Genomic DNA, 53,795 nt, shown 5'->3' on the forward strand with positions numbered 1-53,795 from the left:
ATGCCCGCACCAGCCGCACCATGCAGAAGGGCACGACGGTGCATGTTCAGCAGGGCGCGGTCTCGGCCGACTTCATCTATGTTTTCGAAACGCTCGATCCGGTGATCGGCACCGACGCGGTCACGATCGCCTTTTACCTGTCGGAGGACACGCTGGGCGATGCGGTGGGCGCGGCCAGCGCTGCTGCCGCCAGTGCCGCTGCGGCGCTCACCTCGAAGAACGCTGCCGCCACCAGCGCCACCAATGCCGGCACCTCGGCCGGCGCCGCCGCGGGTTCGGCCACGGCCGCCGCCGGCTCCGCCACAACAGCCGCGACCAGCGCCACCAATGCCGGCAATTCGGCAACGGCGGCTTCCGGCTCGGCATCGGGCGCGGCGACCAGCGCCACCAACGCAGGCAACTCGGCTACAGCTGCAGCCGGTTCGGCGAGCGCTGCCTCGGGCTCGGCAACCGCGGCTTCCACCTCAGCCACCAATGCTGCGACCTCCGCTTCCAATGCGGCGGCCAGTGCTGCGGCGGCATCAACCTCGGTGGCGGCGCTCGGCTACACCTTTTCCACGACCACAGCCGACGCCGATCCGGGCAACGGCACCTTGCGGCTGAACAATGCGAGCGCCGCGTTGGTGACCGCGGCCTATATCGATAATCTCGATGCCGGCGGCGCCACCGTGAGTGGCATCCTCGATGGCTTTGATGACAGCACGAACCCCATCAAGGGCCAGTTGACCCTGCGCTCGAAAGCCTCGACCGCTATCTACTATGTCTATAACGTCAGTGGCGCAGTTGTGGATGGTAGCGGCTACCGCAAACTGACGCTCGCCTATGTCAGCGGCGCCGGCACTTTGCCGACGGTGGCCAACGGCATCTGGCTGATGTTCGACCGTGCCGGCGACAGAGGCGCCGACGGGACGGGAGTAGGAGATTTTTTGGGGCCTGCGTCTTCGGCAACCGACAATATTGTCACTTTCGCGGGCACCACGGGCAAGGTGGGGAAGGATAGTGGGATCGCGGTGTCCAGCCTGGCGCCGAAGGCCAGCCCGACATTTACCGGGACGCCAACGGGGCCGACCGCAGCGCCTGGAACGAATACCACGCAATTGGCTACAACGGGGTTCGTCAAGGCTGGGTTTGATCTGAAACTTGATAGCCGACCCAACCTTGGTGTCGTCGCGCAGACGATCACCGATTGGAACAACGCCCTGGACAACGGCTGGTATATGGCCTCGGCGGCGGCTAATGCGCCAGACGGCGTAAATTGGTTCCTGGGGTTTGTGGAAGCGCACGGAAGCACTGGCTACCGGACGCAGACGGTGCATGATTTCGTCAACGACACTACGGCGGCAGACCAAAAGCTATGGCGGCGCAGGCAGGCTGGCGGTGCCTGGGGAGGATGGATCAAGCTGCAATGGTCGCAGGCCGAACAGGATGCACGCTATGTCCAGTCGTCCACGGCGTTGCTTCAGAAGTTTTATGAAAGCCCGCAACAGACCATCACATCCGGCGGGTCGCTGACGTTGGCTCATGGGCTGGGGGTGAAGCCGAAAAATTACCTTGCATTCTTACAGTGCACCACTGCTGAGGGTGGCTATTCTATTGGAGACGAAGAACCTGTCTCGATTGGATCGCACGAAGCAAGCACCAATCGAGGCCTAAGTGTCGTTCCCGATGCTACAAATATGGTCGTTAGATTTGGGTCGCAGGCTTCTAGTGCCGTTCAGATTACACGCAAAGACACTGGTGGATTTCTAAATATTACCAATGCAAGCTGGCGGCTTGTCATTAGGGCATGGGCCTAGCATAAATTCGAGTGAATTCTTCAAAAGAAAGATCAAAAGGCCGCTCTCTCTTTCCGAGATATGGCGTCTGCCCAATCCACCACCGAATCTCAATAAGCCTCGGCTATTTTCGTCGTCGAAGCGCTTCTTGATCACCTTTGCCGGAATTCTTCCTAACACTGCATACGGAGGTGCATCTTCGATCACCATCGCAGCGGCGACGACGGCAATGGTGCCGTCGCTCGATTCGCCGTTCCGATCTCCTTTCCGGCCGACGCCAACAAATACCGCCCCGCCAAGGTCTCCAGCGACGTTGTCTCGATGATCGACGCCTAACCGCAAGCAGCTTCGCAAATCGACAACCTGCCTTTCGCGGGCAGAAAGGAAAACCCCAATGGACCGCAACTTCGCGCGGGCGCTTGCGCTCGTCCTCAAATCGGAAGGCGGCTGGTCCGACAATCCGGCCGATCCCGGCGGCGCAACCATGAAGGGCGTGACGCTGGCCAATTTCCGCCGCTACGTGAAGGCGGATGCGACGAAGGACGACCTTCGCCATATCACGGATGCTCAGGTGGCCACGGTCTATCGCCGCTTCTATTGGGATGCCGCTGCGGGCGCCGAGCTTCCCGGCGGTGTCGACTATGCCGTCTTCGACTTCGCCCTGAACAGTGGGCCGGGCAGGGCGGCTAAATATCTGCAGGCGGCAGTTGGCACCGCACAGGACGGCAGGATCGGCCCGGCCACGCTCAAAGCTGTCGGCGCCAGGCCACCGGGCGCAGTCATCGACGATCTTTGCGATGCCCGCCTGGCATTCCTGCGGCGGCTGCCGACCTGGCCGGTTTTCGGCAAGGGTTGGAGCGATCGCATCCGGTCGGTCCGTTCCCAGGCGCTGTTGATGTCGGCACTACAGCCCGCGGCACCTTTGCCGGGCACCCCGCCCCAGCCATCAGCGCTCTCGCCGAAGCCCGGCAGTGCGATGCCGCCGGTGTCTACCGGCGGGCGCGTCAGCCCCGTCGAACGCCTGCCGTTCTGGCGTGCGCTGCTTCAAATCCTGAAATCGATTTTCGCAAGGAGTTCGACATGATCGCCGTCTTCATCCGCATCGGCTTGCGTTACGGCGCCGGTGTTCTGGTCGCGCGTGGCCTGCTCGGCGCCGACGACGCGGCGGCATTTTCTTCCGACCCCGACATTCAAGCTGGTCTGGAGATCGCCGCCGGTCTCGCCATCGCCTCGGTCACCGAGACCTGGCACTGGCTGGCCCGCAAATCCGGCTGGGAGCACTGACATGGAAGGGTTTCAACAACTGCTCATCGCCTATCTCGAAGCCGCGAAACCCTATGCTGTCGGCTTTGCCGCCGGGCTTGTCGCCGGGTGGCTGCTGTGAGCGCGCTCCTCGCCGTCCTGCTTGGCAACAAAGCGCTGCTGGGCTTCCTGGCATCGGTCATCGCCGCCCTTTGCTGGGGCGCTCACCAGCGGCTGGCCGGCGCCAGGGCCGAGCGCGGCAAACTGGCGGCCGCTGAGGCCGCGGCGCGCGCGGTCGCTGAGCAGGTGCAGAACGACGTCGGCGCATTGCCGGCGGACGCTGTTCGAAAGGAGCTGAAATCATGGGCAAGGGACTGATGCTTGCGCTGCTTGTGGCGCTTGCCGGGTGCACGACTGCTTCGGGCGGCTTCTGCGCGATTTCGAGCCCGCTGCGCCTGTCGGCCGAAGCCGTCGACGTCCTGTCGGACGCCGAGGCGAGAGCGCTCTTGGCGCACAACCGCAAGGGACAAAAGCTCTGCGGATGGAGGCCTTAGCCGATGCACGACCTCTTCGACATGCTCGGCATCAAGGGGCCGGTCGTCGCCGCCGGGCTAGCTGGCGGCGTGCTGCGAGCACTGTCGCGCCATCGCTACAAGCTGCGCGAGATGATTGCCTCGCCGATCTGCGGGGCGCTGGCGGCTGCGTATCTGACGCTGCCTGCCGTCGCCTGGTTCAGGGCAACCGGCATGCCTATCCCCGATCCGGCCGACGACACCACGACGCTCGCCGCCGCCTTTTTGATCGGCGTCTCGGCCATGTGGATTTCCGACATCGTCTTCGAGGTCATCGTGCGGCGGTTCGGCTCGGCCGGCAACGAGTGATGCACTTGAGATGCTGGAAGAAGCCAGCGACAATGCCTACCTAAGGAGCAATCCAATGGAGGTATGATATGGCGACGTCCACCGAACGTGCAGTCCTTGCCGGCGGCTGTTTCTGGGGCATGCAGGATTTGATCCGGCGCTATCCCGGCGTGATCTCTACCCGCGTCGGCTATAGCGGTGGCGATGTGCCCAACGCCACGTATCGCAACCACGGCAGCCATGCCGAAGCCATCGAGATCGTTTTCGATCCGGCCAGGATTAGCTTTCGCACATTGCTCGAATCCTTTTTCCAGATCCACGATCCGACCACCAGGAACCGCCAGGGCAACGATGTCGGAATGAGCTATCGCTCTGCGATCTTCTACACCAGCGACGAGCAGAAGCGCGTCGCCGAAGACACCATCGCCGATGTCGATGCCTCTGGACTGTGGCCGGGCAAGGTCGTCACCGAGCTTGCGCCGGTGGGCGATTTCTGGGAGGCGGAGCCAGAGCATCAGGACTATCTCGAGAAATACCCCAACGGCTATACCTGCCACTTTGTCAGGCCGGGCTGGAAGCTTCCGGTCCGCGAAAAGGCTGTTTCGTAACGCAGCCGCTATCGTCTGCTTATCTGGCGGTCGAACTATTCTTCCGCGCGATCGGTATGCCGGCCGCCTCGTAGAGGCGGCCGTGCTCGGGCTGCCCATAGATGAACGCGCCGTGGACGGGTTTGCCGTCGACCTCAGAGCCTGAGAACGCGACGGCCTCGATCTTCTTTGTTCCGGTCAGGCTCTGGTTTCGAAGATAGGCGAAGGTTCGCACCGCTTCTCCGACAATTCGATCGAGAAACGGTTTTGGCCGCCTCCCGGGCCGTCGCACGAGGCTTGGAAAGCGCTCTCGTCCCGAAACAAAATGGTGCTGTGCGCAAAGCGCCGGCATGATCTGATAGATTCGGTTGAGCGAGCAGGTCATGAATCCTGGGTGAAAAAGAACGAAGTCGACCTCTCCTCTCAGATGCATGGTCCTGCGCAGCAATCTTTGCGCTGCCGATCTGGAGATGACATAGCCTGCGGCGCCCGCGTGCAGGCCATAAAGTCTGGCAAGCGAAAACCCATCATCGAGAGCGACTTCCTTGCGTCCGACCCTCACTTTGGCAAAATGCGTTTCCAGCTTGATCACATCGGCATCGCGCGGCACCCATCGATCGGAAGCAAGCAGCGAGCCGGCGCCCGCGCCGAAAACGACGTCGTCCTCGAAAACCGCGCCATATTGATCCGCGCCGTTCGCAACGATCTCCCAACACGAGCGGTGGCTCAGGAAACAGCAAACCTCAGCAGCGCTTAGCGGGCTTTTGGCGACAGAGCAGCAATCGGGGCAATCGATGGCGGAGACACGCTCAAATGGTACTCCGATCCGGCCGAACTCGGACGCGACATGCGCCAGCCGATCGCGAGAACGATCAAGATTGATCACCAGACACCTCATCAGCGCCCCTTGTCCGGTGATCAGTGAATATCACGTTCCCGTGATTGCACAAAATTTGCTTACGTGCGGGGCAGTGGGTAGCGGCGTACGGTGCCGCCGGTTGGTTTTGGAGGTTGGGTGGACATTGACGGCGTCCCCCGCGTGGCGCGAGCCTTTACCGTGCGCCTAGACGAGTCGCCCTAGAAGCCGAAGAATTGCCGACCGATCATGTATCCGAGCGCGACGACCACAAGGGGAAACAGGGCGGGCGTCAGCCCACCAAGAGCGGAGGTCTTTGGCTGTTGCCTGGAGATGGTCCTGGGTGCATTGCCGAGATTCTTGGTCATCCGGTATAGTAGCAAGCGCTGATTAACGATTCCGTAACCCGATCGAGGCCGCCGCGGCTTTTTGCGTTTCTGGCGCGACCTTGACAATGCCCAGCCCGTGACGCAACTGGGCCGTCTTTGAGAGCATTGTGAGGCAAGGTCAATGCGGGTGACGCTGGTTTTGAAGGGCGTAATACCCTGCCGAGGTTACGGTGGGATTCAGCGTCAGGTCGAATGGCTGGCCACGGAGATGGTTCGTCTCGGACACGAAGTCGTGGTGATCGCTGGCCCTGGCTCCAGCCACCCGCTCTTCGAAGTCCGGCACGCTTCGACCGATGCCGAATGCCGGGCAGCCATTCCGCGGGACACGCAAATCGTCCACACCCATAGTTGGCCCGTCGAGGTGCCATTTCCAACGCTGAATACGCAGCGCGGCTTTATGCCGGACCAGCCCATGCCAGTTGCGAACTGGAGCTTTATCAGCGCCAATCATGCCCGCCAGCATGGGCGCGAGACATTCGTCTACAATGGCTTTCCGGTGGACGCCTATCGTTTGTCGGCTGCAAAGGGCGACCGCCTGCTATTTCTCGCCGGCATTGCACGATCAAGCAAAGGCCTCAACCGCGCCGTCGATCTCGCCAAAAAATTCGATTTCGGTCTCGATATCGCCGGTGGCTCGCGTTGGAAACTGCTGGGCCGAAGTCAGACCCGCCGCGAAGGGTTGTTTTTCAAGAGCCTTGGCAGGCGATACCGTTTCCACGGAATCGTTGACGGCGAGCCGAAGCTTCGCCTTCTCGGCGAAGCGCGAGCCTTCCTCAACCCCATCGCCTGGGAGGAGCCGTTCGGCAACGCACCGGTCGAAGCCATGTTGTGCGGCACTCCGGTGCTGACGACGACGCGAGGCGCATTGCCCGAGACCGTCGATGCCGACAGCGGGCGCTTCTTTGAGACCGATGAAGAATTTGCGGCCGCTTTCGAGGCCGTCGCCGACCTTACGCCTCAGCAATGCCGCGAATCGGCCGCGACGAGATTTCCCATCCAAAAAGCGGCGCGCGGCTATCTGGATCTCTATGCCCGCATCCTTGACGGCGAAGCGCTTCCTTGACGACCGGCGATCCAATCCTCTTCGTCGGCTTCCCCGCGGTCGGCGACTTCGTCCGTTGCCATTCCGCCATCCAGATCATTGCCGCGCGATTTCCTGATCGCCCCATAGATGTCGTCACCTCGCCTGTTGCAGCGCCGCTGGCGCGCCTGATGCCGCATGTCAGGAAGGGCTGGGCGCTTGCCAAGCGTCATCAGCGCCCCGGTTTTGGCGAGCGCAGCCGCCTGGTTGGCGAGTTGCGCAAGGAAAATTACCGTACGGCCTATCTGATGACCAGCAGCACCAAGGCGGCGCTGATGGCGTTCATGGCCGGAATAGAGGAGCGCATCGGCTATCCGCAGGAGTTGCAATTCGGCCTCCTCAATCGCTTCCCCGCCGGCTGGTTGGCCCATCTATGGGCCTTCGGACCCCGCAAGACGCGGCTGTTCGAGGAAGTCTGCTCGATTGCCTCGCTTGGCGAAAAGCCGGCTGCGGGCGCAGAGTGGCCGGCGCCCCGGCTTGTGGTCGATCCGGCCGAACTGGACGAATGGCGCCAGCACAAGAAGATCGATGCCGACCGACCGGCACTGGCGCTCTATACTGCCGACATTGAGAATTTCCGCTCATGGCCCGTCGAGCGCTTCATTTCGATCGCCAGAGACCATCATGATCGCGGCTGGGCAATCTGGATTGTAGGCGGACCGCGCGAGCACGCCGGTGCCGCAAAAATCCGCGCCGCCATTCCTGAGGCAATCGACTTCACCTCGACCCCGTCGATTGCTGACGCGATGTGCCAAATCGCTGCGTCGACCATGTTCCTCGGGGTTGATGGCGGGATTTCCCACGCCGCCGCTGCCCTGAACGTCCCATGCGCGCTCATCTACGGGCTTAATCGCCCCTATGTGCATGGGCCCGTAAACAACCATGTTCGCTTTATCGAACCGCCGCTTTCGACGCCCAGCTGGGTCAAGGACACGCGCGGCGTCAGCGAAACTCGGGTGAGGGAGGTTCTGGCTGACCTCTCAGCCGGTATTGCCAACTGACCGGTGGCCTCGCCGGCCCCAAGCGTCTGATCAAACGCTCCGTGGGGGCAACCATCGCCCCGTTTCGGGTTTACCCCTTGGCACTACCCCTTGGCCCTGCGGTTTTCGGGCTCGTGATTGCCGACCCAGTGGGCACGGATGCGGTCGCTGGCTTCAAGGTAGGCCATGTCGATGAGGTAGGTCAGAAGCTTCTCGCCGTCGCCTTCGGCTTTCTGCCGAAGCTCCCGCAGTATCCCTTGCGCGAACTGCAGGTTCTCCATTTTGCTCGGCTGGTCCATCGGTGCCCCCCAATGTCTGCGCATGAACTTTGTGCTGACTATGCTTGCATGAAGATTGCCGTGAAGTGGATATTGCACGTGCGGACCGCGATCCTGCGAAGGCGCTGGCTGCATGAAAGCCGCCCCATCCGGCTTCAAGATTCGCTACACTATGTGACGGAAAGAAAATAAACAAAGCGTTCTTTTGTACAAGACAGGAAGATTCCTTCAGTTCACACCACGAGATACTTGGACAGCATAGTTGACGTAACGATATTGCGTGGTCTTAAGCTCTCGTTTCCAAACAAAACGTAGCATCGTTGCAACCACAAGACGAATTCCAGCTGACCGGGGACGCTCCGTAGTCAATCGCCGGTTACAAACGGCATGGGTCTCAGCCCAGGGCTTTGGCCAATCCATCGTTCCACGGCAGCGCAGGCCGGATGATCTACCGCCCGCCTTGGCTTGACGCCAAGGCGGGCTTTTTTGCGTTTGGCTTCTACCGGGTGAAATGTTGTCGGACCCGGTCCTGTCGGCATCGGGCGGTTTCGAGAATGAATTTCCTGCCTGCCGGCTGTCTGCGCCGCTCGCGCTAGGCCGACTTGCGTTGCGGCAAGCTAGACGGCGTCTCGACACCGTCAGAAATCGGTTCGGCTGTCCGGTTTGTCGGCTCGTCATCGACTCGGTCGTGCTCGAATTGCCGGGCGGCAGGCAAGCGTTGCAACCAGTGCTCACGGCGATTGACCCAGAGTTCATAGCTGGGCTCCAGCCCTTCGGTGGGCACCTCATCGAGGCTGCCAATCGTCACTTCCACCTCATTCTCACGAACCAAAGGCACCCGGCCGCCGCAGGTGGGACAAAAACTTCTGTCGCCGTAGCTGCTGACGATACCCGTCGTTTCGAACGCCTCGAGCGGCCACACTGCAAACGCCGAAAAAGCCGACCCGCTAGCCTTGCGGCAGTCCTTGCAATGGCAAAGGCCAATCCGAAAGGGATCTCCCGTCACCGAAAACTGGATGCCGCCGCACAGGCAGCTGCCGCTCCGCCTTGTATCATTGGGCATGACCGCTCCTCCATCTGGTTGGGCATCACACCGCTACATCTTGCAGCGCCATGCGCACAATCAATTCACCCGCAGCGCAAGGGTTCCATGTCGCCTCGCGCAATGCATCGTCTGAACCCGGGAGCGCCATGGCAACGACCGCCGCAAGGCTGCTGGATATCTCAGTTCAGGAAATCGAACACCGGTTGCCGGCACCAATAGACACGGCACTGGCCATCACGTGTCGGAACGGAGGCCGCGACCGGCACCTCCGGCCAGTCGCACTCGTTGCCGTATTGGCGGACATAGCGATCGTAAGTATTCCGGCCGGTCGTCAACACCGCCGAGTGATGGCTCTGGATCAGGCGCTGCGTCTCCTCGCAGGTCATCGAACGCGTGTCGGGTCGGGCGTAGGCCGTGCTTGTTGCTGCAAACAACGCCGTTCCAATGATCCATGCCATTGTTTGGGATATCATGGCTATCCTTATCCTAAAATACGGCCAGGTATTTCAACAGCGAAATGATGCCGATAATGATGACAACGATCTGCGCGATCTGCCTCGTGCGGCCATCGAGTGGCAGACGCTGGATGAGATAGAGCACCAGGATGATCACCAGGAAAGTGATCAGAATGCCGATAAGTACCGATGAAGCCATGTCCCTCACTCCGTCTGGCTACGTCTGAGAAGAGTACGCAGCGGCAAACGCTCTGGCCATAGATTGGTTCCTGTCGATGCGAAGCCGCCGGCGCAACGTAAAGACTGCGAAACAGCGTTCCGCGGCCTTTGAAGCTGAACGCCGATCAGGGCCTGTTTGCCGCACGGTTGTCGTTTACCGTCGGCGACACCGTTTCCAGGCGACTTGTTGCTGGCGTCAGGCGAGCTAACGGGAGAACCGCCTCGGGTTGACGGGGTTCCGACAAAAACGGCCTGAGTTGCGCTTCGTTGTCGACATTTGCGCGAGCCCTGAGATCCGGCGCCGCCCGGCGGGTGATCGCTTTTTCGCAGGAGAACAATTGCCGTCCCAAGGGGACGACGGGAAACCTCGCACGTGCATCTCAGCTACCGCGGAACGGGCAAATCGAGCAGGTGGGGAATTTGGGGTAGGGGAATACGTCATCCAAACATGCGGGGATTGGAATCCCTGGAATTTGGGGAACAAGGCGTTGTCTGGACGCTCAAGGCGCCGCTGCGCTCGGTCCAAATCTCTCTCGCGGATTTTTGTCGATTGAAAGAGCGGGTCGCGCCTTAGGACAATCCCAGCAGGGGAGCGGTTTGGCCGCCTGTGGTGTCGGAATTGCCGATGCCAGGCAGTTCGTGCTTATCGTCGGCAACCGAAGTCAATCTCCCCGCCTCGACGGAGGTCAGTCCGTCCAACTCCATCACCGCGCCGTAGAGTTGGGCCGTCTGCATCACAAGCCGCTCGACATCTTCAAGGGCGACGTTCTCGTCCAGGTTACGCAATCGTATGTCCTCGGCAATCACCGCAATATTGACCATTCCGCGCGAGCGCAGCGCGCCCAGGACCCGTGAATTGAGATCCTCCCGTAGCCGAGCCGAATATCCGTAGCGCATGGAAACCTTCCTTTCAGGAGCCGGTTGTCCCGTCGTGGTCAAGATGCGCCAACGACCTTCAGATGGCAAGAAGAATATAAAATATTCTTAAGTAATCAAGTAGTTAGCAGACTGCGCGGGTTGTGCTATCGGCGTGTCTTCCTCATCGTTGGTCTTCTATGTGAGTCACCCATCAGCCTCTCTTGACGCGCTGCACGGGGACCCCTAGCTATACTGCAATTGAGACACATACTAACTCACCATATTTTTTGGTCTTGACGGTTGGAGGCGCGAATGGCCGAGCTGGAACGACCCGAGCGACTGCAGATCATGCTGACAGCCGAGGAATTGGCTGCCTTGGAAAACTGGCGCTTCGAAAAGCGCATGCCAAGCCGGTCCGCGGCGGTGCGGGAACTGCTGCGGCGCGGCCTGGATGCGGATGGATTCCTGACTGCGGGACAAGGAACTAAGTCTCAGGACTTTGGGATTCTGGGCAGCAGTGTGACTGGCGACGGCCAGTCGGGCGAGTAATTCGACGGCGGTTAGCCTACAATCGCTTTTTCTGGAAGTGCCGCTACCAATTTATTGCGGTGGCGGAAACGCAAAGCGGGTCGGCTCTCGGCAGGGTACTGGTCTCAGCAGGGTACTCTTGGCGTATGGTTGCAAAGCCCGCTCCGGTTCGCCGGAGCGGGCTTTTTGCGTTTTCCGAACAGGAAATAGTCGCGATCGCTTTCAGATAGGCTCAAGGTTCTCTTCGCACTCCATGCACGCGACGCTGTGACCGGGGCAACTGAGCCGGTGTGTTCCTCCGGGGCAGCAATGGCCGTTCGAGCTCGCCCACCGGGCACAGACAAACACCTTGCGGGTTCCGTGGCATTGTGGACATTCCATCGGGCGGGCCAGCAGAGCCTCGTTTTCCGAGACACGGCATTCCCTCTCAAGAACCTGGACCATCTGAAACCCCACGGCCGAAATATAGCTAAGCTATCCATACCCGGAAAGCTTAAATTAGAATTTAATTACATAAGCCACGAGCCTCCCGAGGGGGAAGTTTCGCGGATGGCAATCTCAGGCCACCGGCAGTCCGCCGCGCGTGTCTCATTCCCAATTTCGGCCGTCTCAAGATCAAGCTCCGGTTGCTCCCGGCATCGGTCGACCCGCGATTTTGCCCACCGATTTTCGCATTCGGATCGTTATAGGCTTTCGCTTTGCTGGAGCGGCGTTAAAGCTGCCCGGCAAATGCCTGAGCGGGAACAGTCCGTTCCTGCGTCGGTTCGTTTGGACAAGGATGTCTGCCAATGACATTGATGGGCGCAGCGGCACTTTTGATCCTTGTCCTGACTTATGCCGGCGTCGCAATCGGGCGTATTCCAGGCCTCCGTCTCGACCGGGCAGGGATCGCCTTGCTGGGGGGTGCGGCGATGATCGCCATCGGCGCACTCAGTATGGAAGATGCCTATCGCGCCATCAATTTCGACACCATTACGCTGCTGCTCGGCATGATGATCGTGGTGGCGCATCTGAAGGTGTCCGGCGCCTTCCGGGCGCTTGGCGCCTACGCTATCGAGCATGCACACGCGCCTTTCGTGCTGCTGGTCATGGTGACGCTGTTGACCGGCGTGCTGTCGGCGTTCCTGGTCAACGACGCCATCTGCCTGGTCATGGCGCCGATCGTCGTCCACGTTACCCGTGTCATCAACCGCAATCCCATTCCCTATCTGATCGCCACCGCCACCGCGTCCAACTGCGGCAGCGTCGCCACCATCACCGGCAACCCGCAGAACATGGTCATCGGCGCGCTGTCGGGAATTTCCTACCCAGCCTTTTCGGCCGCCCTGGCGCCGGTTGCCCTCTTCGGCCTCGTCGCGGTCGTCGTCATCGTGCGCATCGTCTACCGCGCCGAATTCGCCCGCACCGCCGATCTCAACCCGGAAGTCTATCGCGGCCGCATGCTGCCGGGACAGGTGCTGAAGGCGGTGGTTGTCTGCATTGGCCTGGCCATCGCCTTCTTCGCCGGCGTTCCGGTTGCCAAGGCAGCGCTCATCGGCGGCGCCATCCTGCTGCTCACCCGCGCCATCAAGCCGGCACGCATTTACCGCGAGATCGACGGCCCGCTGCTGTTCATGTTCGCCGGCCTGTTCATCGTTGTCGCCGGCGCCGAAAAGACGCTGCTGACGCCCGACATCATCGCCTCGGCCAAGAACCTCGGGCTGGACGACGTCTGGCGTCTATCGGGCTTCACCGCGGTGCTCTCCAACTTCATGAGCAATGTTCCGGCCGTGCTGGCGCTGCGGCCATTCATACCCGGCCTTGAAAACCCCGGGCGTGCCTGGCTGGTGGTGGCGATGAGTTCGACGCTGGCCGGCAACTTCACCTTGCTTGGCTCGGTCGCCAACCTGATCATCGCCGAACAGGCGCGGGCGGCCGGCACGCAGCTGTCCTTCTCAGCCTTCTTCAAGGTCGGCCTGCCGCTGACGCTGCTGACCCTTGCCGTCGGCACGGCATGGCTGGCGGCTGGATTCTAGAGCAATTCCAGGAAAAAGTGTGAAGCGGTTTTTCGGTCCGGAATTGCGTCAAAACAAAGAGATAGCGTGTTTCGCCGTCTCCATTAAACGGTGAACGCTCTAGCGGATAGTCGCCGACCCTGACCTTGCCCGAACCAGCGTTGCAGCTGCATGTCCGGCGGCCTCGACATAGTCGGGGTTGCGGTGGATCAGCATGATCGAGAACGCGCCGTCCATCAAAAGCACGATTTCGCGCGCCAGGGTCCGCGGCTCGTCGACACCGTGGCCTGAGAGTTCGCCGGCCAGCCAGGTCTCGAAATTCTGCTTATGCCGCGCCCCCGCTTTAACGGCCGGGTGTCCGGGCATGGAAGCGAGTTCGGCTGCCGTGCGCAGGAAGCCGCAGCCTCTCCATTTCGGGTGCTTCGCCACGCGTGCCAGATTGGTGAAAATCGCCTCGACCTTGCGCTCGACACCGCCTTCGGCCATCTCGAACCAGCCGGCCATCTGCTTGAGGTTCGGCTGGTCGCGACCGTCGAGATAGGCGGCGATCAGATCGTCCTTGCTCTTGAAGTGATAGTAGAGCGTGCGCTTGGTCAGCCCGGCTTTTTCCGCCACTGCATCGACGCTGACGCGGCCGATCCCCTCGGCATAGAACAGCTTCGTTGCGGTATCGACAATGCGTTTGCGGGTGGGGTTCGGTGCTTCGCTCATAGGGCAAGTATACCGACTAGTGAATATACATACAACCGAAAGCCTGATCCTCTCCGGTCGACAAACACAGGGAAGGAAAAGACATGACCGAGCTTGTGCTCACCGAGGCCCGCGACGGGATCGCCATCCTCACACTTAATCGGCCGGAAAAGCTCAACGCCTTGAACTATGCGCTGATTGATCGCCTGCTTGCGCTCCTCGATGCCGCCGAGACCGACGATGCCATCCGCGCCATCATCCTCACTGGAGCAGGAGCGCGCGCCTTCTCCGCCGGCGCCGACATCCTTGAATTCTCAGGCAGCGTGGCCATCGGCGTCGACGTTGCCCTGCGCGACTTCGTCATGCGCGGACAGCGGCTGACTGCAAGGCTGGAGGCATTCCGCAAGCCCGTCATCGCCGCCGTCAACGGCATCGCCTTCGGCGGCGGCTGCGAGATCACCGAAGCCGTGCCGCTCGCTATCGCCAGCGACCGCGCCTTGTTCGCCAAGCCTGAGATCAACCTTGCAATGCCGCCTGCTTTCGGCGGCACGCAGCGGCTTCCGAGGCTGGCAGGGCGCAAGCGGGCGCTCGAGCTGCTGTTGACCGGCGATTGGTTCCCGCCGCCGCGCGCCCTCGAACTCGGCCTCGTCAATCAGGTGGTGCCGCATGAGGAGCTGATGCCCGCCGCAATTGATCTCGCCCGGCGCGTGACCAGGCATTCTCCTGCAGCAATTGCCTCGATCCTCACAGCAGTGGCGCGCGGCCTGAACCAGAGCATCGCGGATGGCTTGGCTGTCGAGGCCGAGCAGTTCGCCCGCATGGCTCCGACCGCTGATCTGCGCGAAGGGCTGGATGCCTGGATCGCACGCCGCCAGCCGGGCTGTCACGGCTCGTGGACGCACATCACCCGGCCGGATGAAGCCAGGCGAGCCTCAACGCAGCAGGACGGGCTTGCGGACCGCGATCAAGGCGCCGTCACGGCCAGATGACCTTTCATGTTGGGGTGGAAGCGGCAGAAATAGTCGACCGCTTCCGCCTTCTGCAGGGTCAGGCTCGCTGTTGACTTCGGCGGGATCATCACTTCCCAGCCGCCCTTGACGGTAGCCGTGTGGGCGAACACGTCATTGTTCACCCACTTGATCGTGTCGCCGACCTTCGCCTCGACGGTGGTCGGCGAAAAGACAAGCTTGTCGATGGTGACCTGGATGGTTTCGGCCTGCACGGGTGAGGTCCCGAAGACCAGCGCCAGTGCAATCCATAGCAGCCGTTTCGACATGGCCTGGTCCTTACTTCAGCATACCTGCAACATGCTCGGCGTGCTGTTCATGGCCCTGGAAAATCTTCAGGCCGGTCTGCAGCAGGCTCTTCAACTCGGCATTGCTGGCCGATGGGATCAAAAGGGTTTCAAGCGCGCCGTCGACCTGTTTGTGGTAGGCGATCTCGTTGTCGACATAGGCTTTGTCAAAGGCTGCGCCGTCGAGTTTGGCGAGCTTCGCCCGCTCCTCGGCCGCAGCCTTGGTCAGCGCCTGGCTGGTTGCGTTGTCTTCCGGCGTCACCTTCAGCTTCTTTACCAGTTCCAGTGCCTGCGCGTTGACCGCTTCGTGGTCGCGCACCATGTCGTTGGCGAAATCCACGACCTCCTTGGTCTTCGATTTCTTGATCGCCTGCTTGGCGGCTTCCACATCGATGACGCCTGCCGTGTAGGCGATGTGGGCGATCTGCGGGTCCGTCGGCTTGTCGGCGGCTTGTGCGAGCGGGGCAGCGCCAAGCAGCAGCAAGGCAGCGAGGGCGGCGGTGTGTCGGGTAAGCATGGCATCTCCTTCGCCCGGACGCGGGATCGCGCCGGGCCATGTTTTTCAGTTGACGGTCATTGGATGCGCAGCGGCGGCAAACGTTCCCGGGGAAATCGGCCAAATCAGCCGATGATCAGCTCTCCAGGCCGAGCCGCTGCATGACGGCGCTGGTCAGCCTGTCGCAGCGCCGGCCGGCAAACGGGAAGGCGTCGAGCAGCACCGGCCCGATCTGGTCGTCGAGTGCCTTGCGTACCAGGGCGCGGGCGCGGTGTAGCCTTGTCTTGACGGTTTCCGGCCGCACGCCAAGCAGCTCGGCGGTCTCCTCGATACTGAGCCCCTCGATAACCCGCGCCACGAACACCGTCCGATAAACATCGGGCAGGCTGTCGGTCGCCCGTTCCACCAACTCGAGGATCTGCCGCTGCGCCATCGTCCGCTCCGGATCGTCGCTGGGATTGAGGGGGAACTGGATGATTTCGGCTTGCGGGTTTTTCGCCACCGTCCGCCGCCTTTTGCGCAGACGGCCGAGCGCCTCGTTGATGACGATGCGCGACAGCCAGGTGGCCAATGAGGACTCCCCGCGAAAGGCATCGAGATGGGCAAAGGCTCTGACATAGGCCTCCTGGACGATGTCCTCGGCTTCGGCATCGTTGCGCACCACCCCGCGAGCGATGCGATAGAGCCGCTGATTATGGGTCTTCATGATGATGCAGAAGGCGTTGCCTTCGCGTGCCAGCGCGCGGCGCACGAGAAGCATCTCGCTTGAAGCAGCCGTGGGCATTGGTACAGATATAGCAGGCATGGCCAGTTCCTCGATCCAATCCCCGTCCGAAACCTCGATCAAGACATTGGATGACATCGCCGGCAAAAGGTTCCCGGCCATTTTCGCCCGGCTCCGACGGCGCCTAGAATACTGCTTCCGCCAGCGGCTTGTCAGCAGCCTGCACTCGCGCCGTGGCCGCAAGCAGGTCGGTCTGCGTGATCAGGCCAAGGATGCGGCTGTCCCCGTCCACGATGATGACTGCATGGGTGCGGCCGTCGGTGAGCACCGGTAGCAGGGCCATGGCGGGCGTACCGGCGGCGGCGGTCGACGCTGTCGACGTAACGCTTCCGACGGCTTCGTCGGCTCGCGCCAATTCCCTCAATCCAACGGTGCCGACCAGCCTGGCGTCCTTGTCGACAACCGGCAGCGTGCGGATATTGTGGTCGAGCAGCAGATGACGCGCCCGATCGGCGGACGCGTGTTCATCGACCGAAATCACGTCGCGCGACATGATGTCCTCGCACAACATGGTTCGGTGTGCGCGCATCGTCGCTTGCAGTTCGACCTGTCGCAGCAGCTGTTCGAGATCGTTGCGGTCGATGTCGAAGGTCTCGTCGAGCGCAGCCAGCGCGGCATCGATGTCCTCGGCCCGGAAGCCGATGCGCTCCTGAGCCGGCGGATCGCTGGTTCCGTGCGTGCTTTTCGGGGCAGGGGCCGGCACATGCGGGTAGCTGCGTCGCGACAGCCTGTGGAAAGCATAGCCGAGCGCGACCAGCATCATGGAGTTCAGCGCCACCGGCACGAACGGAAACAGGAAGCCGGCACCGATCACGGCCGGCCCGCCGAGCACGGCGGTCAGTGCGGCGGCTCCGCCCGGCGGATGCAGGCAGCGCGAGAACGACATGGCGGCGATCGCCATCGCCACGGCAATGCCCGTGGCGAGAACGGGCTGATGGACGAAATGGGCCACGATCACGCCGACCAGCGCCGATATTGTATTGCCGCCGATGATCGACCATGGCTGCGCCAGCGGGCTTGCAGGCACTGCGAACAGCAGCACCGCCGACGCCCCCATCGGCGCCACCAGCAGCGGCACATGCGGGCCATTGCCAAGCACCAGCGCGCCGATCGCGCCGGTCAGCGCAATGCCGATCATCGCCCCGATGCAGGCGATGAGGCGCTCGCGCAGCGTCGCGCCGGCGAGAATGGGGACAAAGAGACGAAAGGCCATGGCAAGCTCAGTCCGGCTGGAATTGTGCGCGCAGCGCCTGCAATGGCGTTGGGCCGACGATTTTGAAAGTCAAACCGATCCGAAAAAGCGCGCGTTGGGGAAATAACATTGCGCTTGGTCTACCCATGAGCGGCTTTGCGACGTCGATCGTCCTACGAAAGTCGCTCGCCAATCCTTTCAACGGTTAAGCGGGCTAGCGGAATCAGCTTCGCAAGTTTGCTGGTGTCATGCCGCAGCGGCCGCTTCCAGCCCGCGCAGGATATCGGCCTTGAGGTCCTCGACATCCTCGAGCCCGATCTGCAGCCGGATCAGCGGGCCGTCATAGGGGCCCTTGGCGACGGTACGGTCGCCGAGGAAGACTGGCACGGCAAGGCTCTCATAGCCGCCCCAGGAATAGCCGAGACCGAAGATTTTCAAGGCATCGAGGAAAGCGTGCTGCTGTCTCTGGCCGCCGCCTTTGAGCACAATGGAAAAGATGCCGCTCGAGCCGAAAAAATCACGCTTCCACACCGCGTGGTCGGGGTGGCTGGGGAGCGCCGGGTGCAGCACGCGCGCCACGCCGGGCTGGCCTTCAAGCCAGACGGCAATGGCAAGCGCGCTCTTTTGATGGTGATCCAGCCGAACGCCCATCGTGCGCAGGCCGCGCAGGACTTGGTAGACGTCGTCGGGGCCGGCGCAGCAGCCCATCGTGTAGAACGTCTCGCAAAGCTGCTTCCAGCAGTTGGCATTGGCAGACACTGTGCCCAGCAGCACATCCGAATGCCCGGCCGGATATTTCGTCGCCGCATGGATCGAGATATCGACGCCGTGGTCGAGCGGACGGAAATAGAGCGGCGTTGCCCAGGTGTTGTCCATCATGACGATGGCGCCCGTTTCATGCGCCGCCTTGGCGATCGCCGGAACGTCCTGCACCTCGAAGGTGTTGGAGGCCGGTGATTCCGTAAACACGACTTTGGTGTTCGGCTTGATCAAGCTGGCGATGCCGGCGCCGGCATGCGGATCGTAATACTCGACCTCGACACCCAGCCGCTTCAGCATCGTGTCGGCGAAATTGCGGGTCGGATGGTAGACGGAATCGACAATCAGGATGTGATCGCCTGCCGAGAGAAACGCCAGCAACGGGACGGTCACCGCCGCCAGGCCCGACGGCACGATTATGGTGCCGGCGGAGCCTTCCAGCGCGTCGATCGCATGCGCCAACGCATCGGTGGTCGGCGTGCCGCGTGTGCCATAGGTGTATTTCTGGCTGCGCGCCGCCATCGCCGACGCATTGGGATAGAGCACGGTCGAGGCATGCACGATCGGCGGATTGACGAAGCCGAAATAGTCGTGCGGATTGTTGCCCGAATGGGCAAGCCGCGTGTTGATACCCATTTCGTTGCCGTCAGTCGCCATTGCTCTTCGCCTCGTGGTGAAAGCGCTAGCCATAGAGCGGCGGCATTGGCCGTGCAACAGCGGGCGCCCGCCAGGCGGTGCCCTTTGCATAGGCCAATTCCCCCATGAATAGTCTGGAATGCGTGGCGATCCAGAGCCGCGGATTTCATGAGTGGATGTGGATTAGCGTCGACGGACTTTGCCGGTTTTATTTGCGGGGCTTGCTGCTTTCCTGATGCTGTTGTCCGCAATTCAGGCATTTGCGGCAATTGGTTTTCAAAGCTGTCGTGAAACGGTCATTTCCCTTGACCTCACAGAGATAATCGCCTTCGATGCAGTTCGTGAATGGGAGGGGCCGGGCGTCGGTTACGACGCGAGGTTCCGGAATGAGCCGGATGGGAGCCGGGTTCACGCGGGAAAAGATCAGGATTTGCCTGAGGATCAGGGTTTACCTGAAAACAGAAAAGGGTCTGTGGGTTATGAAACATATTGCAATTGGCATTCTCGGTGCCGCTGCGCTTGGATGGATGGCTTCGGCCGCGTCGGCGACAACGCTCGATACCGTCAAGGCGAAGGGCTTCATCCAGTGCGGTGTCTCGACGGGCCTGGCCGGCTTCTCGGCGCCTGACGACAAAGGCGATTGGAAAGGCATCGACGCGGATTTCTGCCGCGCTGTCGCTGGTGCAGTCTTCGGCGATGCCTCCAAGGTCAAGTTCACGCCGCTCAGCGCCAAGGAGCGCTTCACCGCGTTGCAGTCGGGCGAGATCGATCTCCTGTCGCGCAACACCACATGGACCATCAATCGCGATACCGCGCTTGGCCTGAACTTCATCGGCGTCACCTATTATGACGGCCAGGGTTTCATGATCAACGCCAAGAAACTGCCTGGCGTCAATTCGGCGCTGCAGCTTTCAGGTGCGGCAGTCTGCGTGCAGAGCGGCACCACCACCGAGCTCAACCTCGCCGATTACTTCAAGGCGAACAAGATGGAGTACAACCCGGTCGTCTTCGAAAAGCTGGAAGAGGTCAACGCTGCCTATGACGCCGGCCGCTGCGACGTCTACACCACCGACCAATCCGGCCTCTATGGCATCCGCCTGACGCTGAGTGCGCCGGCGGACCATGTCGTGCTGCCCGAGATCATCTCCAAAGAGCCGCTCGGCCCCGCCGTACGCCAGGGGGACGACCAGTGGTACCACATCGTCAAGTGGACCTACTTCGCCCTGTTGCAGGCAGAGGAACTGGGCATCACCCAGGCCAATGTCGAAGAGATGAAGACCTCGGATAATCCGGAGATCAAGCGCGTGCTCGGTCAGGAAGCCGAAACCAAGATCGGAACCGACCTTGGCGTGAGCAATGACTGGGTCGTCAACATCGTCAAGGCAGTCGGCAATTACGGTGAGATGTTCGAGCGCAATGTCGGCACCGGCAGCCCGCTGAAGATCGCGCGCGGCATCAATGCGCTGTGGACCAAGGGCGGCCTGCAATACGCACCGCCGATCCGCTGATCGAAATGTGATCCGGAAGGCAGATCATCTGCCTTCCGGTTTCTCTTTCCAGGGGATGAGCAATGGCATCGCAGGAAGTTCTTCGCGAGGAGCCGAGCCGCGGTTCCTTCATCAACGATCCGAAAGTCCGCGGGTTTTTCTTCCAGGCGGTGGTTGTCATCTTGCTGGTGGCGGGCGTCTGGTGGATCGTCCACAACGTCATCGTCAACCTGCAGCGCCTGCATATTACTTCCGGTTTTGGCTTCCTGAACAACCGAGCAGGCTTTGACATTCCAGTCAGGCCCATCGCTTATGATTCTGATTCGACCTATGGCCAGGCCATTGTCGTCGGGCTTATCAACACCATTATCGTCGCCGTTGCCGGCATTATCACCGCGACCATCATTGGCTTCATTGTCGGCGTCGGCCGGTTATCGCGCAACTGGCTGGTTCGCAAGATTTGCACGGTCTATGTCGAGGTGTTCCGCAACATTCCGCCGCTGCTGGTGATCTTCTTCTGGTATTCAGGCGTGCTCGCGGTACTGCCGGCGCCTCGCGACAGTTTCAATTTGCCGTTCGGCTCTTTCCTCAACCAACGCGGTTTCTATTTTCCGCGCGCTATCTGGGGCGACGGCTCCTGGCTGATGTTTGTCGCCTTGCTTGTCGGCATCGCCATGGCGTTTTTTGTCGCGCGCACGGCACGCCAGCGGCAAATGGCAACCGGCCAGCAGTTTCCCGTATTCTGGACTTCGGCGGCGCTGATCGTCGGCCTGCCGCTCCTGGCCTATGCGCTGAGCGGCTTTCCCTTGAGCTTCGACTTTCCAAAACAATCGACCTTCAACCTGACCGGAGGCTTTCAGATCGGGCCGGAGTTCCTGTCTCTTTATTTGGCGCTGTCCTGTTACACGGCTTCCTTCATCGCCGAGATCGTGCGCGCCGGCATTCTCGGCGTCAGCAAGGGTCAGACCGAAGCGGCTGGCGCCTTGGGGCTACGGCCGGGATCTATCCTGCGGCTTGTCGTCGTTCCCCAAGCCATGCGGATCGTCATCCCGCCGCTGACCAGCCAGTATCTCAACCTGACCAAGAACTCGTCGCTGGCCATTGCCATCGGTTACCCCGACCTGACGGCGATCGCCGGCACAGTGCTGAATCAGACCGGTCAAGCGGTCGAGGGTGTGCTGATCATGATGGTCGTCTATCTCATCATCAGCCTGGTGACGTCGGCGGTGATGAATGTGGTCAACGCCAGGATGGCGCTGGTGGAGAGGTAAGACCATGCAGGAACATGATACCTCCTGGGTGCGGACCGAAATGGCACTCGCTCAACAAGCCCCGGCCGGCGTGCGGGGGCCTTTGGCCTGGGTTCGCAAGAACCTGATCGGTTCGGTGGGCGACGTCATCCTGACTGTAGTGGCTATTGCGCTGGTGGTGATGATCGTGCCGCCCATCGTCAACTGGGCCTTCATCAACGCCCAGTGGACGGGGCCGGACCGGACTGTATGCGCCACGGTGGCGCAAGGCGGCATCCAGCCGGACGGCTGGTCAGGCGCCTGCTGGGCCTTCGTCAACGCGAAGTTCGGCCAGTTGATGCTTGGCCGCTATCCCCTGGAAGAGCGCTGGCGGCCGATCCTGGTCGCCGTCCTGTTCGTGGCGCTGCTGGTGCCGTTGCTGATGCCACGCGTGCCGCGGAAGGGGTTGAACGCCATTCTTCTATTCCTGGCACTGCCGATCATCGCGTTCGTGCTCCTGGTCGGCGGCATCTTCGGCCTGCCGCATGTGGAGACCCAGCTATGGGGCGGGCTGCTGGTGACGCTGAGCCTGTCCTTTGTCGGCATTGCCGTGTCGCTGCCGATGGGCATCGTGCTGGCGCTCGGCCGGCGCTCCAAGATGCCGATCGTCAAGACACTGTGCGTGGTCTTCATCGAGTTCGTTCGCGGCATCCCGCTGATCACCGTTCTGTTCTTTGCCAGCGTCATGCTGCCGCTGTTTCTGCCCGCCGGGGTTTCGTTCGACAAATATCTCAGGGCGCTGATCGGCGTCTCGCTGTTTGCCGCCGCCTATATGGCCGAAGTGGTGCGCGGCGGCCTGCAGGCGATCCCCAAGGGCCAGTATGAGGGTGCGGATTCGCTTGGCCTGGGCTACTGGCAGAAGATGGTGCTGATCGTGCTGCCGCAGGCACTGAAGCTGGTCATCCCCGGCATCGTCAATACCTTCATCGGTATGTTCAAGGACACAAGCCTCGTCATCATCATCTCGATGTTTGATCTGCTTGGCGTCGTCAAGCAGAACTTCTCGGACGCCAATTGGGCGACGCCACAGACCGCGAGATCCGGTCTCATCTTTGCAGCCTTCGTCTTCTGGCTGTTCTGCTTCGGCATGTCGCGGTATTCGATGTACACGGAACGCCGGCTCGACACCGGCCACAAACGTTGATGCATGTCGCCCAAAAGTGTTTAGCGGTTTTGGGACAACGACATGCATCATAGCTAAAAGACAGAACAAAAAGGGGAACCTGCCATGGTCATAGAAAACGCCGTCAGCGCCGAAGAGATCAAGGTCGATGCCAAGAAGATGCACATCTCGACCACCGATGTCGCAATCGACATCATCGGCATGCACAAATGGTATGGCGAGTTCCATGTGCTGAAGGACATCAACCTCAAGGTGATGCGCGGCGAGCGCATCGTCATCTGCGGTCCTTCGGGCTCGGGCAAATCGACCATGATCCGCTGCATCAACCGGCTGGAAGAGCACCAGAAGGGCAAGATCATCGTCGACGGCAAGGAACTCACCAACGATCTCAAGAAGATCGACGAGGTGCGCCGCGAGGTCGGCATGGTGTTCCAGCACTTCAACCTGTTCCCGCATCTGACCATCCTGGAGAACTGCACGCTGGCGCCGATCTGGGTGCGCAAGACGCCGAAGAAGCAGGCCGAGGAAATCGCCATGCACTTCCTCAAGCGCGTCAAGATCCCCGAACAGGCCAACAAATATCCGGGCCAGCTGTCGGGCGGCCAGCAGCAGCGCGTGGCGATAGCGCGTTCGCTGTGCATGAACCCGCGCATCATGCTGTTCGATGAGCCGACCTCGGCGCTCGATCCCGAAATGATCAAGGAAGTGCTGGAGACGATGGTGGGCCTGGCCGAGGAAGGCATGACCATGCTGTGCGTCACTCACGAAATGGGCTTTGCCCGCAAAGTCGCCAACCGGGTGATCTTCATGGATCAGGGCCAGATCGTCGAACAGAACACGCCGGCCGAGTTCTTCGACCATCCGCGCCACGAGCGCACGAAGCTGTTTCTGTCGCAGATCCTGCACTGAGCATTTTCATGCGAAGCAAAAGAGCCCTGCCGTAATGCGGCCGGGCTCTTTTGCTATCTGGGGTCGGGGTTGATCTTCTCCATTGAAACACAAAGCCGCCGCCGCATGAGAAAAGCCCTGCGTTTCGTGGCCATGCTGATTATCGTGGTCGGGCTCGCTGCCACGCTCGGCACGCTGGTGCCGCGTCCGCTGTGGCCGGCGTCAGCAGCGGGTGAGGGCACGCGCCATATTCTGGTGCTGGAGAATCCGATCCACACCGACATCGCCATTCCCGTCGATGACGAGGTGCGCCGGCGCTTCCATTTCCTGGTCGCTGCCGGCATCCCTGTCGACGCCCCAGAGGTGCGCTACATCGTCTTTGGCTGGGGCGGCCGGGCCTTCTATCTGGAGACGCTGAGCTGGTCGCAGCTGAAGGCAGTGCCCGTCCTCAAGGCGCTGACACTGGACGCCTCGGTCATGCATGTCGATATCGCCGGGACCATCGCCGAGCCGCACCGTGCTGTCACCGGTTTCGACATCGATGAGGAGCATTTTGCAGCGCTGCTCGACTATATCGACGCGAGTTTCCAGCAAGGGCCGCATGGTCCGGTCGTCATCGAGAACGCCGCCTATTCCAGCTTCGACCGCTTCTTCGAGGCGAACGGCCATTTCAACGCGCTTGGCGGCTGCAACACCTGGACAGCCGCCGGCCTGCGCACCGCCGGCCTGCGCACCGGCTGGTGGAACCCGCTGCCGGCCTCGCTGGGATTTTCAATGCGGTTTCATAACTAGCAGTCCTTCATCGCACCGCGACAGTGTTGGATCTTTTGAAGTCAGCGGGACAGCACCCCCCTCTGGCCAGCCGGCCATCTCCCCCGCAAGGGGGGAGATCAGCCGTTTTGCCCGCGGCGCTCCTGCTGCAACGCCGGCGATTTTGGCGAAGGCGACGGCGACATCCAATCTCCCCCCTTGCGGGGGAGATGTCCGGCAGGACAGAGGGGGGTGGGAAGGATCGCTACGTCGACGATCTAGACTGCCGAGTGTCCGCTCGCCATCCATAGAGCCAGTCGAGGTCGGCGGCGAGCTTGTCGGGCGAGCGCATGGCCAGGAACAGATTGCGGGCGATCGCCACCGGGCCGGCAGCATGCCAGGCGAGGCGGTTTACGGCCCCACGACGCGCGGCCTTGGCGACACGCGGCCGCCGAAGATTTTCCCAGATTTGAAAACTTCTGAGCAGATCGCCAGGGAAATCGGCGATAGCGTCGGCAAGCGTGATGGCATCTTCGATCGCCATTGCCGCGCCCTGTGCGGCAAACGGCGTCATCGCATGCGCAGCGTCGCCGATCAGCGCGATGCCCTGCGGGCTCGTCCACCGCTGTTGTTCGACGGTGTGGATCGGAAAGGCCGTCCATGGGCCGGCCAGTGCCACGAGCTTCGTCAGGCCCGGCGCGGTGCCGCGCAGGGCAGCCGTGAGGATCGCGGGATCGGCATGGCCCGACCAACCTTCGGCCATGCGCTCACCCTTGGTGAAGGCGGCGAGATTGAAGGCCCGGCCTTTGCTGACGGGATAGGCGACCATGTGGAAGCCTGGATGCAGGAACGTGGTGACGCAGTCGGCGGCGCCGATCGCGACAAAGGCTTCGCCGGCGGCGCTCTCGGCCGCGATCGTGACTCGCCAGGCGAGTTCGCCCGAAAAACGGCTTTTGACGAAGTCCTCGCCTGCGAGTTGCGCCCTGACTGCCGACCAGACGCCGTCGGAGCCGACCAGCAGTTTGCCGCGTGCCTCGATTTCGCGGCCGTCCACTTCGGCGGTCACGGCGACATATTGCGCGTCTTTGACGATGCGGGTCACGCGGGCGCCGGTGATGAGCTCAATCTCCGGCCGTTCGGCCATTTGCGCCAGCAGCGCTGCCTGCAGATCGGCGCGGTGAGCGACGAGATAAGGCGCCTGCCAGCGCGCTTCGGCGGCTTGCCCAAGCGGTACCCGCGCCAGTTCGCGCAGCGTCCCGGCGTCCTTGAGCACGACCGCTTCCGGCCGCAACGCTGCGGGCAGCAGCCGGTCGAGCACGCCGAGTTTTCCAAGAATGCGTGTTGCGTTGGGCGAAAGCTGGATGCCGGCGCCGGCCGCGTCTAGGTGCTGTGCCTGTTCGATCAGCTTTACCGGATAACGCCGTCCGGCGAAGGCAAGGGCAGCGGTCAGCCCGGCGATGCCGGCCCCGGCGATTATGACCTGCCGGGACCTGATGTCTTCCATCGGGCTTGTCGCGGAAGGATCAGGCGGCCTGGTCGATATAAAGGCAACCGGCCGGCAGCGTTTCCGTCGCCCTCAGCTTCGCCGAATAGCGGTAGAGCGTCGAGCAATAGGGGCAGACCTTTTCATTGTCGTCGCCCATGTCGAGGAACACGTGTGGATGGTCGAAGGGCGGGTTGGCGCCGGTGCACATGAATTCCTTGACGCCGATGTCGATTGCCGGATGGCCCGCATCGTTCTGGAAGTGGGGAATGGAACCGCCTGCCATCGTCGTCTCCTTGATCTCGTCGAAAAGCATCTGGAACATAACAGACCTGTTTGCAAGATCGATGAAATGAAACTGTCGCAAAAGCCTGTCAGAGGATACGGTGAGCCGGTTAAGTGCATGTCCCTGAAATCGGAATGGTTTTCGCCGAAGGGCCATGCGTCACAAAAGCGTGTTAGAGGCATGGCACGTCCAGCGGCGCTCCAAGGGACGGTTGGCGGGGAAGAGCAGGAACCATGAACGAACTGAAGCCGGTGCAGAGCGAATTCATCAATGTCGAGGTGGCGAGCCCCGAGGGCGGCAACCCCGATCGGTTCGTCAACCGTGAGTTCTCCTGGCTGCAGTTCAACCGGCGTGTGCTCGAGGAATCACAGAACGAGCACCATCCGCTGCTCGAACGCGTCCGTTTCCTGTCGATTTCGGCCGCCAATCTCGATGAATTCTTCATGGTCCGCGTCGCCGGCCTTGCGGGCCAGGTGCGCGAAGGCATTGCGCTCAAGAGCCCCGACGGCCGCACGCCGGAGCAGCAGCTGGAACAATTGCTGCGCGAGGTCGAGCGGCTGCAGGAGGACCAGCAGAACAGCCTTTCGGCGCTGATGTTGCTGCTCAACAAGGAAGGCATTGAGAGCATCACCCGCGATGCACTGACCAAGGATGAGAAAGTCTGGCTGGAAGATCATTTCCAGGACCAGGTCTTCCCGGTCCTGACTCCACTGTCGATCGACCCGGCGCATCCGTTTCCGTTCATTCCCAATCTCGGCTTCTCGATGGCGCTGCAATTGCGCCATCGCAAGAATGGCGAGGAGATGAGCGCGCTTCTGCGCCTGCCGGTGGCGCTGAAGCGCTTCATCCGTCTGCCCGACCGCAAGCAGCACGTTCGCTTCATTCCGTTGGAGGAGGCTGTCGGCCTCTATATCGGCAAGCTGTTCCCCGGCTATGAGGTCAAGGGTTCCGGCACCTTCCGCATCATCCGGGACAGCGATATCGAGGTCGAGGAAGAGTCGGAAGATCTCGTGCGCCTGTTCGAGACGGCGCTGAAGCGGCGCCGCCGCGGTTCGGTCATCCGCATCGAATTCGACAAGTCGATGCCCGGCGAATTGCGCGAGTTCGTCGCCGGCGAGCTTGGCGTCTCTTCGAGCCGCATCAGCGTTCTGACCGGCCCGCTGGCGCTCAGCCAGATTTCCGAGATCGTCGCCGTGCCGCGCGACGACCTGAAGTTCACCCCCTACAATCCGCGCTTTCCCGAGCGCATCCGCGAGCATGGCGGCGACTGTTTCGCGGCCATCCGCGAGAAGGACATCGTCGTCCACCACCCCTATGAATCCTTCGACGTGGTGGTCCAGTTCCTGCGCCAGGCGATGGCCGACCCGGAGGTGGTGGCAATCAAGCAGACGCTCTACCGCACCTCCAACGACAGCCCGATCGTGCGCGCCTTGGTCGACGCGGCCGAGGCCGGCAAGTCGGTGACCGCCCTGGTCGAGCTCAAGGCGCGCTTCGACGAGGAAGCCAACATCCGCTGGGCGCGCGACCTCGAACGCGCCGGCGTCCAGGTCGTGTTCGGCTTCCTCGAACTGAAAACCCATGCGAAAATGTCGCTCGTGGTGCGGCGTGAGGACGGCAAGCTGCGCAACTATGTGCATCTCGGCACCGGCAACTACCATCCGGTGACCGCGCGCATCTACACCGACCTGTCCTTCTTCACCACCGATCCGACGATCGCGCGCGATGTCGCCCAGCTGTTCAACTTCATCACCGGCTATGCCGAGCCGACCGATGAGATGCGGATCGCCATCTCGCCGTTTACGCTGCGCAGCCGTATCCTCAAGCACATTGCCGACGAGGTCGCCTACGCGCTGGCTGGCCGTCCGGCGCGCATCTGGATGAAGATGAACGCGCTCGTCGATCCCAACATCATTGATGCGCTCTATGACGCCAGCCGTGCCGGCGTGGAGATCGATCTCGTCGTGCGCGGCATCTGCTGCCTGCGGCCGCAGGTGCCCGGCCTGTCGGAAAACATCAGAGTCAAGTCGATCGTCGGCCGCTTCCTCGAACACAGCCGCATCTATTGCTTCGGCAACGGCCATGGCCTGCCGTCGGACGAGGCGATCGTCTACATCGCCTCGGCCGACTTGATGCCACGTAATCTCGACCGCCGCGTCGAGACCATGGTGCCGATCACCAATCCAACGGTGCATGAACAGATCCTTGGCCAGATCATGCTGGGCAACATCATGGACAACCAGCAAAGTTTCGACGTATTGGCTGACGGAACCTCCCGGCGCGTCGTGCTGGAGGAGGGTGAGGAACCGTTCAACGCGCAGGAATATTTCATGACCAATCCGAGCCTGTCGGGACGGGGTGACGCGCTGAAGTCGCATGCGCCCAAGCGCATCGCGCAGTTCAAGCGTCGCAAGAAGAACACCGGCTGATGATTTCAACGTCCCAAGGCCGGCTGCAGGATCGCCGGCCGCTGTCCATCATCGACATCGGCTCGAACTCGATCCGCCTTGTCGTCTATGAAGGGCTGGCGCGCTCGCCGACCTTGCTGTTCAACGAAAAGATGCTGGCCGGCCTCGGCCGCGGCATCGTTTCGACCGGCAAGCTCGATCCCGAGGCGGTGACGCGCTCGATGGAGGAGTTCCGCCGTTTCCGCGCGCTCTCCGACCAGGCGGGTGCGGAGCACATGTTTGTGCTGGCAACGGCCGCGGCCCGCGAAGCGATCAACGGACCCGACTTCATCCATCGCGCCCAGGATGTGCTCAAGACCGAGATCCGCGTGCTCACTGGCCGGCAGGAGGCCCATTATTCGGCCCTTGGCGTCATTTCGGGCTTCCACCCCGCCGATGGCATTGCCGGCGATCTTGGCGGCGGCAGCCTGGAGCTTATCGACATCAATGGCGAGGCGATCGGCGACGGCATCACGCTGCCGCTGGGTGGCCTGCGGCTGCAGGACATGGCCAGGAATTCGCTCGCCCAGGCGGCAAAGATCACCCGCGACGAACTGGCGCGCGCCAAAATGTTGAAGGGCGGGCAGGGACGGCCCTTCTACGCCGTTGGCGGCACCTGGCGAAACCTTGCCCGGCTGCACATGGAAATGACCAACTACCCGCTTGGCGTCATGCACCACTATGAGATCGGTGCCGACAGCGCCGCCAATTTCCTGAAGCAGGTGGCGAAAGGCGAGATCGAGAAGGTCAAGGGCATCGAAGGCGTGTCGAAGAACCGCCGTTCACTGCTGCCCTATGGCGCGGTCGTGCTGCAGGAGATCATGGCGGCGATGCAGCCGTCGAAGATTATCGTCTCGGCATTGGGCGTGCGCGAAGGGTTTCTCTATTCGCTGCTCGACCCTGCCGAGCAGAAGGCCGATCCGCTGGTCTCCGCTTCGGAGGAACTGGCGCGGCTGCGGTCGCGCTCGGTCACCCATGCGCATGAGCTTGTCGAATGGACGGACAAGACCTTTGCCGCCTTCGGCATCGACGAGACGGAGGATGAGGCGCGCTATCGCCACGCTGCCTGTCTGCTGGCCGATATAGGCTGGCGCGCACACCCGGAATATCGCGGCAAGCAGTCGCTCAACATCATTGCCCACGCCTCCTTCATTGGCGTCGATCACCCCGGCCGTGCCTTCCTGGCGCTGGTCGGCCTGTTCCGCCACGAAGGCGTGTTCAACGATGCGGCGCCGGAAATCCGCGGCCTGGCGACGCCGCGCTATCTCGAGCGCGCCCGCATCCTGGCGGCGGTGCTGCGCGTCGTCTATCTGCTGACGGCGGCCATGCCCGGCGTCATGCCGCGGCTGAAATGGGAAAACCGCGGCAATGGCACGTTGGCGCTGGTGCTGCCGGCCTCACTTTCCGATCTTTACGGCGAACGCCCGGCCGGACGGCTGGCGCAACTGGCGCGGATCACCAACCGCCGGCTGGTGCTGGCGGTCGAGGGTGGGCAGAGCGTGTCGGTGAAGTAGGCGCGGCCTGACAGCAAAACCATGTCGTCGTCGGCCTCGCGTTCGAGGACCGGCTTCCTCAATCCGTCGCTGCTTCGCACCGCCACCTTCCCCCTCCGGAGGGAAAGGAAGGGAGCCTCGTTGGAAAGCGTTGGCGGCAATAGGCTCGAGCCCTTCCTCTACTCCGTCGATCGGGGGAGAGGTGGCTCGGCGGAGCCGAGACGGAGTGGGGGTCGACCTGCCTCGGCGAGGGATCAACCTGGGACGATATTTGACGATATCAGACCGCGGCGCGGCGCCCGTCGATCGACCAGGCCCCGGCGCCGGCCATGGCTAGCGCCAGGAATCCACCGGCGATGGCAATATCCTTCATCAGCATCTGCTGGTGCAGGAAGGTGAGCATCGGGTCATCGCCGCCCTGGCCGTAGTGGCCGATGGAGCCTGCAACGATGCAGAAAGCGGCAAGAAGTATCGCAACGACCGGCGTCTGAAAGCCGACCAGTATCAAGAGACCGGCAATCAACTCGAACAGCCCGGTGCCCCAGGCAGCAAGCGTCGGCAATGGCATGCCGAGGCCGGCGAAATAGCCGGTCGTCCCGGCAATGTCGGCGAGCGCGTGGTAGCCGGAGGGAACGAGCAGGGCGGCGAGCAGCAGCCGGGAAATCAGAAGCAATGCATCGCGGGGCATGGTCATCTCCGTTGTCTGTCCGCCGGCTGTTTCGAGACCGATCCTAGCAGGGATGGGACGGGCGCGCGCTTGGGCAGACAACGAAAAAGCGGCGTGGAAAATTCCACGCCGCTTTTTTCAGGCTTGGGAGGGAAAGCTCAGCCGCGCTTGGCGTCGATCGAGTAGGCGCCAGGGCCCGAGGAAGCCAGCAGCAGGAAACCGCCGGTGATGGCGACGTTCTTCAGGAAATGGATCATCTGGTTCTGGTCGGCCCAGCCGGTATGGGCGACAAAGGCCGAGGCGATGGTGAAGACCGCGAGCACCCAGGCGGCGATGCGGGTCTGAAAGCCAACGAGCACGGCAAGGCCGCCGAGCAATTCGATCAGGCCGACGACAATGGCCGTTATGGTCGGCACCGGCAGGCCCATGGCGCCGAAATAGCCGGCGGTGCCGGAAATGGCGGTGAGCTTGCCGAAGCCGGAAAGCAGGAAGATGGCGGCGAGCAGGATGCGGCCGAGCAGGATGGTGGTGGAGCTGTTGGACGCGATGCCGGCGCCGGCAGCGGAAGTGTTGATGGACATGGTGGCTCTCCGAAAAGGGTTGATGTCCCGGTCAGATAGACCAAGCCGACTGTTCACCAAAGCCGCCAGTCCGGCGACACATTGTTCACAGGATGTACATTTCGGGATCGTTCGACCGACGCAAAATTCTTGTCGCGGCCAGCAGCGGCGGGAGCAAATTGTCCCGCCACACAATTCGGATTTCTAGTTGACGCAATTCCAAAGAGGAAGGGCTGCGCGCTTCGAGGAAGGCACTTCCCCTGGAATCGCTTAACCCGGATGCGTCATGTCCTCCGGCCGCACCAGCCGGTCGTAGTCTGCCTCGCTGACCAGCCCGGTGGCCAGTGCTTCCTCGCGCAAGGTGGTGCCCTTCTTGTGCGCGGTCTTGGCGATCTTGGCGGCATTGTCGTACCCGATCGTCGGCGCCAGCGCTGTCACCAGCATCAGCGAGCGGTCGAGCGCGGCCTTGATGTTGTCTTCGCGCGCCTCGATGCCGACGACGCAATTGTCGGTGAAGGAGATCGAAGCGTCGGCCAACAGCTGCACCGACTGCAGGAAGTTGTAGGCCATCAGCGGGTTATAGACGTTGAGCTCGAAATGGCCCTGGCTGCCGGCGAAGGTCAGCGAGGCGTTGTTGCCGAACACCTGCACGCAGACCTGCGTCAGAGCCTCGCATTGGGTCGGGTTGACCTTGCCCGGCATGATCGAGGAACCCGGCTCGTTTTCCGGCAGCGACAGTTCGCCGAGGCCCGAGCGCGGGCCGGAGCCGAGGAAGCGGATGTCGTTGGCGATCTTGAAGAGGGCGGCGGCCGCCGCGTTGATGGCGCCATGCGAGAACACCATGGAATCATGCGCGGCGAGCGCCTCGAACTTGTTCGGCGCGGTGACGAAGGTGATGCCGGTGATTTCGGCGATGCGCGCCGCCACCTTTTCCGCAAAGCCGACCGGCGCGTTGAGGCCGGTGCCGACGGCGGTGCCGCCCTGCGCCAGTTCCTGCAGGCCGGGCAGCGTCATCTCGATGCGCTTGATCGAAGAGGCCACCTGCGCGGCGTAGCCGGAAAATTCCTGGCCCAGCGTGAGGGGTGTCGCGTCCTGCGTATGGGTGCGGCCGATCTTGATGATGTGGGCGAAGGCCTTCGTCTTGACCTCGAGCGCAGCGTGGAGATGCTTCAGCGCCGGCAGCAGATCGTGCACGATGCGCTCGGCGCACGCGATGTGCATGGCTGTCGGGTAGGTGTCGTTCGACGACTGGCTCATATTGACGTGGTCGTTAGGGTGCACCGGCTTCTTCGAGCCCATGACGCCGCCCAGAAGTTCGATCGCCCGGTTGGAGATCACCTCGTTGGCGTTCATGTTGGACTGCGTGCCCGAGCCGGTCTGCCAGACGACCAGCGGGAAATGATCGTTCAGCTTGCCGTCGATCACCTCTTGCGCCGCCTCGATGATCGCCTTGCCGACTGCCGGATCGAGCCGCTTCAACTCCATATTGGCTTCCGCCGCCGCTCGCTTGACGATGCCGAGCGCACGCACGATCGAGGCCGGCTGCTTTTCCCAGCCTATCCTGAAATTGCCGAGGGAACGCTGCGCCTGCGCGCCCCAGTAACGGTCGGCGGCAACCTCGATGGGGCCGAACGTGTCGGTTTCGGTTCTGGTCCTGGCAGCGGTCACTTGTCTCTCCGACGATCGAATTCGGCAACGGCGTATCGCGTTGCACAATGGCCTTCAAGCAGAGATTGCGGCCGGCAGGCAGTAAATCGGTTGAAGCAGTAGCGCCGCCCTTCGGGATCCTGCACCCTCCACTTTCGTGTGAAGGAAATTGCTCCTCAGTGCGGCTTGATCCCATAAAGTGGACGGAAACTTGCGGATTTAGCTCGATAAGATCATGTCGAGCTGGCGGATTGCTCTACGCAAACTTCCCCCAGGATCAGCAATGCGCAATTCATGTCTACCTACTCTACCTACGAGCGACGCTGCCACACAAACTACCATCCGTGCCGGCGTCTCACTGGCAACAGCAGCGATGAGGTAGCTTATGCACTTGTCCTTCTGTTCAGTTTCCCGACCAAAATCCGGCATCGCATCCGGATCGAGCTTCGGATCGCGAAACCGAGAATTTCAAGTCCACCCTGGGAGCGCCTCCACATAGCCTCGGAGATTTCCAAGATGCATGGCGGCAAGGTGGAAGCCGTCTCGACGTCGCAAGAGACGGTCTTTGTTCTCCGTATTTTGCTGAAAGCGCGCCTGATCGCGGACCGTCAGCTCGGAACCTTTTTCCTCCAACGGCGCAGCTTTGTCCTGAGATAGGATCTATAGCCGAACGGAAGTGTTCGCCGTCCGGAAGGCTTGCTTGTCCGCGCCTCCAGACGCTGGCGCACGACGCTCATCAGTCTGCAGAACGCGGGTGTTTCCAATGATTGCACCCGTTTGACGAGGTTGTCGGGCAATGGCTTTGAGCGCCAGTCGAAATAAGCCTCGTAGTCTTGCGGCGTTGCGATCAGGTGCTGGAGATAGGCTGCAAGATCGCTGGCGCTGGCGAAGGCACTGGCGTCAATAAAGGAGTGCTCCGGAACGAACTCGTCCACATTGGGAGCGCCAAGGTAGATCGGCACCGTGCCCGCCATGAACGCGTCATAGATTTTCTCGGTGACATAGTCGGCCTCGATCGAGTTCTCCATGGCCAGGCAGAATTTGTGCCGCGCAATGGTTTCGATCTTGGTCTTCGAGCCCAGATCGGGGCCAGAGACCGATCGGTTGTTGCGATATCGGCCATAAGAATCGATCTTGATGTGGCGCGCCAGTTCGTTCGCCAAATCGACACGGCCGCTATAATTCAGGCCGGCCGACTGGAAGAGTGCGACCGGCGCTTCTTCCGTTTTCCGCACGATTGGTCTGGCCAGCGCATCTTTCCACCACACCGCACGCGGAAGGTAGGGTACCCAGACATCGGACCGGGATTCATGCGTCATGATGATATCGAAGTGCCGCATGGTTTTGGGGTCGGCAAGTCGCTTGTAGTTTTGGCCGCATTCCATCGACCAGGCGACCCAATATTGACCAGGGTATTTGTAGGCATCGCCCACTTCGCGAAAGTTCGGAATATGGAAGACGACTGCCGCGGCCTCGGAAATCCGTCGTTTGTCCAGTGTCCACCGCCCGGGCATTTCGCACTGTATCGACGCGATATCGACGGGTTTGCTGAAGAACGTTGTGTAGAAGAGGATCAGTGGATCGATAGACGGCATGGCACCACGAATGTCTGAAGCATTGCTCAATCTGCAGACAGACGCGGTATCGGAAGTTTGGTCAAGTGCTCCGCTTGTTCGAGGCCGAGGGCCGTCCAAACGGTCACCCCGCCGTATACCCGCCATCGATCGCGAAAATGCCGCCGCTGGTCCACGCCGCCTCGTCGCTGGCCAGATAGACGGCGATGCCGGCAAGATCGCTGGTCTGGCCGATGCGGCCGAGCGGGTAGCTGCGCTCGACATAGGTTTTCAGCTCGGCTTGCGCTGCCGCCGGCAGGTTGTCGATCGACTTGCGCCGCATGGCGGTGTCGACCGTGCCGGGCGCAATCGCATTGACCCTGATGCCGCGCGGACCAAGCTCGAAGGCCAGCGACTTGGTCAGCGAATTCAGCGCGCCCTTGGACAAGGAATACAGGCTCGACGGCCGCTTCGGGATCATCTTGTCGGCGAAGTAGGACGAGATGTTGATGACGGAGGCGTTGGCGCCGAGATGCGGCAGCAGCCGCTGGGTAAGGAAGAACGCCGCCGTCACATTGAGCGCGAAGGATTGCTGGAAGAGGTGCTCGGTGACGGTCTCGAACGGCACCAGATAGGCGACGCCGGCATTGTTGACGAGGATGTCGAGTGGGCCGGTTGCTTTCGCGCGATCGACCACGGCATCGATGCCGGAAGAGGTCGAGAGATCGGCCGACTGGGTGCCGACGTTGCCCTCCGCCGCAAGGGTCTCGCGGGCGGTCTCGAGCTTGCTGGTGTCGCGACCGACGATCAGCACGTCGGCGCCCTCGCGCAAGAAAGCTTCCGATATCGCCAGGCCGATGCCGTCCGAGCCGCCGGTCACCAATGCTCGTTTGCCAGAAAGTCTCATTGAAGGCCAAGTCGCATCGAATGCTCTCGCTGTTGCCCGCGTCACGAAGGCAATGCCGATCGGCGAGGGCGGTCAAGCCGCCGGCCTATCGCTCAGTATGAACTTCGGTTGGCCGCGTGCCGATCCGGTTACCGCAGCAGCGACTGCGACGTCGGCGTCAGGCGCAAGGTTTCGGTCCGCCAGGTCACATCGGCCGCTTGCCATGGGGGCGAAGCGGCAACTGCGGCTTCGTAACTGGCATGCGCCTCGGGACTGTCGAAACCCGTCACCGCAATAAAGACGTTTTCGCTCAAGCGCACCGGCAGGCGGGGAAAGCTGTTTTCGGCGTGCTCGGTGATGAAGGCGCCAAGCAACCGTCCGCCGACGCCGATAAGGACCGGAACGGCATCCGTTTCGAAATTGCCGGCGAAATCGGCTTCGGAGCCAGACCGCAGATGATGAATCTGGATGGCAACGATAGCGGTCAAGCGATTGTCTGCTCTCAGCTTTCCATCCGGCGGCATGGCGCGTCGCTGCGCGCCTGACAGATCGAAGCCGGCGCCTGGCCATGCCGGCTTCAAGAGCAGCACATCGTCGGAATCGATCATCGTCGCATTGGCGGCGTCGCGGTGCGCCGTCCACACCGGCCCGTCATAGAAGGCGGTGAGCGCCTGCTTCCGCGCTTCCATGCCCTCGAAGCCGCGCAGCCAGACGAATATGTCGGGGCGGTCGAGGTCGCGGAACTGTCCGATGATGGTCATGCCGGCGTGTTCCTGGCCTTCGATGAACCGACTGTCGAAGATGTCGATCAGCGTCTCGCGCTGGCCCGGCTTCAGCGTGTACTGCCGCAACTCGACGACAGGCGAAGCGAGCAGGCTTGCCGTCGCAGGCGCATTCAGGGCTACGGTCATTGTGTCGTCTCCAAAAAACAGGATGATCATCCGGTTTATAAAACAGACCGGTTGTCCTGTTTTGTCAATCTGCTATCGTTGGCAAATGTCAGCAGAGATTGCTCGGGCTCCGAAAGGGCCGCCGCGAAAACGCACCAACGATCCCGAAGGGCTGCGCAACAAGGTGCTCGATATCGCCGAAGCGTCGTTCCAGGCGCGTGGCTATCATGCATCCGCTCTTGGCGAGTTGATGACGACCGCAGGCGTCAGCGGCGGCGCGCTGCATCATCATTTCCCGACCAAGAAGGCGCTCGCTCTGGCGGTGATCGAGGAGCGCGTGGCAGCGGCCCTCAATGAAACCTGGATCAACCCTGTACGGGCGGCAGGCTCGGCGCGCGAAGGCGTGCGCGCGGTGTTCGAGGCGGTGGCGACCGAGCTTGAGCAGCAAGGCTTCGTGCGCGGCTGTCCGCTCAACAATCTGGCGCATGAACTGTCGCTCGCTGACCCGGATTTCCGCGCCGCTCTGGACGATATCTTTGCCGGATGGCGTCAGGCGGTTGCCGACAAGGTGCGAGCCGACCAGCAGTCGGGGAGGGAGCAGGGCACCGACCCCGAGCGCTTTGCGGCACTCGCCATCGCCGCCTATTCCGGCGCCATGTCGATGGCCAAGGCGGCACAGGATGCCAGCGTGCTGCGCGATTGCCTGGCCGAACTTCAGGGCAGCTCAACGCAGCCATTCCCGAGCAGAGCGAAGCGGCGTCGCAGGATCCTGCTGCGGCCGGGAAAACCTTGAGGCCGGAACTGCGCTGTTCTAGTCGGAAAGCGGCTTGATCGTCTCGTAACCGTTCACCGATTCCGCGCTGGTCCCTTCGTCGTAGCGCCGGGCGAGGGACGCATGCAGATCGGGCGCATAAAGCGCGGTGAATGTGTCCAGCGTTTCGCCGGCGCCGTTCTTGAAGGTTCTCCGTGACGGCCAGCACGTTGTATTTGCAGCCGCCGACACTGAACGTCTCCTTGCCCTTGACGACCAGGCTCAGCGTCTTGGTGCTCTTCGGCTGCTTGTTCGGCGACAGCTCGACGAATTCGATCGTGCTCTTGGCTCCCGTCTTCAGTGGAAACAGTTTTCGCAGATCGGAAAACGGGATCGTCGCCACCCGTCCGGTATCGCTGTCGCGAAACACTTCGACCAGGCCGGCAAACAGGAACTGTGTCTGCGGCGATTGCGATTCGTAGGTGTTGGCAACGGAGACCATGCCGCCGGCCACCGGCCGAAACTCGCTGCGGACGCCGGGCATTTCCAGAACGAAGCCGGCCTTGGCCGATTTTGCGTCGACACAATCGGCGGCATGCACCGCAGCCGCCGGCAGCAACCCAGCCAGCACCACGCCTATCGAAACGGCTCTCATGAAATCCTCCCCCTCTGCTTGTATTTGCTGCGCGCCAGCATGACCCAAGAAATGCCAGAGCCTCAGTGCCGTGTCGACCTGCCATTCCTGGCAACTGGACGGTGGGGCGCCGGCTGTGCTGAATTTCAGGTCATGAATCGCAAGCTCGTCCTCTCCCGTCGCAATTTCCTCGCACAGGCAGCCGGCCTTACCATGGCTGGCATGCTGCCGCGCGCCGCGCTTGGCCAGACCGGCAAGCGCATCCAGCCCATCGACGCCACCTTTCTGTTCATCGCCGACGTCCATGCCTGCCGCATGTCGAGCGGCCTCAGCCCCAACTGCCTGGAGGAAGGCAAGACCGATGCCGCGCTGTTGCGCAATGTCGCTGTCCTCAATGGCTTGGCCGGCCGGCAATGGCCAGTCGAGATCGATGGCGTTGCAACCCGCCGGCGTTCGGCCGGCAGCCGCATCGATGCGCCGCTCGGCCTCGTTGTCGGCGGCGACATCACCGACGATGGCGGCGGCCAGATCACCGAGCCCAGCGAAGGCACGCAGCTTTTGCAGTTCAGCCAGCGCTATCAACAGGGCGTCGGCCCCGATCGCGTGCACATGCCGGTCTATGTCGGGCTCGGCAATCACGATCTCGACCAGAACGGCTCGCCGCCCCATGTCGACTGGTACCGGCGTGAATTGCGCGACTATGTCGAGATCAACCACCGCCCCGGCGTGTTCTTCAAGCCGCCGGTGCCGGCCACCGAATACGATGTCGACACCGACTGCTATTCCTGGGACTGGGGCGGCCTGCATCTCGTCCAGACTCACCGCTTTGCCGGCGACACCGGCCGTGGCGCGGTGAGCAGCCTGCCGTGGCTGACGCAGGATCTGGCGACCTACGCGGCGGATGGCCGTCCCGTCATCCTGTTCCAGCACTATGGCTGGGACACTTTCTCGGTCGAGCGCTGGGATCCGGCCAAGCGCACCTATGACGATGACGGCGCAGGCGCGCCGCATTGGTGGAGCGAGGCCGACCGCCAGGCGCTGCTGGCGGCGCTGAAGGGCTACAATGTCATCGCCATCTTCCATGGCCATCAGCACGAAGTGCCGATGATCTACAAAAGCGATGGCCTCGACCTGTTCAAGCCGAAGGCCGCCTATATGGGCGGCTTCGCGCTGGTGAGGGTAACCGGGGACAGCATGGACGTGGTGCTGGGCGAGGCGGCGGGCGACCAGGGCGAGGTCAAGTTCACCAGCGCCTTCAGCAAGAGCCTCAGCCTCTGACAAGAAAAAGGCGGCCTTGAGCCGCCTTCCTCATTGCCTGCGAGATCGGGTCAGAGCGCCTTTTTGATCTTGTCCTTCACGTCGCCATAGACCTTCTGCACCTTGCCGGCGGTCTTGTCTGCAGTGCCTTCGGCCTGGGTCTGCCTGTTGCCGGTCGCCTTGCCGCCGGCCTCCTTGACCGAGCCCTTGACCTGCTTGGCCACGCCGGCAACCTGATCCTTGTTCACCATCATTGCATCTCCTGGGATTCCGGGGATTCATTCGCAGGAGGCAAACGGGCCGGCTTGGCTTAGGTTCCCTGGGCGGCCGATCATCGTCGCATCTGGTCGCTTATATGGTCGCCGAAACGCTTTGCCGGGTCGTATCGTGTGACTAGTGTGACGAAATTTTGGGGAGAACGCCTTGGCTGAATTTACGCTCATCATCGCCAACAAGTGCTTTTCGTCCTGGTCGCTGAGGCCATGGGTGGCGATGAAGCATCTGGAGATCCCGTTCGAGGAAGGTTTCGTGCGCCTGCGCACGCCCGAAACCTTTGCCGCTCTGGCGAAAGTCTCGCCCACCGGCCTTGTGCCAGTGTTGAATCACAATGGCAGGATTGTCTGGGAAACCCTTGCCATCCTTGAATATCTCGCCGACCTGTTTCCGGAGAAAAAGCTTTGGCCTCAGGATATCGGCGCCCGAGCGCTGGCCCGCTCGGTGGCGACCGAGATGCATTCCGGCTTTCGCGAGGTGCGCTATGGCTGGCCGATGAATTTGCGCCGGCCGAAGGGCCACAAGCCGCTCGACGCCGAAGGCGAAATGCAGCGCGCGCGCATCGAAACGATCTGGCGCCAGTGCCGGGAACAATACGGCAAGGGCGGCCCCTTCCTGTTCGGTCATTTCACCGCGGCCGATGCCATGTATGCACCTGTCGTCACCCGCTTCGACACATATGGCGGCGAACTCGCACCCGACACGCGCGCCTATGTCGACGCCGTGTTGGCAACGCCGGCGATGCGGCACTGGTATGCGGAAGCGGCGAAGGAGACTTGGCCGGAACCCGGCCCGGATGAATAGGACCACTAATGACATCACGGTGAGTGACCGATGGCCAGCAATGATGGACCGCGTGAGACTACCGCGCCACAATCTTCCACTGCCGGCTGATCCCGCCTCGGCCGGACTTCGCCTTCACCCTGACGGAGGAGGAGAGGGAGTTGATGGGCCGGCTGCCGACTATCTGCGCGGCAAGCTTGCCGAGGGCACCATGATCCTCGCCGGGCCGGTCGCCGACCCGGCCGGCCCTTGGAGTCTGCTGATCCTGCGTGTCGGCAGCGAAGCCGAGGCAAGAGCGGTCACCGACGGCGATCCGGTGTCGAGCTCCGGCCGCAGTTTCCGCTACGAGATCCTGCCGCTGATCAGCGCGATCCTGTAGGCGAGCGTAAGTTTAAGGAAAAGTGTGAAACGGTTTTCCCTTGGGAATTGTGTCAGACAACGGCACATACAAGAACGCCTCTCGCACCGTTTAATGTGCGGGAGGCGTCCTTTTGCCAGCATTACCGAGATTGCTCTCTGAATTGCTGACACCACGGAAATGCGCCGGCTTGCGATTGGTTCCGGGGCGTGGAATATTTTTTGGGAACGCCTTGCGCTCCGCCACCTCGTCAGTTGAGGCTTATGCCTCAGGCATCCTCAGGTTGAATTTGGGCTGTGGCCAAACCAGAAATTGACTCGGCGCTAAGAGAAGTCTATAAGAAACATGTCGATATTTGTTTGACCGACTTTTGTTATCCGCGCATGATGCGCGCCTTTGACGAACTTCCCCATCAAAAATCGAGACAAAACGCTGTTGTGCAGTCGCACGATGGTGAACGAATATTTGCCAGGGAAAGGGTTCTTCATGGCCACCGGCACAGTGAAATGGTTCAACGCCACCAAAGGTTTTGGTTTTATTCAGCCTGACGACGGCTCCGCCGACGTTTTTGTCCACATCTCGGCCGTAGAGCGCGCCGGCATGCGTGACATCGTCGAGGGTCAGAAGCTCGGCTACGAGATGACCCGCGACAACAAGTCGGGCAAGATGTCCGCCGACCAGTTGAAGGCGGCCTGATAAGGAATTCGGCCTTCCGGTGACCACGGATGTACTGGCACCGATGAAAGGCTGAAAGGAGCGCCTTGCGCATCCAACTGGATGCGCGGCGCTTTCATGGAAGGTCAGGCGGTGCCTGGCCTTTTTCATTTTGTGCGTCGTGCCGCTAAAAGTGCGCCGCACGCCGGCCGGAACGTGCTAAGGGACGCTCCAGCAATCTGAACCGCCCATACTGCCCCGCTGCCGTATTGCTTTGGTCGTAATCGAAGACCGCTCTCGCTCTATCGGCACCAGGCTCCCGACAGGAGAAAGTTTTGACCACTCAATCCAAGACCGCCGACCAGGCCGGCTCGCTGTTCAGCAAGACGCAAACCCAGTCGATGTCACTCAACCGCATCCTGTCCGAGCGTGATGCCGTCAGCGAGGCGCGCGAAGCCAAGACCGCGCGCTTGCGCGAACTGCGCAAGGAAAAGGAAGCCGACGACATGGCAGCGGCCGCAGCCCTTGCGGCGCTGCCGAAGCGGGCAGGCAAACGCTGATGGCCACCAAGCGCGTACCGCCGACGCCGATCGATGCCGATGCGACCATAGCGTCCATGGTCCCGGGCCTGGACAAGCCGGTCGAATATGTCCGCCGTGTGCTGGAAAAGCTTGAGCGCTGCAAGCGCGCGCATGGCGATGCCCAGGTGCGCGTCGGCGTGCGCGGCCGTGCCGAAGCTCCGAACTATCTGGTCGAATATGTCCGCGAGGACAAAAAGACCCAGAAGCGCGTGACCTACCAGGATGCCGCCTATAGCGGCAGCACGCATCGCGAACTGGCGGCGCACCACATTGCCGAGGCGAGGAACTGGTCGCCCGAGGAAATGAACATCACAGCGGTCTCGGCGCTGATCGGCCGCTTGCGCAATCCGCGCGCACCATCATCGCGCTTTTCCGACGAGGACTGACATGGCCATAAAGTTTTCCACCAAGGATCAGCCGGCAGCGCCGGCTGCTGCCACTGCAAAGCAGGCCAAGCCCGCTGCCGCGCCAAAGGCCGCCGAGGCCACAGAGGCTGCGACCGACCTGTTCAAGTCGCCGGCGGACGCGCCGAAGGGCAAGAAGAAGAAATAGCGCCTTGCCGCAAGATGCCGGTCGTCGGTCCATAGCGCCTGCCGGCCTGGCTGGCGCCACCGACTTTTTGTCTGGCGACGAGGACGCCGGCGCGGCCGCAATCTTCGATTGCCAGAGCTGCGGCGCCTGCTGCTCCTACTCGGCCGAATGGCCGCGCTTCTCGACCGAGGACGATGCGCAACTTGACCGGATTCCGGAAAAGTTCGTGTCCGCCGACCTGTCCGGCATGCGCTGCGAGGGCGTGCGCTGTTCGGCGCTTACGGGCGAGATCGGCAAGCACACGGCCTGCGGCATCTACGAGATCCGCCCGGACGTCTGCCACGCCTGCATGCCTGGCGGCGACGATTGCCTGATGGCGCGCAAGGCGCACGGGATGCCAACGATCTAGCCGACGCCCACCTTGCCTGATCCCACATCCCCCGATAGCTTCCACCACGGGCAGGGCGTTGGAGGAACCATGAGCATCGAATTCCTGTTGACGTCGCTGATCGTCGTGGCTTCGCCCGGCACCGGCGTTCTCTACACGCTGAGCGCCGGGCTTTCGCGAGGCGCGCGCGCCTCGATCACTGCTGCATTCGGCTGCACGCTTGGCATCATCCCGCATATGGCCGCCGCCATCACCGGCCTGGCGGCGCTGCTGCACACAAGTGCTGTCGCCTTCGAGACGCTGAAATATCTCGGCGTCGCCTATCTCCTCTACATGGCCTGGAACACGCTGAAGGAGAAGGGCGGCCTGAGCGTCGATGAAAACGCGGCACCCCGCTCGGCAGCCAAGGTCATCACCTCCGGCATCCTGATCAACATCCTGAACCCGAAGCTGTCGATCTTCTTCTTTGCCTTCCTGCCGCAATTCGTCAGCACGACCGAACCGAACGCATTTGCCAAGATGCTGGAGCTCTCAAGCGTCTTCATGCTGCTGACCTTCGTCGTCTTCGTCGCTTACGGCATCTTTGCCGCCTCGATCCGCAGCCATGTCGTGTCGCGGCCGATGGTGCTGACCTGGATGCGCCGCACCTTCGCCGGCGCCTTTGTCATGCTCGGCGCCAAGCTGGCGCTGGCTGATCGATAGAACAGGAGCTGCCAGGCCTCGGCCTACTCTTCGTCGGTTCCGGATCCGGTCCGGATGCCTAGACGCCAGGCCGAGGGCGGAAGGCCGATCATCTTCTTGAAGGCGCGGCTGAACGCTGCCTCGGATTCGTAGCCGATTTCAGCGGCGATGCTGGCCATGTTGCTGGAGCCGGCGCTGAGCAGCTCCGAGGCGATCTGCATGCGCCATTTGGCGAGATAATGCATTGGCGGCATGCCGACCAGCCTGGTGAAGCGTTCGGCGAGCACGCTGCGCGACAGCGCGGAGTCCTTCGCCAGCGCCTCCACCGTCCAGTTATGCGCCGGCCGGTCGTGGATCAGCGCCAGTGCCCTCGCCAGGTGCGGATCGCGCAGGCCAGCCAGCCATCCCGTGGTTTGTGGCGGCAGCGATTCCAATTAACGGCGCAACACGTCGACAAACATCAGTTCGCTCAGTTTGGTGAGCACCGTTTCACTGCCTGCGCGCTTTTGCGCCACCTCCGTGACAACGCTTCTATCCCTTGACGTAACGTAACCCATCGCCTCGACGATCAGCCCATCCGCGACGCGCATCAGATTGACGCCGCGGATGGAGTTGCCGCCGGCCATGAAGTAGCGCCAGCGGATCGTCGCCCGTTCGCCGGCGACGAAGGTTTCCTCGAGGTCGAAGCGCGTCCCGGGCTGGGTGGCGATCGCCGACCATAGGTCAATGCATGCCTCTTTGCCGGCATGGCGGGCGCCGTCCGGCGCCGGCACGGTGTTTTCGATAACGCAATCCCGCGCCACCAACTCGGCAAGCGCGGACGGATCGTGCAGCTGGAACACATCGTTGAAGCGATGCATGATCTCGGCCGTCTGCCGGGACAAATCATTCCCGGCTGCGTCCATGATAAGCTCCTGTTTCATCATATTCTCCCGGTTTCATTGATCTTTGACGGCTTTGACCAGCACGGCCTTTAGGGTGATCTGAGGCACGCCGGCCAAGGCGCGCGAGACGAGGCAAGTCGCCTTGGCCGACTGCGCCAGGCGTTCGAACTCGTCTTCGGCGAGATCCGTGACCTCCGCCTCCGTTTCGAGCTCGATGCGGGTGATCGTCGGCCCGGCGGCGGTCGCGCCGAGATGCACCTTGGCGACGGTGCGGATGGTGCGGGCGACGTGGCCTTCCTGGCCGAGGATGAAGGTCAGCGCCATCGAGAAGCAGCCGGCATGTGCTGCCCCGATCAGCTCTTCGGGATTGGTGCCCGGACCGTTCTCGAACCGCGACGGAAAGGAATAGGCGCCTTCGAAGACGCCGCTGCCAAGCCGCAGACGGCCGCCGCCTTCCTTCAGCGTGCCTTGCCATTCTGCGGAAGCTTCACGGATGGTCATGGTCGTTCTCCTGGTTCGGGGTTGAAAAGCGGACAATTGGGTCAGGCGCAGTCGATGACAACCTTCCCGAACACGTCGCCCTGCTGGAAGTGGCGGTACGCTTCGGGGGCTTCGGCAAAGGGGAAGACCCTGTCGATAACGGGCTTGAGGCGATGCTGCGACACGGCGCGCAGCATGGCCTCGAGATTGCTGCGGCTGCCGACGAACAGGCGGCTGATGGTGGCGAGGCTGCGCTGATAAAGCGCTGCCGGCATCTCGATCGATCTGCCACTGGCGTCCTGCAGCGTCAGCAGCACGATGTGTCCATAGAGCGTGCTGGCAATCAGCGACTGCGCGAAGGTGGCCGGGCCGCCGGTTTCGACGACGAGGTCAATGCCGCCTGTCTGCTCGCGCGCCCAGCCGCCCCATTCCGGTATGTCGGTGCTGGAGACAACGAGGTCGGCGCCCAGCGCCCGCAGCCTGTCGGCCTTCTCCGCGCGCGATGTGATGGCGACAACCCGGCAGCCGAGCAACTTGGCGAACTGCAGAGCAAACAGCGAAACGCCACCCGAACCGATGGTGAGAACCCATTGACCGGGCTTCGGAATCCGGGTCCGGGTCACCGCGTTCCAGGCCGTCACGCCGGCGCAGGTCAGCGTCGCCGCTTCGTGCCAGCTCAGATGATCGGGCAGTCGCGCCGCCCATTGTTCGTCGAGCACGGCAAACTCAGTCAGCATGCCGTCCAGCGTACAGCCGAGCTGGTCGATCAGACCGGCATTGATGCGGCCATCGATCCAGCGGGCGAAGTAGCTGCCGGTGACGCGGTCGCCGACGGCAAAACGGGTAACGGCATCGCCGATTGCGACGACGTCACCGGCGCCGTCGCTCAGCGGCACGATGCCTTGCCGCGGCGGCAACGGATAGGTGCCGCCAAGGATCATCGTGTCGCGCCGATTGAGCGAGGCGGCGCGGACTCGCACCACGATCTCATGCGGTTTCGGTTCCGTCCGCGCCTCCTCGCGCATCGCCAGGGATTCGGTTCCACCAAACCCTCCAAGACGGTAGCTGCGCATGTCACTCTCCTTAATATTATATAGACTGATCTACATATTATATAGACCGATTGTCATATTCTTGGCAAGGCCTATAATGCGTCACTGCTGACAGAGGTTGACATGGCCAACGACACCCGCACCCGCATACTCGAGACCACAGGCCTGTTGCTCAGGCAGCGCGGCTATCACGGCACCTCGCTCAACGACATTCTGGGCGCCAGCGGGGCGCCGCGCGGCTCGCTCTATTTTCATTTCCCGGGCGGCAAGGACCAACTGGTCATCGAGGTGACGCGCAACAGCGTTGCCGACGTCACGAAAAGGCTGGGCGAAGCACTGGCAGCCGAGAGCGATCCTGCAGTGGCCGTCCATCACATCTACCAGTCGGTCGGGCGCATGCTGGAGGACAATGATTTTTCGCTGGGTTGCCCCATCGCGCCGGTGGTGCTGGATTCACCCACCGATGTGCCGGAACTGGCGGAACTCTGCCGATCGGCTTTCGAGCAATGGATCGGCTTGCTGCGACAGGCCTTTGTCAGGGCAGGAGTGCCCGAACGCCGGGCGCATGCCCTGGCACTGCTGGTCGAATCCTCGCTGGAAGGGCTGATGGTGATTGCGAGGGCCACCCGCGATCGTGGCCCGGTGCTGGTGGTGGCCGACGAGGTGGCGGCGCTTGTCGAGCAGGCGGTGCTTGCAGGCAAGGTTGCGCGGCAGGCGGACAGCGCCGCCTAACCATCCGCTTTCCAAAACAAAAAGGGCGCCTCTCGGCGCCCTTTCCGTATGCATAAGCCAGATAGCTTGGATTAGAAATCCATGCCGCCCATGCCGCCCATGCCGCCGCCGCCCATGCCGCCAGGCATGCCGCCGCCAGCAGACTCCTTCTTGGGAGCCTCCGCGATCATGGCTTCGGTGGTGACGAGCAGGCCGGCGACCGAAGCCGCGTCCTGGAGAGCGGTACGAACGACCTTGACCGGGTCAACGATGCCCATGGCGATCATGTCGCCATACTCGCCGGTCTGGGCGTTGTAGCCGTAGGTCGCGCCCTTGTTGTCGAGGATCTTGCCGGCAACGATCGAAGCTTCGGCACCCGCGTTGGCCGCGATCTGGCGGGCCGGAGCCTGCAGCGCACGGCGAACGATGTTGATGCCGGCAGCCTGGTCGGCATTGACGCCGGTGACCTTGATGTTGGCCGAAGCGCGCAGGAGAGCGACGCCGCCGCCTGCAACGATGCCTTCTTCCACGGCCGCGCGGGTCGCGTTGAGAGCGTCATCGACGCGGTCCTTCTTTTCCTTGACTTCGACTTCCGTCGCGCCGCCGACACGGATCACCGCAACGCCGCCGGCGAGCTTCGCCAGACGTTCCTGCAGCTTCTCCTTGTCGTAGTCCGACGTGGTCTCTTCGATCTGCTGCTTGATCTGGGCAACGCGGCCCTGGATCTCGGCCTTCTTGCCGGCGCCGTCGACGATGGTGGTGTTCTCCTTGGAGATCGACACCTTCTTGGCGCGGCCGAGCATGTTGAGGCCGACATTCTCGAGCTTGATGCCGAGGTCTTCCGAGATGACCTGGCCACCGGTGAGGATGGCAATGTCTTCCAGCATGGCCTTGCGGCGATCACCGAAGCCCGGCGCCTTGACGGCGGCGATCTTCAGGCCGCCGCGCAGCTTGTTGACAACCAGCGTGGCCAGAGCCTCGCCTTCGACGTCTTCCGAGATGATGAGCAGCGGCTTTGAGGTCTGCACGACGGCTTCGAGAACCGGCAGCATGGCCTGGAGGTTGGAGAGCTTCTTCTCGTGCAGGAGGATGTAGACGTCCTCGAGCTCGGCAACCATCTTGTCGGCGTTGGTGACGAAGTAGGGCGAGAGATAGCCGCGGTCGAACTGCATGCCTTCGACGACTTCCAGCTCGGTCTCGGCGGTCTTGGCTTCTTCAACCGTGATGACCCCTTCATTGCCGACCTTCTGCATCGCTTCGGCGATCATGGCGCCGACCGACTCGTCGCCATTGGCGGAGATCGTGCCGACCTGGGCAACTTCCTCGGAGGTCTTGATCTTCTTGGCAGCCTTGCCGAGAGCCGCGACGACTTCGGTCACGGCCAGGTCGATGCCGCGCTTCAGGTCCATCGGGTTCATGCCGGCGGCAACGGCCTTGTGGCCTTCCTGGACGATCGACTGCGCCAGGACGGTCGCGGTCGTGGTGCCGTCGCCGGCGATGTCGTTGGTCTTCGAAGCAACTTCGCGGACCATCTGCGCGCCCATGTTTTCGAACTTGTCTTCAAGCTCGATTTCCTTGGCGACGGTGACGCCGTCCTTGGTGATGCGCGGTGCGCCGAACGACTTGTCGATGACGACGTTGCGGCCCTTGGGGCCGAGCGTGACCTTCACTGCGTCGGCGAGGATGTTGACGCCGCGCAGCATGCGCTCGCGGGCGTCGCGGGAGAATTTTACGTCTTTAGCAGCCATTTTTTAGCTCCTGGCAGGGGGCTTGCGATCAAGCCCGAAATTCAGTTGACGGTGAGGCCGATAATCAGCCGATGATGCCCATAATGTCGGATTCCTTCATGATCAGAAGGTCTTCGCCATTGAGCTTGACTTCGGTGCCCGACCACTTGCCGAACAGGATGCGGTCGCCGGCCTTGACGTCCAGCGGGACCAGCTTGCCGGCTTCGTCGCGAGCGCCGGAGCCGACGGCGATGATCTCGCCTTCCTGCGGCTTTTCCTTTGCCGTATCCGGGATGATGATCCCGCCGGCGGTCTTGGATTCGGATTCGACCCGGCGTACGACCACGCGGTCATGAAGCGGGCGGAACTTCGACTTTGCCATTTTTTCTTCCTCGAATGAGAACGGTGAGAGCTGTTCCTCGATCCGGCGGTGCCGGATGTGCGTTAGCACTCACCTGGAGAGAGTGCTAACGTCGCGCTGAAATAAGCGCGTGGCTTTCGAGAGTCAAGGCGAACGGTGAGCACAATTGTGCCAATTGGAGCCGTGCCGCGATCCGACGGCAGACCCTACGGGCGCCGCGGCGATTCAAGCACCAGAAGCGGGCATCGTTCCGCCAGCCCATAAGCCCCTGTCGGTGCGAGGCGGACACGGCCGAAAAACCGGCTCGCCTCTTCGACCAGCGTCGCCGCCGGGGCGAAACTGTAGACAGTCTGCGAATTCGCATAGACATCGATGGTGCCGATCACCGGCATCTCCCATCCGGTCGTCGCGGCAAGGGCCTCCCGGTCGGCAAACAGCGCATCGAAGGCATCGAGGATCGCCCGCACCGGAATGGCGCGGTCGGGATCGCTGCCTGCACAAGCCATGGCAATGCGCCATTTGAGTTCGTGGAAGGTCGCGACACCACCGGAAAGCGTCAGCGCCCGGACCTCCTGCAGATCATCCTGTACCTGAGGACTTGCATAGGCGCGCAATGCAGCCCGCCCACCGGACTTCAGTACACGCGCGATCTCGGCAAGCAGCGCCTGCCGTGCAACCGAGGAGTCCAGCGCCGACAGGCAGCCGTCGCCGATCACCGCCCCGGCGCTTTCGTCGCCCAGCGGCAACTCCAGCCAGTTGCCGATCACCGCCTTGCGTGAGGCGGTATCGCCCGGCCAGATGCCCGATATCATGGCAGTGGACTCGTCGATCGCGAGCATGGTCCTTCCGAGGCCGGCAAGCTCCGGCGTGACCCCGAGCAGCACCACATCGACTGATTGCAGCCTAAGTTCGCGCTCATAGGCGGCGACAGCTTCCGGGGGCGGACACAGCGGCGACCCGAGAAGCCGCCAATGACGGCGAATTGCGTCCCAATGCTCAGTCATGCGGAACGGTTTGGGGAAAGGCTGGACATATTTCCTTCCAGGCTGTTGGTTGCCTTGCGAGTTACCTCATGCAGGAAAGGCCATGGCCCGCATTGCCGTCATAACGCATGAATTTGACCGCTTCCAGAGCCGGCGGGGCCTCCTGCTGCGCCAGCACAGCCCCTACATGCTGTTCGACGTCCTGGCGGAGTTGAAACGGCGCGGTCACTCCGTGCAGATCATGCGTGGACCCTCGGCAAGTCATAACGCCGATATTGCCGTCCTGCATGTCGACGCGACAGTGACGCCATCGGACTATGTCGACTACGCGCGCGGATTTCCGATTTGTCTCAATCTTGGTGCAACCGACATTTCCAAGCGCCGCATCAGCGGTGCGATCCTCGAGGAGGGTGCCAACTGGAGCGGCCAGGTCATCGTCAAGAGCAACCTCAATCATTGGGGGACGCCCGAGGAGCAGCTCAACCGAAAATCCGTTCGCGCCGGCAAGGCAGTGCCTTTTCCGGGCGCGCAGACCTTCGACCGCTATCAGGTGCATGCCTCGCTGGCCGATGTGGCGCCGGAGATTTTCAGGCGTGCCGACCTGATCGTGGAAAAATTCATTCCCGAAATCGAGCCCGACGGGTTTGCGGCACGGTTCTGGATATTCTGCGGCGATCGGGAGCGCTGCACCCGCTATGTCTCGCCGCAGCGTCTGGTCAAGGGCGACGACACCGTCCGCCGGGAGCCGGTTGCGGTTCCCGACGAACTGCGCGCCTTGCGTCGGAAGCTGGGCTTCGACTATGGCAAATTCGACTTTGTCCTGCATGAGGGCAGGGCGGTGCTGCTCGATGCCAACAAGACCCCAGGTCGCGCCAGGAACCTGTCGAAGATCGTTGCCGCCGGCACCGCCAACCTGGCCGACGGCTTCGAAAACCTCATCCACCAGACCGGACGGGGTCGAATCGGGCGCTAGAGGAACAACCCCAGCTGCGTATGGATGATCGACCGGTAGTCCTCGATGGTGTGGCGGCTTTCCTCCTGGTTCTGGGTCAGCGCCATGCGCACGACGCCGCCGGCCAGCTGGAAGATCAGGAAAACCATACGGCCGAACTCATTGCGTCGCTCTGGCGCGAGAAAGGGGCCGACATGGTCGCAGAACATCGTCGCCTGGCGCCGGGTTTCGGCGATGTCGAGATTCTTCAGCGCCTTGTCAGCCTGGATGGCGTTTTGCAGGTCCTGAATGGCGGGGTCGCCGGCGACGCGCTCATAGTAGTCGTCGAGCAGCCGGTCGGCCGCAGCGATAACGTCGCTCAGCCCGCCGACGTCGGCAACGATCGCGGCAAGCCGGGCGCGGCTCACTTCGGAGAATCGCTCGTAGAGCATCGCCAGGATCGCCGACTTGTTGGGGAAGTAATGATAGACGGTGGCGATCGGCCCGCCGGCCTGTGCGCCGACTTCCTTCATGGTGACGGCGTCGATGCCTTTCTCGCCGATCAGCCGCATGGTCGTCGACAGGATGGCGTCGATGCGCTCGCGGCTGCGCTCCTGTTTGGGCCTGCGCCTCGGTTCGGTCGTCATCTGCACTGCTTCGTTCATGCCGCCATCCTCTCGATCGCCCAGACCATTCGATCGCCAAGACCATCCCCAGCCTTGTTGGTGCCAAGTCCCGCTACTGATTGACAAACGAATATGATCGAGTATCAGTTTCTAAATGCTGACAGACTGTCAGTTTTTTTGCCGTCAGGCAAGGACGTTGGGAGGCGACCGTGACTTCTGCTGGTAACGCGGATGCCGGGAACGGCGACTGGCTGGTCGGCAACCCCACTGGGGCGCAACTCGCCTCGGCATTGTGGATCGGCTCGGTCGGCCTGCTCATTCTCGGGCTGCAGCCGGTGCTTCTCGGCGCGCTCTACACCGAAGGGCATGTCAGCGGTGACGAACTCGCGCTGGTCGCCACGGCGGAGATGATCGCCATCGGCATCGGATCGGCGGCCATCGCCATGATGCTGTCCGCCCACAATATGCGCTTGAAAAGTGCCGTCCTTCTGCTCTTGCTGGCGCTGGCGAACGGGGCGACCGCCTATGCGCTGACCTCGACCTCGCTGATTGCCGCCCGCGCGGTGGCAGGCCTCGCCGAGGGTGGGCTGGTGGCGGTCGCCACGGAACTGATCGCCCGTTCACGCCGGGCCGAGCGCATCGGCGGCTTCTTCGTCACCCTTCAGACCCTGGCGCAATGCGCCCTTGCCCTGCTGCTGGCGCTTTACGTCATCCCGGCCGCCGGATCGGCGGGCGGCTTCATCGTTCTTGCCGTCGTCTGCATCGCCTCGGTGGCCGTCGCCTTCATCGTCCCGGATAGCTATGCCGACCTGCCCAAGGAGGAACAGTTCAGCAATGTGCTGACCGTTCCTTCGCTTGCCGCTTTGCTGAGCGTCTTCTGCTACTTCATGTTCTTCGGCTCGGTCTGGGCGTTTCTCGAGCCACTTGGCGCACAATACGGCATCGATGGCCGCACCGTCGGCCTGATCGTCTCGGCCAACCTCGCATTGCAGGTGCTGGGCGCAATGACGGCTACCGTCTTCGAGGCGCGCATCGATTACCGCTTCGCCATCGTGGCGATCGGCGTGGTCGCCGTCGCCAGTTCCGTGATGCTCGCCGGCAGCCCCGGCCTGACGGTTTTCTGGGTCGCGGCCTTGATCATGGGCTTCATCCTTCTGTTCATCGTGCCCTATCAGATCCGGCTGGCGATCACCGCCGACGAGACGCGCACGGCCGTGCTTCTGGTGCCGGCGGCCCAGCTTTTCGGTCTGGCGATCGGCCCGGTCGCGGCATCGCTGCTGATCGACGGCAAGGATTTTCGGCCGGTGCCGGAATTTGCCGCCGCCAGTGCTGCGGCCAGCGTTGTGCTGCTCGGCCTGTTCGTCCTGATCGCACGGCGCCGCCGCGCCATCGCCTGAGACACGACCGGGGAGCATCTCCTCGATACTTGACTAAGTCAAATAAATGACCGATCGTTGATGGGGCAGGAGGCTTCCCATGACGATCCATCATCAACCCGGCAAGGAACGCATCGACGCGGTGCGGGCTTTCAACCGCTTCTACACCCGCCAGATAGGTCTGCTCGACGAAGGCCTGCTGAAAAGCGACTTCTCGCTGACCGAGGCGCGGGTGCTCTACGAACTGGCGCATCGCGATGGCCTGACCGCCAGCGATCTCATCCGCGATCTCGGCCTCGACGCCGGTTATGTCAGCCGGCTCCTGAAGAAGTTCGAGCACCTGCAGCTGATTGCGCGCGCGCCGCTGGCGTCGGATGCGCGGCAGTCGTCGATCACGCTGACGCCGGTGGGGCGGCAGGCCTTCGCGCCGCTGAACCGGGCTTCGCACGACCAGGTCGCGGCCTTGCTGGAGCGGCTTCCTGCTGCCGAACAGGACCGGCTGGTCAAGGCCATGCAGACGGTGCAGCAACTCCTGGGCGACAGCCCGGAGTCCAAAGTGCCGTATTTGCTGCGCCCCTTGCAGGTCGGCGACATCGGCTGGGTGGTGCGCCGCCAAGGACAGATCTACGCACAGGACTATGGCTGGGACGAAACCTACGAGGCGCTGGTCGCCGAAATCCTCGGCGCCTTCGTAAAATCCTTCGATCCAGAATGGGAACGCAGCTGGATTGCCGAACGGCAAGGGGAGGTGGTCGGCTCGGTCTTCGTCGTGCGCAAATCCGACGCGGTGGCGAAGCTGCGCCTGCTCTATGTCGAACCATCGGCGCGCGGCCTCGGCATCGGCAAGCGGCTGGTTCAGGAGTGCATCGGCTTTGCTCGTGCCAAGGGCTACACGACGCTGACCCTATGGACCAACGACATCCTGACCGCCGCCCGCCACATCTACGAGAGTGCCGGCTTCAGGCTGGTGGACGAAGAGCGCCATCACGCCTTCGGCAAGGATCTGGTCGGCCAGAACTGGAACCTGGAGCTGTAGCGGCGTTCAGGCCACCGGGACCCATATCTCCAGTCCGCCATTGCCGCTGCGCGGATCGAACTCCGGGCCGTAGCGCTCGAATTCGGGGCCGTCGGCTATATCGTGCCCCGAGGCCGGCAGCCATTTGTTCCAGATCGTGTTGACGGTGCGGCGGATGGTGGAGATGTGGTCGGCATGGGTGAACACGGCGTATTTCTGCGCCGGCACCCGCACCCGCGAAAGCTCCTTCGGCAGGTCCGAGAAATCCGAAACTTCGACCCCGGCGATATAGTCGAAATTGCCGGCATCGTCGC

General features: G+C 62.2%; 64 protein-coding genes (2 of these 64 running past the window's edge). 33 read left to right on the forward strand and 31 right to left on the reverse strand.

Annotated elements, in window-relative coordinates:
- The 7 genes from NLY37_RS04705 to msrA all read left to right on the forward strand — a co-directional run.
- Window positions 1-1,796: the 3' portion of a pyocin knob domain-containing protein gene (locus NLY37_RS04705; protein ID WP_286441644.1), read on the forward strand. The gene continues 103 nt to the left of window position 1, outside the view; the window shows 1,796 of its 1,899 coding nt (coding positions 104-1,899); the start codon falls outside the window, past its left edge; the stop codon is at window positions 1,794-1,796.
- A gap of 373 nt (window positions 1,797-2,169) precedes the next feature.
- Window positions 2,170-2,859 carry a glycoside hydrolase family 108 protein gene (locus tag NLY37_RS04710; protein WP_023743024.1) on the forward strand — a complete coding sequence of 230 codons (690 nt, stop codon included), beginning with the start codon at window positions 2,170-2,172 and terminating at the stop codon, window positions 2,857-2,859.
- Entirely contained in the window at window positions 2,856-3,059 is a 204-nt protein-coding gene (locus NLY37_RS04715) for a Pam3-gp28 family putative phage holin (RefSeq protein ID WP_023689878.1), read from the forward strand. Before NLY37_RS04710 ends, NLY37_RS04715 begins: the two co-directional genes overlap by 4 nt.
- Window positions 3,060-3,155: 96 nt before the next feature.
- The gene (locus NLY37_RS04720; RefSeq protein WP_023684348.1) at window positions 3,156-3,395 is read left to right on the forward strand and encodes a hypothetical protein; all 240 of its coding nucleotides are present in this window, start codon (window positions 3,156-3,158) and stop codon (window positions 3,393-3,395) included.
- Window positions 3,380-3,571 carry a hypothetical protein gene (locus NLY37_RS04725; RefSeq protein WP_023671459.1) on the forward strand — a complete coding sequence of 64 codons (192 nt, stop codon included), beginning with the start codon at window positions 3,380-3,382 and terminating at the stop codon, window positions 3,569-3,571. Before NLY37_RS04720 ends, NLY37_RS04725 begins: the two co-directional genes overlap by 16 nt.
- A gap of 3 nt (window positions 3,572-3,574) precedes the next feature.
- On the forward strand, window positions 3,575-3,898 hold the full coding sequence (locus NLY37_RS04730; RefSeq protein ID WP_023689880.1) for a hypothetical protein: 324 nt from the start codon (window positions 3,575-3,577) through the stop codon (window positions 3,896-3,898).
- 68 nt (window positions 3,899-3,966) lie between these two features.
- Entirely contained in the window at window positions 3,967-4,485 is a 519-nt protein-coding gene (msrA, locus tag NLY37_RS04735; protein ID WP_023671461.1) for a peptide-methionine (S)-S-oxide reductase MsrA, read from the forward strand.
- A gap of 19 nt (window positions 4,486-4,504) precedes the next feature.
- Here the strand turns inward: msrA and NLY37_RS04740 are convergent, their stop codons facing one another.
- Window positions 4,505-5,350 (reverse strand): glycosyltransferase family 25 protein, encoded by an 846-nt coding sequence (locus NLY37_RS04740; protein WP_050588465.1) that lies wholly within the window; start codon window positions 5,348-5,350, stop codon window positions 4,505-4,507.
- A gap of 480 nt (window positions 5,351-5,830) precedes the next feature.
- Here NLY37_RS04740 and NLY37_RS04745 point away from each other — a divergent pair, with 480 nt between their 5' ends.
- On the forward strand, window positions 5,831-6,772 hold the full coding sequence (locus NLY37_RS04745) for a glycosyltransferase (protein ID WP_023808296.1): 942 nt from the start codon (window positions 5,831-5,833) through the stop codon (window positions 6,770-6,772).
- Window positions 6,769-7,791, forward strand: coding sequence for a lipopolysaccharide heptosyltransferase II (waaF, locus tag NLY37_RS04750; RefSeq protein ID WP_023671465.1), 1,023 nt, complete (start codon window positions 6,769-6,771; stop codon window positions 7,789-7,791). Before NLY37_RS04745 ends, waaF begins: the two co-directional genes overlap by 4 nt.
- 83 nt (window positions 7,792-7,874) lie before the next feature.
- Here waaF and NLY37_RS04755 read toward each other — a convergent pair whose 3' ends face one another.
- The 5 genes from NLY37_RS04755 to NLY37_RS04775 all read right to left on the reverse strand — a co-directional run bounded on the left by NLY37_RS04755 (window position 7,875) and on the right by NLY37_RS04775 (window position 10,664).
- Window positions 7,875-8,069 carry a hypothetical protein gene (locus NLY37_RS04755; protein WP_023705682.1) on the reverse strand — a complete coding sequence of 65 codons (195 nt, stop codon included), beginning with the start codon at window positions 8,067-8,069 and terminating at the stop codon, window positions 7,875-7,877.
- A 571-nt stretch (window positions 8,070-8,640) separates the two neighbouring features.
- Window positions 8,641-9,111 (reverse strand): GFA family protein, encoded by a 471-nt coding sequence (locus NLY37_RS04760; RefSeq protein WP_023705683.1) that lies wholly within the window; start codon window positions 9,109-9,111, stop codon window positions 8,641-8,643.
- 161 nt (window positions 9,112-9,272) lie between these two features.
- Window positions 9,273-9,551 carry a hypothetical protein gene (locus tag NLY37_RS04765; protein WP_023743021.1) on the reverse strand — a complete coding sequence of 93 codons (279 nt, stop codon included), beginning with the start codon at window positions 9,549-9,551 and terminating at the stop codon, window positions 9,273-9,275.
- 28 nt (window positions 9,552-9,579) lie between these two features.
- On the reverse strand, window positions 9,580-9,747 hold the full coding sequence (locus NLY37_RS04770; protein WP_023671469.1) for a Thivi_2564 family membrane protein: 168 nt from the start codon (window positions 9,745-9,747) through the stop codon (window positions 9,580-9,582).
- Window positions 9,748-10,337: 590 nt separating this feature from the next.
- A complete protein-coding gene (locus tag NLY37_RS04775) occupies window positions 10,338-10,664 on the reverse strand; it encodes a hypothetical protein (RefSeq protein WP_050588463.1) in 327 nt (108 codons plus the stop codon).
- A gap of 273 nt (window positions 10,665-10,937) precedes the next feature.
- On the opposite strand from NLY37_RS04775, the gene NLY37_RS04780 reads away from it, so the two are divergent.
- Both NLY37_RS04780 and NLY37_RS04785 read left to right on the forward strand, forming a co-directional pair.
- Window positions 10,938-11,174, forward strand: a complete 237-nt coding sequence (locus tag NLY37_RS04780) for a hypothetical protein (RefSeq protein WP_023671471.1) — start codon at window positions 10,938-10,940, stop codon at window positions 11,172-11,174.
- A gap of 767 nt (window positions 11,175-11,941) precedes the next feature.
- The gene (locus NLY37_RS04785; protein ID WP_031246522.1) at window positions 11,942-13,168 is read left to right on the forward strand and encodes an anion transporter; all 1,227 of its coding nucleotides are present in this window, start codon (window positions 11,942-11,944) and stop codon (window positions 13,166-13,168) included.
- 99 nt (window positions 13,169-13,267) lie between these two features.
- On the opposite strand, the gene NLY37_RS04790 is transcribed toward NLY37_RS04785, so the two are convergent.
- Window positions 13,268-13,858: a TetR/AcrR family transcriptional regulator gene (locus NLY37_RS04790; RefSeq protein ID WP_286441653.1), complete on the reverse strand. Its 591-nt coding sequence runs from the start codon at window positions 13,856-13,858 to the stop codon at window positions 13,268-13,270.
- An 83-nt stretch (window positions 13,859-13,941) separates the two neighbouring features.
- On the opposite strand from NLY37_RS04790, the gene NLY37_RS04795 reads away from it, so the two are divergent.
- Window positions 13,942-14,826, forward strand: a complete 885-nt coding sequence (locus NLY37_RS04795) for a crotonase/enoyl-CoA hydratase family protein (RefSeq protein ID WP_023743016.1) — start codon at window positions 13,942-13,944, stop codon at window positions 14,824-14,826.
- On the opposite strand, the gene NLY37_RS04800 is transcribed toward NLY37_RS04795, so the two are convergent.
- From NLY37_RS04800 to NLY37_RS04820, 5 genes are all read right to left on the reverse strand, one after another.
- A complete protein-coding gene (locus NLY37_RS04800) occupies window positions 14,802-15,113 on the reverse strand; it encodes a cupredoxin domain-containing protein (RefSeq protein WP_023743015.1) in 312 nt (103 codons plus the stop codon). The genes NLY37_RS04795 and NLY37_RS04800 overlap by 25 nt on opposite strands.
- 10 nt (window positions 15,114-15,123) lie before the next feature.
- On the reverse strand, window positions 15,124-15,648 hold the full coding sequence (locus NLY37_RS04805; protein ID WP_023697729.1) for a DUF4142 domain-containing protein: 525 nt from the start codon (window positions 15,646-15,648) through the stop codon (window positions 15,124-15,126).
- Window positions 15,649-15,763: 115 nt separating this feature from the next.
- Entirely contained in the window at window positions 15,764-16,432 is a 669-nt protein-coding gene (locus tag NLY37_RS04810; protein ID WP_050588467.1) for an RNA polymerase sigma factor, read from the reverse strand.
- Between the two features lie 103 nt (window positions 16,433-16,535).
- On the reverse strand, window positions 16,536-17,624 hold the full coding sequence (locus tag NLY37_RS04815) for an HPP family protein (protein WP_023743013.1): 1,089 nt from the start codon (window positions 17,622-17,624) through the stop codon (window positions 16,536-16,538).
- Between the two features lie 225 nt (window positions 17,625-17,849).
- Window positions 17,850-19,019 (reverse strand): cystathionine beta-lyase, encoded by a 1,170-nt coding sequence (locus NLY37_RS04820; protein WP_023739195.1) that lies wholly within the window; start codon window positions 19,017-19,019, stop codon window positions 17,850-17,852.
- Window positions 19,020-19,477: 458 nt separating this feature from the next.
- Between NLY37_RS04820 and NLY37_RS04825 the strand changes: the two genes are divergently transcribed.
- From NLY37_RS04825 to NLY37_RS04845, 5 genes are all read left to right on the forward strand, one after another.
- A complete protein-coding gene (locus NLY37_RS04825; protein WP_023671480.1) occupies window positions 19,478-20,506 on the forward strand; it encodes an amino acid ABC transporter substrate-binding protein in 1,029 nt (342 codons plus the stop codon).
- A 62-nt stretch (window positions 20,507-20,568) separates the two neighbouring features.
- Window positions 20,569-21,756: an amino acid ABC transporter permease gene (locus tag NLY37_RS04830; RefSeq protein WP_023671481.1), complete on the forward strand. Its 1,188-nt coding sequence runs from the start codon at window positions 20,569-20,571 to the stop codon at window positions 21,754-21,756.
- Window positions 21,757-21,760: 4 nt separating this feature from the next.
- Window positions 21,761-22,918, forward strand: a complete 1,158-nt coding sequence (locus NLY37_RS04835) for an amino acid ABC transporter permease (protein WP_023705694.1) — start codon at window positions 21,761-21,763, stop codon at window positions 22,916-22,918.
- A gap of 84 nt (window positions 22,919-23,002) precedes the next feature.
- Window positions 23,003-23,806: an amino acid ABC transporter ATP-binding protein gene (locus tag NLY37_RS04840; RefSeq protein ID WP_023671483.1), complete on the forward strand. Its 804-nt coding sequence runs from the start codon at window positions 23,003-23,005 to the stop codon at window positions 23,804-23,806.
- Window positions 23,807-23,911: 105 nt separating this feature from the next.
- Window positions 23,912-24,577, forward strand: coding sequence for a TIGR02117 family protein (locus NLY37_RS04845; RefSeq protein ID WP_023743012.1), 666 nt, complete (start codon window positions 23,912-23,914; stop codon window positions 24,575-24,577).
- Between the two features lie 223 nt (window positions 24,578-24,800).
- On the opposite strand, the gene NLY37_RS04850 is transcribed toward NLY37_RS04845, so the two are convergent.
- Together NLY37_RS04850 and NLY37_RS04855 are read right to left on the reverse strand one after the other, a co-directional pair.
- The gene (locus NLY37_RS04850) at window positions 24,801-26,039 is read right to left on the reverse strand and encodes an FAD-dependent monooxygenase (protein WP_023743011.1); all 1,239 of its coding nucleotides are present in this window, start codon (window positions 26,037-26,039) and stop codon (window positions 24,801-24,803) included.
- A gap of 19 nt (window positions 26,040-26,058) precedes the next feature.
- Window positions 26,059-26,304 (reverse strand): zinc-finger domain-containing protein, encoded by a 246-nt coding sequence (locus NLY37_RS04855; RefSeq protein ID WP_023705697.1) that lies wholly within the window; start codon window positions 26,302-26,304, stop codon window positions 26,059-26,061.
- Between the two features lie 233 nt (window positions 26,305-26,537).
- Between NLY37_RS04855 and NLY37_RS04860 the strand changes: the two genes are divergently transcribed.
- Window positions 26,538-28,730 carry an RNA degradosome polyphosphate kinase gene (locus NLY37_RS04860; protein ID WP_023700662.1) on the forward strand — a complete coding sequence of 731 codons (2,193 nt, stop codon included), beginning with the start codon at window positions 26,538-26,540 and terminating at the stop codon, window positions 28,728-28,730.
- Entirely contained in the window at window positions 28,730-30,262 is a 1,533-nt protein-coding gene (ppx, locus tag NLY37_RS04865) for an exopolyphosphatase (RefSeq protein ID WP_023743010.1), read from the forward strand. The genes NLY37_RS04860 and ppx overlap by 1 nt, the downstream gene beginning before the upstream one ends.
- A 259-nt stretch (window positions 30,263-30,521) precedes the next feature.
- On the opposite strand, the gene NLY37_RS04870 is transcribed toward ppx, so the two are convergent.
- From NLY37_RS04870 to NLY37_RS04895, 6 genes are all read right to left on the reverse strand, one after another.
- Window positions 30,522-30,929: a DoxX family protein gene (locus NLY37_RS04870; RefSeq protein ID WP_023712732.1), complete on the reverse strand. Its 408-nt coding sequence runs from the start codon at window positions 30,927-30,929 to the stop codon at window positions 30,522-30,524.
- A gap of 137 nt (window positions 30,930-31,066) precedes the next feature.
- Entirely contained in the window at window positions 31,067-31,489 is a 423-nt protein-coding gene (locus NLY37_RS04875; protein ID WP_023671490.1) for a DoxX family protein, read from the reverse strand.
- 249 nt (window positions 31,490-31,738) lie between these two features.
- Complete coding sequence (gene fumC, locus NLY37_RS04880; protein WP_023743009.1) at window positions 31,739-33,136, reverse strand: class II fumarate hydratase; 1,398 nt, start codon at window positions 33,134-33,136, stop codon at window positions 31,739-31,741.
- A gap of 587 nt (window positions 33,137-33,723) precedes the next feature.
- Window positions 33,724-34,710, reverse strand: coding sequence for a glycosyltransferase family 10 domain-containing protein (locus tag NLY37_RS04885; protein WP_023743008.1), 987 nt, complete (start codon window positions 34,708-34,710; stop codon window positions 33,724-33,726).
- A 103-nt stretch (window positions 34,711-34,813) separates the two neighbouring features.
- Window positions 34,814-35,575: an SDR family oxidoreductase gene (locus NLY37_RS04890; protein ID WP_031246519.1), complete on the reverse strand. Its 762-nt coding sequence runs from the start codon at window positions 35,573-35,575 to the stop codon at window positions 34,814-34,816.
- A gap of 128 nt (window positions 35,576-35,703) precedes the next feature.
- Window positions 35,704-36,465: an NIPSNAP family protein gene (locus NLY37_RS04895; RefSeq protein ID WP_031246518.1), complete on the reverse strand. Its 762-nt coding sequence runs from the start codon at window positions 36,463-36,465 to the stop codon at window positions 35,704-35,706.
- Between the two features lie 85 nt (window positions 36,466-36,550).
- On the opposite strand from NLY37_RS04895, the gene NLY37_RS04900 reads away from it, so the two are divergent.
- The gene (locus NLY37_RS04900; RefSeq protein WP_023743005.1) at window positions 36,551-37,237 is read left to right on the forward strand and encodes a TetR/AcrR family transcriptional regulator; all 687 of its coding nucleotides are present in this window, start codon (window positions 36,551-36,553) and stop codon (window positions 37,235-37,237) included.
- 18 nt (window positions 37,238-37,255) lie between these two features.
- Here the strand turns inward: NLY37_RS04900 and NLY37_RS04905 are convergent, their stop codons facing one another.
- Complete coding sequence (locus NLY37_RS04905; RefSeq protein WP_023743004.1) at window positions 37,256-37,447, reverse strand: hypothetical protein; 192 nt, start codon at window positions 37,445-37,447, stop codon at window positions 37,256-37,258.
- Between the two features lie 535 nt (window positions 37,448-37,982).
- Between NLY37_RS04905 and NLY37_RS04910 the strand changes: the two genes are divergently transcribed.
- Entirely contained in the window at window positions 37,983-39,107 is a 1,125-nt protein-coding gene (locus tag NLY37_RS04910; RefSeq protein WP_023743002.1) for a metallophosphoesterase, read from the forward strand.
- Between the two features lie 50 nt (window positions 39,108-39,157).
- Here the strand turns inward: NLY37_RS04910 and NLY37_RS04915 are convergent, their stop codons facing one another.
- Window positions 39,158-39,337, reverse strand: coding sequence for a CsbD family protein (locus tag NLY37_RS04915; RefSeq protein ID WP_023671498.1), 180 nt, complete (start codon window positions 39,335-39,337; stop codon window positions 39,158-39,160).
- A 172-nt stretch (window positions 39,338-39,509) separates the two neighbouring features.
- Between NLY37_RS04915 and NLY37_RS04920 the strand changes: the two genes are divergently transcribed.
- From NLY37_RS04920 to NLY37_RS04955, 8 genes are all read left to right on the forward strand, one after another.
- Complete coding sequence (locus NLY37_RS04920; RefSeq protein WP_023694694.1) at window positions 39,510-40,163, forward strand: glutathione S-transferase family protein; 654 nt, start codon at window positions 39,510-39,512, stop codon at window positions 40,161-40,163.
- A 52-nt stretch (window positions 40,164-40,215) separates the two neighbouring features.
- A complete protein-coding gene (locus tag NLY37_RS04925) occupies window positions 40,216-40,521 on the forward strand; it encodes a YciI family protein (RefSeq protein ID WP_245271008.1) in 306 nt (101 codons plus the stop codon).
- Between the two features lie 465 nt (window positions 40,522-40,986).
- Entirely contained in the window at window positions 40,987-41,196 is a 210-nt protein-coding gene (locus tag NLY37_RS04930; protein WP_023671502.1) for a cold-shock protein, read from the forward strand.
- A gap of 293 nt (window positions 41,197-41,489) precedes the next feature.
- Window positions 41,490-41,714 carry a hypothetical protein gene (locus NLY37_RS04935; RefSeq protein WP_023671503.1) on the forward strand — a complete coding sequence of 75 codons (225 nt, stop codon included), beginning with the start codon at window positions 41,490-41,492 and terminating at the stop codon, window positions 41,712-41,714.
- Window positions 41,714-42,121 (forward strand): hypothetical protein, encoded by a 408-nt coding sequence (locus tag NLY37_RS04940; RefSeq protein ID WP_023742998.1) that lies wholly within the window; start codon window positions 41,714-41,716, stop codon window positions 42,119-42,121. The genes NLY37_RS04935 and NLY37_RS04940 overlap by 1 nt, the downstream gene beginning before the upstream one ends.
- A gap of 1 nt (window position 42,122) precedes the next feature.
- The gene (locus tag NLY37_RS04945) at window positions 42,123-42,287 is read left to right on the forward strand and encodes a hypothetical protein (RefSeq protein ID WP_023705711.1); all 165 of its coding nucleotides are present in this window, start codon (window positions 42,123-42,125) and stop codon (window positions 42,285-42,287) included.
- 4 nt (window positions 42,288-42,291) lie between these two features.
- Window positions 42,292-42,675 carry a YkgJ family cysteine cluster protein gene (locus NLY37_RS04950; RefSeq protein ID WP_023709379.1) on the forward strand — a complete coding sequence of 128 codons (384 nt, stop codon included), beginning with the start codon at window positions 42,292-42,294 and terminating at the stop codon, window positions 42,673-42,675.
- A 69-nt stretch (window positions 42,676-42,744) separates the two neighbouring features.
- A complete protein-coding gene (locus NLY37_RS04955) occupies window positions 42,745-43,356 on the forward strand; it encodes a LysE family translocator (protein ID WP_023689918.1) in 612 nt (203 codons plus the stop codon).
- A 23-nt stretch (window positions 43,357-43,379) separates the two neighbouring features.
- Here NLY37_RS04955 and NLY37_RS04960 read toward each other — a convergent pair whose 3' ends face one another.
- The 4 genes from NLY37_RS04960 to NLY37_RS04975 are packed head-to-tail and all read right to left on the reverse strand — an operon-like array spanning window position 43,380 to window position 45,772.
- The gene (locus tag NLY37_RS04960) at window positions 43,380-43,769 is read right to left on the reverse strand and encodes a helix-turn-helix transcriptional regulator (protein WP_023742997.1); all 390 of its coding nucleotides are present in this window, start codon (window positions 43,767-43,769) and stop codon (window positions 43,380-43,382) included.
- Complete coding sequence (locus NLY37_RS04965) at window positions 43,770-44,240, reverse strand: nuclear transport factor 2 family protein (RefSeq protein WP_502882093.1); 471 nt, start codon at window positions 44,238-44,240, stop codon at window positions 43,770-43,772. It abuts the gene before it with no gap.
- Between the two features lie 33 nt (window positions 44,241-44,273).
- Window positions 44,274-44,720 (reverse strand): OsmC family peroxiredoxin, encoded by a 447-nt coding sequence (locus NLY37_RS04970; protein WP_023689922.1) that lies wholly within the window; start codon window positions 44,718-44,720, stop codon window positions 44,274-44,276.
- A 41-nt stretch (window positions 44,721-44,761) separates the two neighbouring features.
- Window positions 44,762-45,772, reverse strand: a complete 1,011-nt coding sequence (locus tag NLY37_RS04975) for a zinc-dependent alcohol dehydrogenase family protein (protein ID WP_031246516.1) — start codon at window positions 45,770-45,772, stop codon at window positions 44,762-44,764.
- A gap of 102 nt (window positions 45,773-45,874) precedes the next feature.
- Here NLY37_RS04975 and NLY37_RS04980 point away from each other — a divergent pair, with 102 nt between their 5' ends.
- The gene (locus NLY37_RS04980; protein ID WP_023697706.1) at window positions 45,875-46,483 is read left to right on the forward strand and encodes a TetR/AcrR family transcriptional regulator; all 609 of its coding nucleotides are present in this window, start codon (window positions 45,875-45,877) and stop codon (window positions 46,481-46,483) included.
- Between the two features lie 71 nt (window positions 46,484-46,554).
- On the opposite strand, the gene groL is transcribed toward NLY37_RS04980, so the two are convergent.
- The 3 genes from groL to NLY37_RS04995 all read right to left on the reverse strand — a co-directional run bounded on the left by groL (window position 46,555) and on the right by NLY37_RS04995 (window position 49,554).
- Entirely contained in the window at window positions 46,555-48,210 is a 1,656-nt protein-coding gene (gene groL / locus NLY37_RS04985; RefSeq protein ID WP_286441671.1) for a chaperonin GroEL, read from the reverse strand.
- 64 nt (window positions 48,211-48,274) lie between these two features.
- A complete protein-coding gene (gene groES / locus NLY37_RS04990; protein ID WP_006203049.1) occupies window positions 48,275-48,571 on the reverse strand; it encodes a co-chaperone GroES in 297 nt (98 codons plus the stop codon).
- 185 nt (window positions 48,572-48,756) lie between these two features.
- Complete coding sequence (locus NLY37_RS04995; protein WP_023708524.1) at window positions 48,757-49,554, reverse strand: class I SAM-dependent methyltransferase; 798 nt, start codon at window positions 49,552-49,554, stop codon at window positions 48,757-48,759.
- 82 nt (window positions 49,555-49,636) lie between these two features.
- On the opposite strand from NLY37_RS04995, the gene NLY37_RS05000 reads away from it, so the two are divergent.
- A complete protein-coding gene (locus NLY37_RS05000; protein ID WP_023742992.1) occupies window positions 49,637-50,506 on the forward strand; it encodes a hypothetical protein in 870 nt (289 codons plus the stop codon).
- On the opposite strand, the gene NLY37_RS05005 is transcribed toward NLY37_RS05000, so the two are convergent.
- Window positions 50,503-51,129 carry a TetR/AcrR family transcriptional regulator gene (locus NLY37_RS05005; protein WP_023682986.1) on the reverse strand — a complete coding sequence of 209 codons (627 nt, stop codon included), beginning with the start codon at window positions 51,127-51,129 and terminating at the stop codon, window positions 50,503-50,505. The two genes, NLY37_RS05000 and NLY37_RS05005, sit on opposite strands and share 4 nt — an antisense overlap.
- 170 nt (window positions 51,130-51,299) lie before the next feature.
- Between NLY37_RS05005 and NLY37_RS05010 the strand changes: the two genes are divergently transcribed.
- Window positions 51,300-52,487: an MFS transporter gene (locus NLY37_RS05010; protein ID WP_023700643.1), complete on the forward strand. Its 1,188-nt coding sequence runs from the start codon at window positions 51,300-51,302 to the stop codon at window positions 52,485-52,487.
- 79 nt (window positions 52,488-52,566) lie between these two features.
- On the forward strand, window positions 52,567-53,502 hold the full coding sequence (locus NLY37_RS05015; RefSeq protein ID WP_023742990.1) for a bifunctional helix-turn-helix transcriptional regulator/GNAT family N-acetyltransferase: 936 nt from the start codon (window positions 52,567-52,569) through the stop codon (window positions 53,500-53,502).
- Between the two features lie 6 nt (window positions 53,503-53,508).
- On the opposite strand, the gene NLY37_RS05020 is transcribed toward NLY37_RS05015, so the two are convergent.
- Window positions 53,509-53,795 carry the end of an AraC family transcriptional regulator gene (locus NLY37_RS05020; protein WP_023742989.1) on the reverse strand. The gene runs 544 nt beyond the window's last position, so only the last 287 of its 831 coding nucleotides appear in the window; its start codon lies off the right edge, out of view — the gene reads right to left on this strand; its stop codon occupies window positions 53,509-53,511.

This window comes from Mesorhizobium sp. C395A, from assembly GCF_030323205.1.
GTDB lineage: Bacteria > Pseudomonadota > Alphaproteobacteria > Rhizobiales > Rhizobiaceae > Mesorhizobium.

What these genes read in the sequence shown, in the direction of transcription:
- NLY37_RS04915 (WP_023671498.1), bottom strand. Translation starts at nt 39,337, where the DNA reads ATGGTGAACAAGGATCAGGTTGCCGGCGTGGCCAAGCAGGTCAAGGGC.
- NLY37_RS04900 (WP_023743005.1), top strand. Translation starts at nt 36,551, where the DNA reads ATGTCAGCAGAGATTGCTCGGGCTCCGAAAGGGCCGCCGCGAAAACGC.
- NLY37_RS04815 (WP_023743013.1), bottom strand. Translation starts at nt 17,624, where the DNA reads ATGGCCTTTCGTCTCTTTGTCCCCATTCTCGCCGGCGCGACGCTGCGC.
- NLY37_RS04765 (WP_023743021.1), bottom strand. Translation starts at nt 9,551, where the DNA reads ATGGCATGGATCATTGGAACGGCGTTGTTTGCAGCAACAAGCACGGCC.
- NLY37_RS04745 (WP_023808296.1), top strand. Translation starts at nt 5,831, where the DNA reads ATGCGGGTGACGCTGGTTTTGAAGGGCGTAATACCCTGCCGAGGTTAC.
- NLY37_RS04895 (WP_031246518.1), bottom strand. Translation starts at nt 36,465, where the DNA reads ATGACCGTAGCCCTGAATGCGCCTGCGACGGCAAGCCTGCTCGCTTCG.
- NLY37_RS04725 (WP_023671459.1), top strand. Translation starts at nt 3,380, where the DNA reads ATGGGCAAGGGACTGATGCTTGCGCTGCTTGTGGCGCTTGCCGGGTGC.
- NLY37_RS04795 (WP_023743016.1), top strand. Translation starts at nt 13,942, where the DNA reads ATGACCGAGCTTGTGCTCACCGAGGCCCGCGACGGGATCGCCATCCTC.
- NLY37_RS04780 (WP_023671471.1), top strand. Translation starts at nt 10,938, where the DNA reads ATGGCCGAGCTGGAACGACCCGAGCGACTGCAGATCATGCTGACAGCC.
- NLY37_RS04945 (WP_023705711.1), top strand. Translation starts at nt 42,123, where the DNA reads ATGGCCATAAAGTTTTCCACCAAGGATCAGCCGGCAGCGCCGGCTGCT.
- NLY37_RS04850 (WP_023743011.1), bottom strand. Translation starts at nt 26,039, where the DNA reads ATGGAAGACATCAGGTCCCGGCAGGTCATAATCGCCGGGGCCGGCATC.
- NLY37_RS04760 (WP_023705683.1), bottom strand. Translation starts at nt 9,111, where the DNA reads ATGCCCAATGATACAAGGCGGAGCGGCAGCTGCCTGTGCGGCGGCATC.
- NLY37_RS04775 (WP_050588463.1), bottom strand. Translation starts at nt 10,664, where the DNA reads ATGCGCTACGGATATTCGGCTCGGCTACGGGAGGATCTCAATTCACGG.
- NLY37_RS04800 (WP_023743015.1), bottom strand. Translation starts at nt 15,113, where the DNA reads ATGTCGAAACGGCTGCTATGGATTGCACTGGCGCTGGTCTTCGGGACC.
- msrA (WP_023671461.1), top strand. Translation starts at nt 3,967, where the DNA reads ATGGCGACGTCCACCGAACGTGCAGTCCTTGCCGGCGGCTGTTTCTGG.
- NLY37_RS04715 (WP_023689878.1), top strand. Translation starts at nt 2,856, where the DNA reads ATGATCGCCGTCTTCATCCGCATCGGCTTGCGTTACGGCGCCGGTGTT.
- ppx (WP_023743010.1), top strand. Translation starts at nt 28,730, where the DNA reads ATGATTTCAACGTCCCAAGGCCGGCTGCAGGATCGCCGGCCGCTGTCC.
- groES (WP_006203049.1), bottom strand. Translation starts at nt 48,571, where the DNA reads ATGGCAAAGTCGAAGTTCCGCCCGCTTCATGACCGCGTGGTCGTACGC.
- NLY37_RS05015 (WP_023742990.1), top strand. Translation starts at nt 52,567, where the DNA reads ATGACGATCCATCATCAACCCGGCAAGGAACGCATCGACGCGGTGCGG.
- NLY37_RS04930 (WP_023671502.1), top strand. Translation starts at nt 40,987, where the DNA reads ATGGCCACCGGCACAGTGAAATGGTTCAACGCCACCAAAGGTTTTGGT.
- NLY37_RS04980 (WP_023697706.1), top strand. Translation starts at nt 45,875, where the DNA reads ATGGCCAACGACACCCGCACCCGCATACTCGAGACCACAGGCCTGTTG.
- NLY37_RS05000 (WP_023742992.1), top strand. Translation starts at nt 49,637, where the DNA reads ATGGCCCGCATTGCCGTCATAACGCATGAATTTGACCGCTTCCAGAGC.
- NLY37_RS04845 (WP_023743012.1), top strand. Translation starts at nt 23,912, where the DNA reads ATGAGAAAAGCCCTGCGTTTCGTGGCCATGCTGATTATCGTGGTCGGG.
- NLY37_RS04830 (WP_023671481.1), top strand. Translation starts at nt 20,569, where the DNA reads ATGGCATCGCAGGAAGTTCTTCGCGAGGAGCCGAGCCGCGGTTCCTTC.
- NLY37_RS04840 (WP_023671483.1), top strand. Translation starts at nt 23,003, where the DNA reads ATGGTCATAGAAAACGCCGTCAGCGCCGAAGAGATCAAGGTCGATGCC.
- NLY37_RS04860 (WP_023700662.1), top strand. Translation starts at nt 26,538, where the DNA reads ATGAACGAACTGAAGCCGGTGCAGAGCGAATTCATCAATGTCGAGGTG.
- NLY37_RS04965 (WP_502882093.1), bottom strand. Translation starts at nt 44,240, where the DNA reads ATGGACGCAGCCGGGAATGATTTGTCCCGGCAGACGGCCGAGATCATG.
- NLY37_RS04875 (WP_023671490.1), bottom strand. Translation starts at nt 31,489, where the DNA reads ATGTCCATCAACACTTCCGCTGCCGGCGCCGGCATCGCGTCCAACAGC.
- NLY37_RS04870 (WP_023712732.1), bottom strand. Translation starts at nt 30,929, where the DNA reads ATGCCCCGCGATGCATTGCTTCTGATTTCCCGGCTGCTGCTCGCCGCC.
- NLY37_RS04805 (WP_023697729.1), bottom strand. Translation starts at nt 15,648, where the DNA reads ATGCTTACCCGACACACCGCCGCCCTCGCTGCCTTGCTGCTGCTTGGC.
- NLY37_RS04975 (WP_031246516.1), bottom strand. Translation starts at nt 45,772, where the DNA reads ATGCGCAGCTACCGTCTTGGAGGGTTTGGTGGAACCGAATCCCTGGCG.
- NLY37_RS04730 (WP_023689880.1), top strand. Translation starts at nt 3,575, where the DNA reads ATGCACGACCTCTTCGACATGCTCGGCATCAAGGGGCCGGTCGTCGCC.
- NLY37_RS04970 (WP_023689922.1), bottom strand. Translation starts at nt 44,720, where the DNA reads ATGACCATCCGTGAAGCTTCCGCAGAATGGCAAGGCACGCTGAAGGAA.
- NLY37_RS04710 (WP_023743024.1), top strand. Translation starts at nt 2,170, where the DNA reads ATGGACCGCAACTTCGCGCGGGCGCTTGCGCTCGTCCTCAAATCGGAA.
- NLY37_RS04855 (WP_023705697.1), bottom strand. Translation starts at nt 26,304, where the DNA reads ATGGCAGGCGGTTCCATTCCCCACTTCCAGAACGATGCGGGCCATCCG.
- NLY37_RS04825 (WP_023671480.1), top strand. Translation starts at nt 19,478, where the DNA reads ATGAAACATATTGCAATTGGCATTCTCGGTGCCGCTGCGCTTGGATGG.
- NLY37_RS05005 (WP_023682986.1), bottom strand. Translation starts at nt 51,129, where the DNA reads ATGAACGAAGCAGTGCAGATGACGACCGAACCGAGGCGCAGGCCCAAA.
- NLY37_RS04770 (WP_023671469.1), bottom strand. Translation starts at nt 9,747, where the DNA reads ATGGCTTCATCGGTACTTATCGGCATTCTGATCACTTTCCTGGTGATC.
- NLY37_RS04995 (WP_023708524.1), bottom strand. Translation starts at nt 49,554, where the DNA reads ATGACTGAGCATTGGGACGCAATTCGCCGTCATTGGCGGCTTCTCGGG.
- NLY37_RS04885 (WP_023743008.1), bottom strand. Translation starts at nt 34,710, where the DNA reads ATGCCGTCTATCGATCCACTGATCCTCTTCTACACAACGTTCTTCAGC.
- NLY37_RS04820 (WP_023739195.1), bottom strand. Translation starts at nt 19,019, where the DNA reads ATGGCGACTGACGGCAACGAAATGGGTATCAACACGCGGCTTGCCCAT.
- NLY37_RS04940 (WP_023742998.1), top strand. Translation starts at nt 41,714, where the DNA reads ATGGCCACCAAGCGCGTACCGCCGACGCCGATCGATGCCGATGCGACC.
- NLY37_RS04810 (WP_050588467.1), bottom strand. Translation starts at nt 16,432, where the DNA reads ATGCCTGCTATATCTGTACCAATGCCCACGGCTGCTTCAAGCGAGATG.
- NLY37_RS04955 (WP_023689918.1), top strand. Translation starts at nt 42,745, where the DNA reads ATGAGCATCGAATTCCTGTTGACGTCGCTGATCGTCGTGGCTTCGCCC.
- NLY37_RS04755 (WP_023705682.1), bottom strand. Translation starts at nt 8,069, where the DNA reads ATGGACCAGCCGAGCAAAATGGAGAACCTGCAGTTCGCGCAAGGGATA.
- NLY37_RS04790 (WP_286441653.1), bottom strand. Translation starts at nt 13,858, where the DNA reads ATGAGCGAAGCACCGAACCCCACCCGCAAACGCATTGTCGATACCGCA.
- NLY37_RS04910 (WP_023743002.1), top strand. Translation starts at nt 37,983, where the DNA reads ATGAATCGCAAGCTCGTCCTCTCCCGTCGCAATTTCCTCGCACAGGCA.
- NLY37_RS04785 (WP_031246522.1), top strand. Translation starts at nt 11,942, where the DNA reads ATGACATTGATGGGCGCAGCGGCACTTTTGATCCTTGTCCTGACTTAT.
- NLY37_RS04835 (WP_023705694.1), top strand. Translation starts at nt 21,761, where the DNA reads ATGCAGGAACATGATACCTCCTGGGTGCGGACCGAAATGGCACTCGCT.
- groL (WP_286441671.1), bottom strand. Translation starts at nt 48,210, where the DNA reads ATGGCTGCTAAAGACGTAAAATTCTCCCGCGACGCCCGCGAGCGCATG.
- NLY37_RS04890 (WP_031246519.1), bottom strand. Translation starts at nt 35,575, where the DNA reads ATGAGACTTTCTGGCAAACGAGCATTGGTGACCGGCGGCTCGGACGGC.